Source organism: Flavobacterium aquariorum (assembly GCF_003254745.1).
GTDB lineage: Bacteria > Bacteroidota > Bacteroidia > Flavobacteriales > Flavobacteriaceae > Flavobacterium > Flavobacterium aquariorum.
The window spans coordinates 1-47,560 of sequence record NZ_QKXH01000016.1 but is presented as its reverse complement, the minus strand read 5'-3'; the positions used below and the strand labels follow the sequence as shown (position 1 = coordinate 47,560).

Sequence of the window (47,560 nt, the reverse complement as noted above, 5' to 3'; positions counted from 1 at the left end):
ACATTGGCAGTCAAAATAACATTTACAGTGTTACCTATGGCAAAGATTCCTCCTGCTGGCGAAATACTTAAATCTGGAGTAGAACTAAAACTATATACTTCGGTTTTTACAGCCGAACTCACATTGGTAACATTCTTAACAAAAGCTTTCAAAGTAGTATTCGCAGTTATTGCTAAAGATTTGGTTCCAACTGCTGAACTTGAAGCTGTCGTAGGCTCGGTTCCATCTGTTGTATAATAAATCGTTGATGTATTTACATTGGCAGTCAAAATAACATTTACAGTGTTACCTATGGCAAAGATTCCTCCTGCTGGCGAAATACTTAAATCTGGAGTAGAACTAAAACTATATACTTCGGTTTTTACAGCCGAACTCACATTGGTAACATTCTTAACAAAAGCTTTCAATGTAGTATTCGCTGTTATTGCCAAAGATTTGGTTCCAATTGCTGAACTTGAAGCCGTTGTAGGCTCGGTTCCATCTGTCGTATAATAAATAGTAGATGTATTGACATTGGCCGTCAAAACAACATTTACAGTATTTCCCGTTGTGAATGATCCTCCTGCTGAAGCAATCGTCAAATCCGGAGCTGAACTAAAACTATACACTTCGGTTTTTACAGCCGAACTCACATTGGTAACATTCTTAACAAAAGCTTTCAAAGTAGTATTCGCAGTTATTGCTAAAGATTTGGTTCCAACTGCTGAACTTGAAGCCGTTGTAGGCTCGGTTCCATCTGTAGTATAATAAATCGTTGAGGTATTTACATTGGCAGTCAAAACAACATTTACAGTATTTCCCGTTGTGAATGATCCTCCTGTTGGAGCAATAGTCAAATTGGGAGAAATAGGACATCTCCCTACTGGCTCTGCAGACAACCATCCAGCATCATAATACTTTATTCCGGCTGTTGCAGTTAGATCTGCGGTTTTTAATGTACCGTCATTAAAAATCAAGTTGGAAGCACTTACTGTGGATGGAAAAGTAAAAGAATACCAATCACCACAATCTTGAGTCATTGCCACTCCAGGCCAAGTTACTGCAGTTGCAGTACCTGTTGTTCCCCAATAATATATTTTTACGGTAGAACTCCATGTTGATGGTTTCTTGAAATACACAGTAAATGCAGGAGCTGTGCTAAAAGTGTAAGTTTCAGTTTTTACTGCAGAGCTCACATTAGCCGTATTTTTAACAAAAGCTTTCAAAGTGGTGTTTGTTGTAATTGTCAAACTTTTTGAACCCACTGCAGATGCAGATGCCGTTGTAGGCTCAGTACCATCTTTAGTGTAATAAATGGTAGATGTACTTAAATTTGCTGTCAAAACTGCGTTTACAGTAGTTCCTGTATTGTAAGTTCCGCCCGCATCTACAACAGTTAAACTTGGCACATCCACTGCACTCAATTTATCCCAAATTGCAAATCCTGTCCCTGACAATTTCAGTATCCAACCCGTTCCCGTTGGTGTCCAGCTATCAGTACCAAGTTTCATAGCCACTTTATCATCAATTATGGCAGCATACAAATTATTGGTTGCTGCAACAATATTCAGTGCCGAAGTACTACTTAATTGATTGTCTTTTCTTATTCTAATCATCGCATCAATTTCAGTTTTGATGCCCCAATTGAAATAATGTGGCCACCAAACCATTGGAGTACCAGGATGTGTCAGTAAATAAGCATATCCCTTTAAAACTTGAGCTCCAGGAAAAGTCCAAAGATCTTGCCCGTATGGTGATGGACCAGTATCGTGGTTATCCAACATAGTGACAGCATTTGACGGCCAAATTCCAATCAAACCAGATGCTTTACCTGAACCATCTTTTAAATAACTTAAATTATTGTCGTTGAATGCATTTTGCAAAGCACTTTTAGTCGCAAAATCAAAAGCCGTCGAAGATGCTGTTGCAGTTCCAGCTTTGGTATAATCTATCCATTTTACAATTCTATCCCTATTCCCTTCTAATAATTCTCCCACCGAAAAATAAGGATTAGTCGCATCATTGTACTCTTTGATGTATTTCCCATCATAACCATGCACAAAATCATATCTCCATCCGTCAAAACCAATATCAGTCTTTAGCCAATTCATCCAAGTTTTAATTCCTTCACGAACCAATGCATTAGAATGATCCAAGTCTCTTGCCGCTGAAAATGAACCCGATTCACCGGCAGATTTTAAACCTGCGGCTACTGGATCATAATCTGCATTACCTGTCCCTTTTTGTCCAGAAGAACTAATATTAGAATTATTACAAATAGACCAAGTCTCGGTTGGAGTATTCCAAGATGGAGTAGAAAAATCATACCATCCTAATGCACCTCCTCTATGGTTGATTACAATATCGGCAATAACTTTGATATTTTTTGAATGCAGATCCGTAATCAAAGACACTAATTGTGCCTGTGTTCCCTGAGCGTTATTCAAATCATACCATACAGTAGGAATGTACCCCATACCTCCAGTGGATTTACTAGGCGGAGGTAACCAAATTGCATCAAAACCAGCAGCTTGCAAAATTGATGAGTTGCTTTTTATTACCTCGTACCATTTGGTTGCCGAAACATCCGTAGTCCAGTGAAATCCTTGTATCATTACTTCTCTTCCAGTCGCTTTAGTTTGCGAAAAAACATAGGAATTGAAGCAACTAAATAGTACTATTAGTAATAGAATTTTATTCTTCATATAGATTGAAATTTGTTTAGATTAAAGGCTCAAAGAGGGACATAAGTCTCTAAAAAAATCATTAAATTGATTTAATTAAAGACTTTACTCTCTTTAGTATTTGTAATTATTAAAACTTGCTCGTATAGAGTTGTGGAATGACTCAGTCAAATTATGATTACCGAATCAAAGAAAAATGGGATTTAAATAATTTAATTTCAGATTGCTCCGTAAATTGTATAGTAAACCAATAATCGGTTGCTGGCATTTGCTCCCCTATGTAAAAACCATCCCAGCCATCAGTTGTTGGATTAATTTGCTTTAATAATTTACCATAACGATCAAAAATATAAATAATCGATGCGGGTTGTCCTTCGAGACCCACGACATTCCAATTATCATTATGGCCATCTCCATTTGGAGAGAAAAATTTAGGATAACCTATTACAAAAAAGTTTTGAGTTAAACCCGTACATCCATTTTCGTCTCCAACTGTTATCGTATGTGGACCTGGTTTCAATTCATCAAACACATTAGAAGATTGAAAAGAACCTCCGTCTAATTGATACTCGAAAACAGCATCACCTCCTGTAACAATAACCTCAACAGTTGCGTTATCAGAAAAAGCCAATGTTTGATTAGTTGTAATAGCCAATCCTGGAAAAGAAGCAATCACTTTTGCTGTTTCAGATGTCGCATCACAGCCAGTGACATTATTAGTCGCTTGCACTTTATAATCTCCAGATTGAGCAGTTTCAAAAGCACTAGAAGAGGCTCCGCTTATAGGTTGTGAATTAAAATACCACTGAAAATTATACTTAGATGCACTTAATCCCGAATCCAATGTATATGTTTTAAAGGCAATCCCAGTTGCTTTTTCTACGCAAATAACACCATCCTCAAGTGTTGGTATTGGAGAAGGATTTACATTTACCGTAATGTCTAAAGGAGCGCCAAGACACCCATTAAGGCTCGGAGTTATTGTATATATTGCATTTCCTTGAGATGTTCCAGTAGTCTCTAAAATTTGACTTATTGCATTTCCTGCACCTGCAGTTGCACCTGCGACCCCAACCTCAGCAACAGTCCAATCAAAAGTTGTTCCAGCAATAGTTGGAGATAAAGTAATATTAGTGCTATACCCACTACAAATTATTCCTGGAGGTGTCCCTAAAACTTCAGGCAAAGGATTAACAGTAATTGTGACCGTAACAGAAGCACCCGCACATCCATTTATTGAAGGCGTTATAACATAATCTACCGTTCCTGGTACAAAACCTGCATTGGAGAGCAATTGGGATATTTTACTTCCAGTTCCGGCAACAGCACCAGTAACTCCATTAGTATTTACTGTCCACGAAAATGCAGTCCCCACTATAACACTGGATAAATCAATAATCGTTGCTTCTCCAGAGCATAACGTTTTCTTTGCTGTGTTTTCTATAACATTAGGAACAGGACTTACATCTATTGTTATCATTTTTGACAATCCAATGCAACTTCCTACTACCGGAGTCACATTATATACTACTTGCCCCAAATTATTACCAGTTGTCGTAAGTGATTGATTTATTGCATTTCCATTACCCGAAGAAGCACCAGTTACATTGTTTTGTACAGCATTCCAAGAAAAGGTGGATCCTGGAATTGTACTTGACAAAACGACAGCTGTCGTTTCTCCAGAACAAATGGCTGTCAATCCTGTAAAATCAGCCATCGGCAATGGATTTACAGTTATTGTTCCGTTCAAGCTAATCGCTGGAGCGCATCCTCCTATTGTAGTTACAGAGTAATTAAAAGTTCCTGCAGCTGTAGGTGTCCCACTAATCGTAAAAACACCTGAAACAAAATTCCCTAGCACTCCCGCAGGTAATCCTGTCGCATTTGCGCCAGTAGCACTACCTCCAACTGTATAGGTTATTGGTGTAATCGAATCGTTTAAACAAATTGTTTGACTTGTAGTTGTTGAAGCCGACGACAATACCATCGTTGACAAAGGATTAATTGTAATTGAACCACCTAAAATCACTGTAGGCGAACAACCTCCAGTCGTAGTTACAGTATAATTAAACAAACCAGATACCGTTGGAGTGCCACTTATAGTAACTAATCCTCCTGAAAAACTACCTGTTACTCCCGCAGGCAAACCTTTTACTACACCACCTGTTGCACTGCCTCCTACTGAATATGTTATTGTATTCAATACCGAATTCAAACAAAAACCTTGATTGGTCGTTGAAGCAGCCGACGTCAAAACAAGTGTCGATAATGGACTGACTGTTATTGTTCCTCCCAAGCTTGCTGCAGGTAAGCAACCACCTATAGTTGTTACTAAATAATTGAAAGTTCCCGCAACTGTTGGAATCCCGCTGATAGTGAATACCCCAGATGCAAAAACTCCATTTATTCCAGCAGGCAATCCTGAAACCATTGCATTTGTTGCGCTACCTCCCACAGCATAAGCTATTGGTGTGATTGCGGTATTGATACAAAGGGCCTGAACAGTAGTTGCTGCTGCCGAAGTTGATACGAGTGTTGGCAAAGGAGTGATAGTCACTAATCCTGATGCACTTGCACTGGAACAGGTTGTTGCTGGATCTGTAATGACTACATTATAATTTCCTGCAACTGTGGTAGAAAAACTGGCTACGTTTCCTGGATCAGTTACGGTAGCCGGTACTGTCCAAGTATAGTTATAAGTCCCAGCAATTATAGGGTTAGCGGTAACAGTGGCAGATGATCCCGCGCAAACTGTAGGACTATTTACGGAAACAACTGGCAAAGGATTAATAACTACCGTATTACTAGCGCTTGCACTCGAACAATTAGCATCAGCTATAATTACACTATATGTTCCTGAAACTGTGGTAGAAAAACTTGACACATTTCCTGGCGAAGTTGCCCCAGTTGGTATTGCCCATGTATATGTATAAACTCCAGCAATGCCAGGAACCGCAGTAACGGTAGCATTGTTTCCAAAACATACAGGAAGTGTGTTTACTGTAACCGTAGGTAACGGATTGATGGTTACTGCTCCAGAAGCACTAGCACTAAAACAAGTTGTCGCATTATTTGTTATTACAACACTGTAATTCCCCGCAACCGCGGTGGAAAAACTAGGTACATTCCCCGGTGGAGTTGCAAGAGCAGGCACTGTCCAAGCATAATCATAAGTTCCTGTAATTCCAGGAGTAGCCTTAACCGTTGCACTATTCCCTGCACACCCAGCTGGACTATTTACAGTAACCGTTGGTAAAGGATTTACAGTAATATAAAAAACCATATCTGGACCTGTACAAGAAGTGACAGGGTCATATGCATTTACAGTAATTTTGGCGATTTGAGTAGTGGTTACATTTGCTGAAGGAAACGAAGGAATATTTCCAGAACCATTTGAACCTAAACCAATAACCACATTATCATTTGCCCATGTAAAAGTAGCTGTAGCACCAAGTGGGCTTGTGAAATTTGAAACTGATATAATACCAGTTGCACAAACGGGAATGTTTGCAATGGGGTTTGTTAATGGGGTATTACAAGCAGAAGCTGCACAAGTAAATGGCCCAACAAAGATGGAGCATGGACTTCCAATTGGCCTCACACTAATAGTCACACTTTCACTAGGCAATAAACCCGAAACATTCAAGGTTGTTCCTACTATATTTCCCGTAATAGCAGAACCTCCTGAAGATTTTGTATACGTATAATCATAACTTGTTGCTCCAGAAACTGAACTCCAATTAAATGTCACGCTACTGTTGGTTTGCGTGCCACAAGCAAAAGTCAAAGGAGGATTTACAGTTGCTACAATTGGAACTCTTGAAGTGGTTGTACAACTATTTAGAGTAGTATCTACATAATAAGTAGTCGTTGCACTAATACTTGTAGGAGTATTTATTGAATTACCAGTACCAAAAGAAGCTCCTGTTGTAGCTGTGTACCAATTGATCGTCGATCCAGCTGTCGCTGTCGCTGACATATTGACAATACCCCCACCGCAACTTGACCCTCCCGGAGTAGTCAGAATGATTGGAATTGGATTTATTGTTGCGGTAATCATACTTCGTGGAGCCGATGTACACCCATTTAAAGTAGCATCTACATAATAATTCGTAGACATACTAATACTTGAAGGCGTGTTTACTGTATTTCCAGTTGTGAATGCTGCACCTGTAGTCGCCGTATACCAATTTATTGTTGACCCAGCAGTAGCAGTTGCCGACATACTAACTATTCCTGAACCACATAAATTACCGCCTGGAGTCGTCAAGATATTTGGAACGGGGTTTATGGTAATATTAAAAGTAGATGACCCAGCCAATTGACAAGTGGCCGCATTTGCAGCTAACGAATAAGTCACAGTATAGGTACCAGTTGTTGAAGTTGCCAAATCGATTACACCCGTAGTTGCATTTATACTTAAACCTGCAGTTGAACTATAAGTCCCTCCCGCAACAAATCCAGAAACACCCGTTGGCGTTGGATTGGATCCATTTTTACAAACTGGTGTTGAATACGAGAACCCTACAACCGGCGCTGTTCCACCAATTGTCACAACAGTCGATGTTGACAATGCGCAAGATTTTGAACTCACTGTACTAAAAGAAATATTGTCTATAGCAAAATCATTTCCGCCACCTGAGATATTGGTGTCAATAATTTTTATAGTAGCTAAAGTTGCTGCACTGGAGTTCCAAGTCCCAGTTATATTTGTCCAATTACAGATTGTTGTTGCCGGTGTTCCTGCAGTAACAACATTCGTTGCCGATACGGGAGTTGTTGTAATTGCTGCACCATTAACAAGGATTTGAAAAGTAGCAACACTACCATCTCCTATATTTTGAACCCAAAATGAAAAATTATAACTTTTTGATGTTTCAACAGGAACGGTTTGTGACCAAATGACACTATTCGCAATTGTCGCTCCATCTGCAACAAGCATTTTTCCTGTACCGGTAGTTTTGTCTCCGCAGGTTGTAAACTTATTATACCAAGTCGAAGGATTTGAAACTATACCATACGCAAACTGAGTACCACTTGTATTCGTCACAGAATATCCATAATCAGAGTAAAAACCAGAAGTTCCGTTTTCAAAACCAGAATTTCCTATCAAATTACCAACAGAAGGAGGGATAGTGGTAGACGTTACCGTATAAGTTGTAGTAGCCGTTGGATTTACAACAATGCTGTTACCAGTACCCGAAATTGGACCACCCGGAGAAGCTGACCAACCATAAGTTGCACCTCCATTAGCAGCGGTCAAAGTAACTGATGCACCAGACAACAAACATCCCGTTGGTGAAGCATTTAAAGTTATATCAGCTGGAGCTATCAATATAGCCGGAGCCGAAACTGAACTAGGAGGAGAGTTTGAATCGGTTACAGATACAGAATAGGTCCCTCCCGCTAAATTTTGAAATATTCCCGTGGAATTTGTAGCAGTGGCCATTCCTGACAATGTGAAAGTGAATGGACCAACACCTCCATTGGGATAAGCAACAATTACCCCATCATTGCCAGTTGGACAAGAAGGATTCGTCAACGAAGTCGATATCGTCAAAGGTGCTGGTGGTGCATATAAAGAAATATCATCTATTGCAAAATCATTTCCACCGCCACCGGCTGCATTTGTTGACAATTCAAAATGAATAAAAGCGGTTCCAGTCCCAGGCACATTTATGGTGTACGATACTTTATTCCATCCTGCCGGCATCAATCCAACATCAGAGTTTCCCGCAATAAGTACTTTGTTACAAGGACATTGATTGGATAATGTTAAATCAATTTTTGGCGCTGGATTTGCACCATTTGTCACATTATTCACATTTCGTATCCAATACGTAAAAGTGTAATTCAATCCTCTTTGAATAGGCAAATTAGTATATTTATAAAAAATATCATTATTCTGACCATCAACTATCATCATATTACCTGTTCCAGAGTGGTCTGTACTTGTAACAAAGTTGGCTGTATTTACAGGTTTTGGATTGGTAGTTATTGCATACTGACCAGGCGTGCTATTTCCACTTGGTGTAATAAGTGAATAATTACTGCTATAGCCTCCAGTACCCTCAAACCCTCCATTCGAAATAAGATTCTGAGCATTTGAAAAGACTGATATTATAAAAAATAAAACGGTAAACAGTAATCTCTTTTTTGGGGCAAAAAGGGATTGCAAAGTATAATTTCGCATAAGTGTAGGTTATAAATAATTTGGTTTGGCGGATTGGTTTTCAATTTTTTTAGAATTGAACAATTTTTCAATAATTTAAAATATATGTTTTTTTTGAGTTAAAATTTCACGAATTACTCTTTTTTAAGCTTTACAAATTACAGATATTCTATTATCGAATGTTAAATTTATGTAAATTTTCATTTGTTAAACTTACGCTATTCTTAATTCAATTACGAAAACGTGATAGTGTTGAAAAGTTTACACAAACTCACTAATTGTGAGTGTTTTGTGATTTTTATAAGCAACAAATTTGAATTCATTCTCATTATTTCACCAGCAAAAACTCAGATCTTCTATTTATTGCATTTTGCTCATCAGTACATTTGTTTTTACAGTCTATTTTGAGCTCTGTTTCACCGTATCCTTTACCCGAAACACGATTGGCATCAATACCTTTGGAAATCACATATTGAACAGTCGATTTGGCTCGCTTGTCCGAAAGATTTAAATTGTATTTATCGTCACCCTTGGAATCCGAGTGCGACTTTACATAAATTTTCAATTTGTCATTTTGTGACATAACATAAACCAATTTATCAAGTTCCTCTGCACCTTGTTTGGTTACATTACTTTTATTGAAATCAAAATAAATTGGATTCAAAATAATTTCCGTTTCTGTAACAATCACATCAACTGGCTTAATCGTAACATCAACCGCAATCACGCCCCCAACAAATTTGGCCAAAGGCATTTTTGCAGTAACATATCCATCCTTATAGGCTTCTATAATGTATATTTTTTCACAATCGACATCATAAACTACCTCACCCTTTTCATTTGATACTTGAGAACCTATTACGTTGCTGTTTTCATCCAAAATAAGCACTTTCGAATTGGTCAGAATTGTATCGTCTTTCAAACTTTTTACAATTACCTTTATCTGACCTTTACAAACTGGTATAGAAGAATAAAGATGATCTTCGCCAGATCTATTACTAGAAACATACCCTAATTGCTTAACAGTATTATAGGTTAATGCAAAATCATCTTTCTCTGTATTCACGGGCTTTCCTGCATTAATTGGGGTGTCATTTTTATTCAAATCCACAAAAAACACATCCAAACCGCCAAAACCGGTCAATCCATTCGATGCGAAATACAGTACATTTTCGTCTGTTACAAAAGGAAAACTTTCGTCCCCGGCTGTATTAATTTTATCACCCATATTTTCGGGAGTTCCATAAGTTCCATCACTATTTACCAGCACTTTCCAAATATCAATTCCACCTATAGAACCAGGCATGTTGGATGAAAAGTATAATATTTTACCCTCTTTGTCAATTGATGGATTGCTTGTTGAATACTGTTTACCATTGAAAGGCAAAGCCGTTATTTCCGTCCATTTCCCATTCTCTTTTTTGGCTTTAAACAAATGAACTTGACCAAATTTTAACCGTTTAGCATTGTTTTTTTCAAATGAATTGGAATTGAAACTTTCACTGGAAAAATAAATTGTATTCCCATCTGCGGTTATGCTTACTGGTCCTTCATGGAATCTACTGTTAAGTTCAGAAACGGGCGTAGGTTCAGAAAAACTCCCATCAGCTTTCAGATTCGATTGATAAATATCTAAAAAAGGCTCCTCATTCCAACCGTACTTTTTTCCGCCAACGTTTCGGGCACTTGAAAAATATAAAACATCATTATAAAGTACTGCTCCAAAATCAGATTTATCCGAATTGATGTCCAATATTTTAACATCAAAAAGTTTATTCTTGGCAATTAAACTTGGCAAATAATCTGGATTTTTATTGAATTCAATCGCTCGTTGATCCGCTGGTAATTTTGCGGCAAAAACCTTCATTTGAGCATTCGCTTCTTCATATTTGGTATTTGACTTTAGTATTTGGGCATAATTAAAATACGTTTCGGCGTCTTGTTCCGTTTTTACTGCCAATTCGTACCATTTTGCCGATTCAACTGTATTGAACATATTATAATAACACTCTCCCAATTGTTTATAGACATAAGTGTCGGCCTTCCCTTTTTCGACCAATAAAAGATACTCCTGAGAAGCTTTAACATATTCATATCTTTCAAATAAATCATCGGCTACTTTTGTAAATTTATTTTGTGCCAAAAGCGAAAAACTAATGAGCATAAAAAATAATAGTATAGTATTTTTTTTCATTGCGAATTGTGTATAATATTAGAAAAACCTTGGAGAAAGCGACACTTTTTTGACCGGTAAAAAGTCATACAATAGAATTATCTCATGAGATGAAGAGGTAGAAATATTCAAATCCGAAACAATATGATCATAAGCATATCCTATTCTTAAATCGCGAGTAACATTAAAGTTCACTAACAAGCCAAAACTATCCTGCAATCTATAAGTAGCACCTAATTCCACTTTCTCCTGATATAAAAAATTGGCAGAAACATCCAAAGAAGCCGGAACGTTAAATGCTGATTTCAATAAAAATGATGGCTTAAACTTTAAATTAGGATTAAGGTCAAAAACATAACCTGCAGTCAAAAAATAATGAGAAACGTCAGAACCATATTGCTTTCCGTCATAATCTAAATGAGCAGCTTTTATCAAATTGGGTATCGAAAAAGAAACGTAATATTTATCAGTATAATAAAAAACACCTGTACCTAAATTTAAAGCCACATCATTGCTGTTTTTACCAAAAATACCTTCTGAAGGATCTGGCAATGTCGAAATAATTTCAGAAAAATTAACTTTTTGAAAAGTAGCACCCGCTTTAATTCCAAAAGACAAATTACTGTTCTCACTCAATTTCAATTTATAAGCAAAATCCCCGTAAACATTTTGTTCGGTAATTGGCCCAATTTTATCAGCAATAATAGACAATCCAATTCCAATATTTTTCCCTGTTGGCCCTTCACCATAAAAAGTAAAAGAGGTTGGGGCATCTTCGATATTAACCCATTGTTTTCTGTACAATAACCCAAAAGTAAGATGCTCTTTTGTCCCAGCATAAGCAGGATTTATAACATTCATATTATACATGTATTGGGTATATTGTGGATCTTGTTGCGCCTTAACATCAATAACTAGCACTAGAAATAGTAAAGCAGTCAGTAAAATTTTATTCATATTCTAAATATTTTTTTTCTAAAAAGGAAAGCTGATACAAAAAACGTCTTTATTAATTCTCTCTAATTAAATAAATCCATCCTGTTTTTGATTTGCCATTATTAAACTCAATAACATAATAATAGGTAGCACTTGGAAGCGCTTCACCACTATTGGTCTGACCATTCCACTGATCGGTATAATTTGACCTACTATACACTTGAAGACCATATCTATTGAATACTTCTAGTTTTTTTACATCCATTAATCGCAAATCAAAGTAGTCATTAGAACCATTCCCATCAGGAGAAATTCCTTTTTGAATATCACAGTATATTGATTCAATTACAACATTTGAAGTTGTTTCACAACTCGTCGAATTTGATTTTACGGTAAGACTATAAGTTAGAGGAAAACTTTCTGTTTCGGCAGTAGCATCGATAACATCATTTACATTCAAAACATTAGAATTGGTTCCAACTGCATTCCCGTTTTGATCTTTCCAAATATATTCAACAGCATCTGGATCATACGAATTTGACAACGGACTGGCTGTTAATTCATATTTATTGGATTGACAAGTCCAAGACGATTCAAATTGGATATCAGGCGGTATTGCACTTACTAATTGATCCGAACCAAAAGTTTCGCAAGTGACATTGTTTCTATACCTGACACTTATTTTATAGTTCCCTGGTGCTAAATTTAAAAACTCAGGATTATCTTGATAACCATTACCAATACTGTATTCAACTCCAGCAATGCTTGCTATTTCAATTGCTCCAAAAGGTACTGAACAACTAGGCTGAAACACATTTAAAAGAGCTGGTGTTGCTGGAGCTAATGGTTTTGCATCTATAGTAGTATTTACCAATGATGAAGCCATACAAGTAACATCTCCAATATTTCGAACAGACAAGGCATAATTATTTGGAATAAGTCCGGCAAACACATTTGATGATTGATAGGTTGTTCCATCCAAACTGTATTCCATCCCTGTTTGAGAAACAACAGCAATCGTTCCCGATGGCACTCCGCAAGTAGGTTGGACAATACTCAGGACTGTCGGAACAACAGGAGCAACAGGAACAGCATTGATTTTGGTGGTAGTGCCTGATACAGATGAACAAGTAGCATCCAAAACATTTCGAACGGACAACGTATAATTATTTGGACTAAGTCCAGCAAACTCATTTGATGATTGATAGGTCGTTCCATCCAAACTGTATTCCATTCCTGTTTGAGAAACAATAGTAATCGTTCCCGATGGTGTTCCGCAAGTAGGTTGAACAACACTTAGAGCTGTCGGAACAACAGGAGCTGTTGGAACAGCATCGATTTTGGTAGTAGTACCTGATACAGCGGAACAAGTAGCATCCAAAACATTTCGAACAGACAACGTATAATTATTTGGACTAAGTCCAGCAAGCTCATTTGATGATTGATAGGTCGTTCCGTCCAAACTATATTCCATTCCTGTCTGAGGAGTTATTACAATTGTACCAGTTGGAATTGAGCATGTGGGCTGAATGCTATAAGAAACTGTTGGAACTATTGGAGCAGTTGGAACAACATTTATTTTCACAACAGGAGTCGAAGTCACCGAAGTACATCCATTGGCATTCGAAATTTTAAAAGTATAATCATTGGCTGCTACTAGACCAGTAAATAAATAATTAATACCCGAACCAATAACTGCGCTACCTATTGACGGAATTATAGTCCAACTTCCGGCTGGCAATCCGCTAAATAAAACACTGCCAGTATTTACTCCACATGTTGGCTGCTTTACGCTATCTATGATAGGAGATTGTTGTTTATCTAAAACAGGACTTACCATCAATCTATTAATGCTTTCACAACCAATTAAAGGTGTAGTCGATTGTTGCGATGCATAATAGTTTCCTCCAACTGCAATCATGGTGTTTGAAGATAAAATAGTTCCCCCAGTTGCAGCATCATACCAAATTACATTTGAATTGTTTATGATTCCTTTTAAAACAATCGAATTTAATGTTGCGTTTTGAGATTCACAAAAAAGAGGTACCACAGAATCAGCTGTTGGAGTCAACGGATCAACAATTACGGCTAAAACCTCAAGGCGATTCACACTTTCACATCCCGAAACATTTTGCGTAGCATAATACTTTGTTCCATCAACTAAAGGAGTAGTTCCAAGTAAAGAACTTCCAGAAACCATTGCATCATACCATACAATCGGGGCACTTCCCGTTACTATTAAGTCCGAAATTTTTGCGAATTTACTAGAACAAAACGACTGTATTCCATTGCCTGTAGGGCTAGAAGGCGCATTTATGGTGACATTAGCAACAACTCTTGGTGAACTTTCGCAACCCGATACCGTTTGGGAACCATAATACAGGGCATTTGTCAAAGGAGTTGAATCCGGTAATGGAGTATTTCCTGTAGACGACGAATACCATTTTATGTTTACCCCAGAAGTTGCTGTGGCTGTAAGAGAAGCAACAGAAGCATTTGTAGATTCACAAAAAATAGGTGCCATATCCGATAAAGTTATTACTGAAGGCTTATTAATGGTAACCGTTACATTCAATTTAGATACACTTTCACAACCAGATATAGTTTGTGTTGCAGAATAAACACCATTTACCAAAACTGAACTTGGTGTCAATAAAGTCCCCAAAGAATCATACCATTTCACATTGGTTCCAGTAACAATTAAATCGGCTACAGTGGCCGAATTACAAAAAACGGGATTCGAATCCGTTGTTGTTGGAGCAGCCGGCTTATTAATTATAATGATAACTTTTAGCCTATCTACACTCTCGCAAAGCAAACCTGTTGTTGCGGTTTGAGAAGCATAATAATCTTCTGAATCAACTAAAACATCTGTAGTGGACAATGGTGAACCGCCAACAGCATTCGCATACCATTTTATTCCAGCTCCAATAGCCATTAAATCTCCAATAGTTGCATTTTGAGATTCACAAAATGTCTGAGTAGCTGCACCAGTTGGTTTTGATTGCGAATTAATAGTTAACGATACCGCAGTTCTACTAGAGCTCAAACATCCATCAACCGTTTTTCTGGCTTCGGAATAATAAGTATAGACTCCAGGTAAAGTAACTATAGGTGTATAGTTTAAATTATTAGTTATCAGAGCACCACCACTGCTAGTACTATACCAATCAACTGTTTCGCCGCTATTAACTGAGGCTGACAAAGTTGGATTTACTTGTCCTTCACATATTGATTTATCTCCGCCACTAATAGGATTATTTATAACTGCACATGCACAATTTGGAGCCGTTACAGCAAATGTTTCAAGACAACCATTTCCTTTATCTGCACTAATAGTAATATTTGTTCCAGCTGGAATATTGCTTATCGAATTTCCTATTATCACGCCAACAGCTGGCGCTCTTGCAATTACGCTACCACTTGCCGCAATAAAATCAACAGTATAGGTCAACAAATCAGGGGAACACGTTTTTGCCGTCACATTTAAAAATGGCGAATCTTTTATTTCTAATGTAACTGGCATTCTAGAAATACTGGAACAGGATGCTATATTATTTTGTGCATAATAAGTAATAGAACCAATTGAATTTAAAAATGGACTTGTAACAACATTCCCATTTGTCATCGCATCATACCAAACAATAGTCCCTAACGAAACTGTAGCTGTTGCGACTAAGGTTTGCAAAGGATCTGTTGCACAAACCGATTGGTTTCCACCACTTACGGGAATCTGAGGATTATTTATTGTAACTGTAAGTGAATATCTCGTGGCACTTTCACAGGTACCGATAGTTTGAGAAGCATAATAAGCAGTTCCTGAAACCAAAGTCGTCGAAGCTGAAAGTGCGCTCCCTCCGGCTAGATTTGCGTACCATTTGATAGTACCCAGTCCCGACGCCACTAAATCAGAAATTGTTCCAGAATTACAGATCGCTTGAGAACCAGAACCAGTAGGCACAGGTGTATTATTAATAGTAACTGTAGTTGGAGTTCTTGGAAAGCTTTCACATGAAAGAGTTCCTGTCACCGTTTGAGTAGCATAATAAGTTTCTCCATTTACTAAAACTATATTAGGATTTAATGGTAATCCACCTGTAGGAGCAGCATACCATTTTATAGCTACACCACTTGCCGATAAGTCGGATACTTTAGCGGCATTACAGAATGTTTGAGTTGCGCCGACCATTGGTCCCGCAGGATTATCCACAATAACATCTACTTGTAAACGAGAAATACTTTTACAGGAAGTGGTTGCATTGGTTTGTTCTGCGAAATAGGAACCCGTTGCCAAATCAGTACTAACAGGAATTGCTGTTCCGCCAACAGCCGTTGCAAACCATTCAATATTATTCCCAATTGCAACCAAATCAGATACTTTTGGGCTATTTAATTTACAAAAATTTTGATTGGACAAACCTGTTGGAGTATCCGTAACATTATAAACTACAGTAACATCTTCAGATGAAACTGAACACTGTCCACTTGAAATTGTCCAAGTAAAAACATAAGTTCCAACAGCACTAACAGTGGCAGTAGCATTCCCAAGTGAACTATCACTAAAAGCAGCCGTCCCCGGACCTGATTTTTTAGACCAAACTCCCGTTCCAATTGATGGTGTATTACCTCCTAAAACTGCACTAGTTAACGAACATCTGGATTGATTTCCTCCTACTGTAGCCACAGTTGGGCTAGCTGCAAAATTCATAATCATATTTGCTGTAGAATAACAAGGGGTCAAAGCTGTTCCTGCCACCACAACTGGATTTGGCGCTTCCAGATTATAGTCAATAGCTCCACTACCATAGTCGCCAGTCCTTGTAGCTGGGCTCAAAAATGAGTTGGTAACATTATAATTGGATGAAGAATTGTCCTGCATTGTAAAGGCAAAAAACTTAATATCACCGCCGGTGTATCCAACTAATGCCTTTGAAACTTCAACTTCAAATCCCAAATTATAATCTGAAGAGCCAGTATTGTTCTTATTTACTCCCATCACAGCAGTTGGCGAACCTGTAGCCGCAGTACCCAAATATGTTTTTGTAGAATTTCCACTTTTCAATTCAATTAAATCGGCATAATAATTTGCTTCACCAGCATCCGTAGCAATTGCAATACAATAATCAGCAGCAAAATATGAATCAAAAGTACTTGGGTTATTGTTGAAATAATTAAAAGCCCTTACATCTGGGAGTGACCCATTTTCATCTCCATAATTGGAAACATTAAATCCTCCTGACTTGGTATCCAAAAAGATCATAATCCTTCTATAATTCAAAGCTTTACCGGCAATACCAAAAACTAATTTATCTTCGGTCGGGCTAATTTTTAAGGCATTTACATACCCATTTGCCGCTAATCCAGATAATGAAGCAGAAAGAATATTATCTTCCAAAGCACCTGTCCCCCATGCATTTTCTGTAAGAGATCCGTCTAATGTCACTGCATATCGAGATCGGACACTCACCATTTGTCCGTTAGTCAAAGTATTTGTCGTAAAAACTCTGCTGCTTGACATTGCTTGCTTGACAACACCGTCAACCGAAAATTCAAATAAATCGGCACCACCATTAGCAGTAAAAGTTATTGACGTTCCCAAACATAAGGGATTTGAAGTATTATTTATAGGATTTGACGACAACAAAACTGATGGAGGAGTATTATAAACTGATGCCACCACTGGAACGCGCGTACTAGTTCCTAAACCAGATCTAGCAGACACATAAAAAGTAGTTGTTGCTGATACATTGGGACTATAATTATTTCCGGTAGCCAAAACCGTTGTACTGGTCTGGCTAGCATACCATTCTATAATATCCCCACTTGCCCCTATAGCCGAGAGATTTATTACACCTGGACCACAAGAACTTCCTGCAGTTGTTGTAGGTGGAGTGACTATTGCTAAAACATCGCACTTTTCAGAGGAAGTCAGATGCAAACCTTTTATGCTTTTTGAACGTTTAAAAAGTAATACTTCTCCTTTGTTTTTAGTTAATAATGTCAAATTATCAAAATTTGAAGCAATTATTCCATTACTTAATATAATAGCAATTATTAAAATTAAACGTAGTTTTATTTTCATCAATCTATTTTTATTGTTAAAAAAATAACGATTTGGTAACACACAAGGCTTTAAAAGTAACCCTTTATTTACTTTACAACAATGTGTTTTTTTTTCCAATAAAACTATAACGATGTAGTCAGCGCAAATGTTCATAAATTAGTATCTTACCGCTACTTTTTCTTAGCATTTTTTGGTTTCGTCGATTAAAAAACATGCTTCATCGTTTTTTTATCATTCTAATATTTAAATCTGAACAAAGGTTCTACACCAATAAACTAATACTTTAGTTTCCAATTTAAAAATTAAAAAAGCTACCAAAAAAATACAGATATAAACTCAAAAAACTAGACCAGACACTTAAAACATAATGCCGGCATAACAAATAAGATTTTTATTATTTGCTACACCAGCATTAACCACCTAATTAAACTTCAACTATTTCATTTCTTTACACTTTCAACACAAAACCACCATTGGGTTTCATTGTTACTTTGAATTTTTTGTTTTTTGATTTTGAAATAATCTGCTGTTGAAAACCTTTATCATTTTCCAGAATAATATAACCGGATTCATTAATCACAAATGACAAATCAATTTCTATTTCTTTGGACGTATTTTCTCCATTAATTCCTACGATATGCCAAACATTTTCTCTTTTTCTTGCCATAACGATGTACTTTCCCGGGTATCCATCTATAAATTTAGAGTCATCCCAATTCGTTGGAATGTCTTTTAGATAATCAACCACATATTTTGGCATTTTGGCCATTCCCGCAGGCGTTTCAGCAATATGCTGAATTCCGGATAAGAACAAAACGGGCAAAGCCAACTCAAAAGCAGGTGTCGTTTTGCGCTTGATATTCGGGATAGAATCCAATACCATAGGCGTGAAATCCATTGGATCAAAAACGTTTCGGGCGAAAGGAAGCATCGCGCAATGGCTCGGCTGCAAATCGGCAGTTTCTTGCGTAAACGTAATGTACTCCTCTCCTTTAATGGCCTCGGTAGTCAATAAATTAGGATACGTACGTTGCCAGCCTCTTGGCAAAGTTGCACCGTGAAAGTTGATTAACAATTGATGAGTCGCTGCATCTTTCAGCATAGCGTGATAATACACAATCATCGATTGTCCGTCGCCACCAAAAAAATCTACTTTGATCCCAGCAATTCCCATTTCTTTTAGTTTTGAAAATTCCTTAACTCTACCTTCATGCGTTAATAATTTCCCTTTCGGGTGGTACTCCGTACTATTCCAAGACCCTGATGAGTTGTACCAAACCAACAGTTTTACATTTTTTGCTGTGGCATGAGCCACTAACTCTTTCATTTTTGCATCGCCTATTCTGGTATCCCAATCGGCATCAATCAAACAATACGGCCAATTCATACTGGAGGCATAATCAATAAATTGCAAGCTAGTTTCAAAATTAACTGACTCATCCTTTAGCAAAACCCAACTCCAAGAAGACAAACCACTTTTGATAAAAGAAGTATCCATAGGAATGGCAGGATCGGCCAAATCGGTTCCCAAGGTACTTTCTGTAATGGTTTTCAAAGAACCAATAGTAATGATCCGCCAAGGAGTGTACCAAGGCAATTGTGATTCTGGATTAAGTGCACCGTTTGGAAAAATTTCTTCCTTTTGCGGAAAAGTTACCTGCAATGCTTTTGAGGAATCATTATAAACCAATCGGCTACCACAATAATTGCCTTGCAATCCAGTTTCAGTAATCAAAACCCAAGCATCATTGGAATTAAACAATGCAGGATACACCCACCCTTCCCCAATGGCTGGTTTTGTATTTGCTGGAACACCCATTGAATAATGCTCTTCATAAGACGGATTGGTTTCTTTCCATCCCGTTTTAGCTTTAGACATCGGCTGAAACCATGCTTTTGCGGAAGCATCAAAATTATAAGTGGTTTTCTCTTCCTTTATTTTTTTTATATCATTGGAAGTTTTAGGAAAATGGTATCGCAAACCGATTCCGTCACGGGAAAGCTGAAAAATAATTTCCATGCCCTCACCAGTACTGTTTTGCAAACTCACAGTATATTGATTGGCGCTATAACTTATTTTATTCCGTTTCCCCTGAAGCATGTAATAATTGAAGTTTAAAGCTTTGGCTTCAGACACTTTTATAATCTCCATGTCTGTATAAAAATTAGCATCTTCACGCAAAAGACCAAGCTCAGAAGTATTGATGACCAATTTATTTTTGAAGAAAACTTTGTAAGAAGGTGTTTTCTTCGAAGTCAAATGAAATTCAACTTTTATCGTTCTATCAACATTGACAAACGAATAATTGGTAGCTTCATTAGCAAATGAATTTAGCGAAAGAGTCAATAAAATGATACTGCATATTTTCTTCATGATCATAAGTGTTTATTTTACACTTACAAGTTTACGACAAAAAATCTTTATAAATTATCATACAGGAAAAAAAATGATACTGATTGTAAAATACTTAGGATTTAAACAAAAGAAGGGATTTGGAAGATTCAAAAACCGCATAAAACCAAAAAAACCTCTTCTTTCGAAGAGGTTTTTGTACCCGGAGCCGGAGTCGAACCGGCACGGTTTCCCACAGGTGTTTGAGACCAGCGCGTCTACCAATTCCGCCATCCGGGCTTAGCTAGACATGAAACAATTAACAATTATTTCAACGCAATAAAGAGATAATGTGTTTCAACAATTATCTTTTTCTTTAACACGGTGCAAATGTAAAAAATATTTTTAAACATTCTAATAAAAATACTTAAATTTTTCCTTTCAGAGTTGATTTTATTTTCTAAATTTGCACCTCCTAAAAAAAGGAAATCACAACTAACTACACTCGAGGCATTTATATTCTTCTGGCTTTAAACAAATGATGAAGCCGAACTGTATGAAGCGCAGCGAAATAAAAACAACAAATTAAATGTCACACCTAGAACCAGAAGCTAAAATTTTTGCTTGTTCAAAAAGTGAATATCTTGCAGAGAAAATTGCAAAGGAATACGGAATCCCAATGGGGAAAGTTACCATGTCTACTTATAGTGATGGTGAGTTTCAACCTTCTTACGAAGAATCAATCAGAGGATTACGTGTATTTATCGTTTGCTCAACGTTTCCATCTGCAGATAATTTAATGGAATTATTGTTGATGATCGACGCTGCAAAACGTGCATCAGCAAGACACATAACTGCTGTTATACCTTACTTCGGTTGGGCAAGACAAGACAGAAAAGACAAACCAAGAGTGCCGATTGGAGCCAAACTAGTAGCAAATTTACTGGATGCTGCAGGAGCAACAAGAATAATGACCATGGATTTGCATGCTGATCAAATACAAGGATTCTTCGAGAAACCAGTAGATCACCTTTTTGCATCCACTATCTTTTTACCATATGTAGAGAGTTTAGGTCTAGACAATTTAATGATTGCATCTCCAGATATGGGAGGATCGAAAAGAGCTTACGCTTATTCAAAATTCTTAAACTCTGAGGTGGTTATCTGTTACAAGCAAAGAAAAGCGGCCAACGTTATCGAAACAATGGAGCTTATCGGAGAAGTAAAAGGCAAAAATGTAATCTTAGTGGATGACATGATTGACACAGGAGGGACTTTGGCGAAAGCCGCCGATTTAATGATCGAAAAAGGAGCCTTAAGCGTTAGAGCTATTTGCACGCATGCCATTTTATCTGGTGGTGCTTACGAAAAAATAGAAAATTCAAAATTATTAGAACTAATCGTAACCGATTCCATTCCATTAAAAAAACAATCAAACAAAATAAGAGTAGTGAGTTGTGCACCTCTTTTTGCCGAAGTAATGCACATGGTTCACCACAACAATTCCATTAGCGGGAAGTTTTTAATGTAATTCGTTACACCAAAAACAAAAGCTACTATAATAAGAGTTTAATTAATAACTATATAAATATTTACAATGAAATCGATTACAATTAAAGGATCAGAAAGAGAAAGCGTGGGCAAAGTAGCTACTAAAGCCTTACGTAATGCTGGATTGGTTCCTTGCGTATTATACGGAGGAAGTCAAGCAGTTCATTTTTCAGCGGAAGTTATAGCTTTCAAGAACTTGGTTTACACTCCAAACGCACACACAGTTGTGATTGAACTTGGAAATGGAAAAACTTTCAACGCTGTTTTACAAGATATTCAGGTTCACCCGGTATCTGACAAAATTTTACATATTGACTTCTTTCAAATCTTTGATGACAAAGAAATCACTATTGAAGTTCCAGTAAAAATCGTTGGTAACTCTAAAGGAGTTATGGCAGGTGGAGATTTACGTTTGAACAACCGTAAATTAAAAGTTAAAGCTTTACCAAAAAATCTTCCAGATTTCGTTGAAGCTGACATTACACCTCTTGACATGGGTAACAAATTATACGTTACTAAAGTGCCAACTCCAAACTTCAAAATCATGCACCCAGACAATACAGTAATTTGTCAAGTGAAGATCTCTCGTGCGGCTATGAAAGCAGCTCAAGAAGCAGCAAAAGCAGCAAAAGCTCCTGCAAAAAAGAAAAAATAATACTTTTTCAATCTATATCAAAAGCATCAGTTTCACAACTGGTGCTTTTTTTTTGATTTCAAGAAAAAGATCAGTTATAAAAATAATTTGGAGCAGCACATTTGATTTTTTTAAAGACAATCAGTCCCGCTATTCGTTTCAATCTTTTTGTCTCGTCTTTAGGGACGAGACAAAAAGGATTTTCACTTCTATCGGGGCTAGTCCAGATGTTTTCTTTTTCAATCAATCCAACAATCTGATAATCGAATTAAAACTTTTGCAAACATTTTCAAATTATCTCATTTTCAAATTGACAAATTAGCCAATTAGTTTATTTTTGCAGCATGATAAAATGGATACAAAACCTGTTTTCATCACCAAAAACAGAAGAGAACACAGATAACATGAAACAGGAGGTTCACGAACACCAAAAAACAAATAAAAACGTGAGTAAGAAATTTTTAATCGTAGGCCTTGGTAACATCGGATCCGAATATGTAAACACCCGACATAACATTGGTTTCAAAGTCTTGGATTTTCTAGCCAAGAAAGAAGGACTTTCATTCGAAACCGTAAAACTAGGCGCATTAGCAGAATACAAATTTAAAGGAAGAACCTTTTTACTACTTAAACCTAATACCTACATGAATCTAAGCGGTAAAGCTGTAAAATACTGGATGGACAAAGAAAACATTCCGCTAGAAAACATCTTTGTCATTACCGATGATTTAAATCTTTCGTTCGGAACCATTCGTATCCGTAAAAAAGGCAGCGATGGAGGCCACAATGGACTCAAAAATATCAATCTCGTTCTGAACACACAAGAATACACCCGCTTTAGATTTGGGATCAGCGATGAATTCAAAAAAGGACAGCAGGTCGATTATGTACTTGGAGATTGGGATGACAACGAAAAAGCTAAACTTCCTGAAAGACTGGAACTCGCTTCCGAAATCATTAAATCTTTCGGAACGGCAGGACTGGAAAACACCATGACCACTTTTAACGGAAAATAAAAGAAATTAAAAAGGGAGACATTCAAATGTCTCCCTTTTTAGTTTATAAGTTTAAAAAATCTATTCAACAATAATCTTAGAAACACCTTTTCTATCTCCATCTATAACAGTAACGATATAAGTCCCCGCTGATGCGTTCTTCAATTGAATATTTTGATTGAAATCTCCGGTGTTTTCAAACTCCTTCTGGTATATTTTTCGGCCTAACATATCCGTTACAAAAACCTTGATGGCCGCAGTATTGGGACTTGAAAAACGAATATTAAAATCTCCTTTATTCGGATTAGGATACAACACAAAATCATTAATTTCAAAACTTGGCGTTGCCAGAGTCGCATAAGAACTTGAACAAATTTGTATAGATGCCGAATTAATTGTACCAGTATCATTAGCGTTAGTATCTCTAAATCGCAGCGTCCATGTTCCTCCAGGATTTTCACCATTAAAAGCAGACAAAACTCCCGCCGGAACAACCGTTTGACTCGCAGTTGAACCACAATTCAAAGCACCACCCAGATCATCATAAGTCAAAACCAAACTACTATCGGTAGCACCACAAGACTTATCAAACAATTTCACAATAGTTCCTTTTGGACTCTTCAATTCAATTTGAACATCGGAAATATAAGTATGGGTAAAATTAACACTAAAATTAACATCGGTAATTTCCGAAGTTGATGCAGGGACCACAATAGTTTTCTCAGTGTAAGTAGCTACATTGTCAGGTATAGAATATGGGCTTGCAAAAGCATAGGAATTGCAAGAAGTCGCCACACTATACCCCAAAGCAAAAGTTTTACCATTTATGGCATAAAAAACATTGGCTGTAGGTTCTACCAAAATCCTACAATTCTTGGCAGCCGTTGTCGGTGCAGTAATCACTTCAGAACCATCGTTTGGTGTATTGGTTGCCAAAAAAGTTGGAAAAGTCAAACCTCCATCAGTAGACAACTTAATATTCACATTGGCCGCCCCTGCTAACAAGTTCGAGCTATTAACACTCCAAGTTATCGTTTGTGAAGAACCCAACACCCAACTGGCGTCAGAAGTATTTTGCGAAGTTACTGCAAATGGCCCTTTATTTCCATCAACAGCAAGTATCATCCCGTCCGAATTGGTTTGCGCAAAACCTGAAACTGCATTATCTCGTGCAGTGAAAACAAAACTCAAATCTCTTGTCACAGATGGAAGTGCTTCCCAGGTAGTGACCAATTGACCCGCTAATACTTTACCAAGAGCTGGAAAATAACGATTGGTTGCACTACTTGGCAAAAATGACCTGAAATTAGGACCATTGGTTTTTGTCGCATAAGCAATACTATTTGCATCACTTTCACTGTTTGTGGCCGAGTCATTTTGTTCCCAACAATACGTTATTGTATTTCCGTTAGGATCTGAAGCTGTGCCTTTCAAAACAAAAGGAGTACTTTTTGGAATAGTATAGTCTGACCCAGCATTGGCCGTTGGCGTTTGATTAGTCAACATAGTACTAACTGGACATGATTTGGTTGATAAATTACTCTGAATTTGAGAAATACTGGCATAGGAAAAATAATCATCCGATTGACTTTGAATATCATAATTGGTAATTCCTGCATAACCCATAATAGTTGAGCCACTCCCAGGTTCCACGCTTGTTCCTGTTCCTTCTACAGTATACGAAAATGTGTGTGTTGCCCCTATTTGATGACCCATTTCGTGAGCCACAAAATCAATATCGAAAGAATCACCTTCTGGTTTACTGTCGGATGGTGAAGTATAAGCACTTCCTTTTCCCGCCGTATAAACGGGTGTTGAGTCTGTATTTGTCAATACATCACAAACACAGCCAATACAGCCTGCATCCCCGCCTCCACCAGAGCCACCAAATAAATGTCCAATATCATAATTGGCTTCACCTATTTTGGTGGTAATTGTTTTTTGTACTTCTTCATTCCAAGTTCCGGGACAGTCATTTCCAGTACAACCAGCAACTACCTCTACACCTTTGGCCGCATCTGAATATGGATCTGTAGCGGGATTGGTGAAAATTATATCAGTATCATTGGCAATAATTATCAATTTGACAGCCAAGTCTCTATTAAAAACCCCATTTACCCTTGTCATTGTTGCATTCATTCCATCCAATGCGCCAGTAACTGTACCACCGAAATATTGGGCATATTCACCGGTACAAGAAAGCGCCAATCGCATGGTTTTAAAAACACCATTACTTGATTTTACTTGAATCGTTTTCTTCGTCAAATCTCTACTTAAAACAACATCAACCGTTTTACAGACTAAAGGCAAGCTTCCTTTGGTTCTTTTCTTGGAACTCGAAACCACATACATTGATTTATTTTTCTCTAGGGGTTCAATAAATTCAGAATCGCTGTCTCCTCTTAAAATCATGGTTTGAATACCGCTTGGCGAAACACTAAAATTAATGAACGCTTTTGGATCTGTAATTCCCGTTCCGGAATAGGCACGAATTTCAGGATATTTTGCTTGCAATTCGGGAGCAAAATTAGAAGATTCCACAACATTGAATTGCTCTATTTTTCCAACACTATTCGGAATTGCAACAGCTATACTTTTTTTCGATGATGCATCAGAATGAAGTATCTTAAGTGATTGTTTGAATTCAGCTACATCTAAGCTATACAAAAGTTGATCCTCCAATCCCAGATCTTCCTCTTGTTTTTGAGAAATCCCTCTTTGCGAAGAACCCAACATTGTCCAAGACGATTTGGCTTGTGAAAACCCTACAAAACTAACGGCTAATAAGCCTAAACAAAATAGTATTCTATTCATATGCTGACAGTATTTTTTCTATGAAATATTACATTCTCATAATTTCAATTTTATTAATTTCTCCTTCCCACTATTTTACTTTGAAATCCGATAACCCAAACCCATAGCAAGGAGACAAAGTAAATTCAATTGAATCCAATTTTCGATTATATTATTTCAAAATCGATACACAAAATTAGTTCATTTACAATGGAATATACAACGATTTAAAAAACGATTTGAAAATCATAACAATTACAGCAAGCTATAAAGCATAATTTGAAGATTTATTAACATAAAGAACATTACAATTAATAAAAATAGAAACTTCTTATTCTTCTTTTTAAAATAGATAGTATAAATTTGCAAAATATTTAAAAATAGGTACTTTGAAAATTTTTCATTCTATAAACGATTTCCAAGTTGCATCTGGGGGAAATGCAAAAAAAACAATTCTTACGTTAGGAACCTTTGATGGCGTTCATTTTGGCCATAAAAAAATACTGGAAAAAGTTACTCAAAGCACTGAAAACGAAAAATATGAAAGTCTTGTACTTACTTTTTTTCCTCATCCTCGTATGGTATTACAAGAGGATTCGGATATAAAATTACTCAATACTATAGCTGAGAAAATAGAACTACTGGATAAAATCGGGATTCAAAACTTAGTTATTCATCCCTTTGACGAAAGTTTTTCCAGATTGACCGCCGAGGAATTTGTAAAAAACATACTTGTAGATAAATTCCATATCCATAAAATAATTATCGGTCACGATCATCGATTTGGCCGAAATAGAACTGCCAATATTGATGATTTAAAAGCTTTTGGAAAACAATATGATTTTGAAGTTGAAGAAATTTCGGCTCAAGAAATCAAAGAAGTATCCGTAAGTTCGACAAAAATAAGACAAGCTTTAATAGACGGAAATGTAGCTTTGGCTAATGAATATCTTGGTTATAATTATTCTTTAACCGGAATCATTATAAAAGGAAAACAACTAGGGAGAACTATTGGGTTTCCTACTGCCAATTTAAAACTGGATGAAAATTTCAAACTAATTCCTAAAAACGGAGTTTACATTGTAAAAAGCACTATTAACTCAAAAACTGTTTTGGGAATGATGAACATAGGTCTCAACCCTACTGTTGATGGGAAGAATCAAACCATCGAAATCAATTATTTTGATTTTAATGAAGATTTATACGACCGGAAAATCACAGTTTCCATATTGGAAAGAATCCGCTCTGAAGTAAAATTTGATTCGGTTGGGCATTTAAAAGAACAATTGGAAAAGGACAGAAATACAGCTATGGCTTATTTTGAAAAGCATTAAAACTTCCATTTACTTTAAGAATTAAAACACTCAATTTAGGCAAGACCAATCTAAGATATTAGTTGAGAAAACAAACTAAACGTATTGGTCTCGAGTGAGGGATAAGAGCAAGCTACCAAAGTAGCGCGGATAGCCCGACAGCATAAAGCAAAGGGGACAAATCATCTTGACGATGATTTGTCCCCTTTGCTTTATGGTGGCACTCCCACACGAGCTTTAGCGAACTGACGCAGTAAACGATATTGGAGACAAATAATTCAGATTACTTTTCTATAAATGCGGACAAAAAACTCTTCCACTTTTATTTACATCATTTTCGTTTATTTTTTGTAAATTTATGTCAATATATCTGAATGCCAAATACATATTGATTTTTAACTTTTAAAAAACTAAGCCATGAAAGTAAAAAAAGAAATTAAAAACGGATTCTTCATCTTTATATCAATAGCCACCTATTTTCTTTTAATGGAATTTTTAGGTTTATCCGATATTTTCTATTTAAGATTGGTGAATGTATTCTTCGTTATTTATGCGGTAAATGACACGTTGCGTTCAAGGGTTTCTCATGGCAAAAGAAAATTTGTACCCAACATCTTGGCTGCCTTAACCACATGTATAATCGGTGTCGTTTTATCTATTGTAGGATTACTTGTTTACAGCTATATGAGAGGTGGTGAGGCCTATATCCATACTTTATCGGAGAGTTTTTTATTCGGTGGTCATCCGTCCATCAATATGTATTGTTTTTCATTGTTTTTCGAAGGAATTGCCTCGTCAGTAATAGTAACTTTGCTATTAATACTTTACTATAACGACAAATTCATAGCCGATTAAACTTCTTTTTTCAAACTATTCACAACAAGTCTTTTTAAGGCCCAGTACATTGCTTCTTTAGAACAATTTGATTACTTTTGAGGCATCAAAATAAAGGATCGATGAGTATCACAAAACACAACTGGACGAAAGAAGAAATTATTGCTATTTATAACAAACCTATGATGGATTTGCTTTTTGAAGCAGCTACAATCCATCGGGAGCATCACGATCCAAACGTGGTTCAGGTTTCTACTTTGGTTTCCATTAAAACTGGCGGCTGTTCTGAAGATTGTGGTTATTGTCCACAAGCTGCGAGATACAACACTGGTGTAGAAGGAAATAATTTAATGTCCGTAAACCAAGTAAAAGCACAAGCGCTTCAAGCCAAATCAGGAGGCTCTTCCCGTGTATGTATGGGAGCCGCTTGGAGAAATGTAAAGGATGGCCCTGAATTTGACCAAGTTTTGGAAATGGTTCGTACCATTAACAAAATGGACATGGAAGTATGCTGTACCTTGGGTATGATTACCGAGAACCAAGCACAGCGATTGGCAGAGGCAGGTCTTTATGCTTACAATCATAACTTAGACACTTCAGAGGATTATTACAAAGAAGTTATCTCAACTCGTGGATTCGAAGATCGCTTGCAAACTATAGAAAACGTTCGTAAAACAAGCGTTACGGTTTGTAGCGGTGGAATTATTGGAATGGGAGAAAGCATAGAGGACAGAGCGGGAATGCTTGTGGCTCTTTCGACTTTGAACCCTCAGCCAGAATCGGTACCAATCAATGCTTTGGTAGCCGTGGAAGGAACTCCGATGGAAAATGAAAAACCAGTGGAAATTTGGGAAATGATTAGAATGGTTGCTACCACTAGAATTGTAATGCCAAACACACAAGTTCGTTTATCGGCAGGAAGAATGAATATGAGCCGTGAAGGACAGGCGATGTGTTTCTTTGCCGGAGCCAACTCTATTTTTGCCGGAGACAAATTACTAACAACTCCAAATCCCGACGTTAATGAAGACATGAAAATGTTTGATTTATTGGGTTTAAAGCCTCAAAAACCATTTAAAAAAGCAGCGCAGCGACCAACTGTTGAAGCGGTAGATTCACAATTTGAATCACTAGGTGAAAAACCAAAATGGACTAGACCAGGCCATACGATTGAAAAAAACTTGGAAGCATCCATAAAAGGAAAATAAATCTTTTTATCTGAATAGTAAAACCCCATTTTCGACTCGAAAATGGGGTTTTTTAGTTATTATAACTTAAAAAATTATCTTATCTGTTCGACTGACCTTATTGCCAAAAACCGTTTTTACAATTAAAATTTGGTTTTTTGGAGTTAAATCTGAAATAACAAATTGCTCTTTCTCGATATTATCCTTTTCATAAAGCAATCTTCCTCTCAAATCAAAAACCAATACTTTATCAATAATTCCGTTAAACGAATTGAATTTTATTTGATGATCATTGACAGACACAATAATTGATTTATCTTTTTTGTCGAAAGATGGATTTTCCAATGTTGGATCCAAACCACTCACTGGAGGTGTTACAACAACTGTTTGATCTACGTTCACAGGAGGCATTACAACAATCCGTGGTCCTACAACTACGGGAGGTGTTACAATAATCGGCAGATCTACCACAAGAGGAGGCTCTACAACTACAGGAGGCGTTACAACAACCGGTGGAACAACCACAACTGGAGGGTCTACAACTACAGGAGGCTCAACTACAACAGGAGGAGTTACGACTGGCGTATTATCTTTGTAACGTAACACAAAACGATCATTGAAAGTTCCAATACCTGTACTAAATGAATACGGCCCGTCCTTTAAATTATGAATGACATTGGTTACTTTATCTTCAACAAAAACAGGTTGAGTGGCCAAAACCCCGTCCACTTCATCAATGCTTATCGCAAAAGTTCCTTCGATAGTTGTTCTATAACCCAATGGCACTTCATCCGCTTTGTCAAATGGAACGGCACGACCCTGAATCACAAAATTTGTGTTTTCATTGATGCTGTAAAAATCAATGTATTTGTTGCTGCCTTGCGATTTTCCGTCAAAAACACTATCAAAACCATTGGTTGCACCAGTGGCATAACCCACCAGCATTTGCTTGAAAGCCCCTTCTGTATTGGTTAAATTTAACCAAACACGGTGTTTCTCAATAGCAATGGTTTTCGATTTTGTCCCTTTAAAAAATTGACCGTTTTTGCCTGCAATACCCACTCTCATGCCGTTATTGAAAACAACAGATCCTGTTCCTGCAGCACTTTTCACAAAGAAAGATTGTCCCGCCGCTATATAGCCTAAAGGCTTATTAACAATTTGTTCTTCTCCTGAATCCATAATACCATTCCCGTTTGCATCAACAAAATTACCGCTGGTTCCGACTCCTCCTAAATAATTATAAGAAGCATAGTCCGTTCCAGAATATTTCAAGTTGGTAATAGCTGAACTGTGCGTCCAAAAACGAATAGTTCCCTCTAGCTTAGGATTATTGATACTGTTTTCCAATAAAAAGGCATCGGCGCTCATAGCCGATGGATACGGATTACCAATCAGATTGCTATACCCCGTCGGATCAATCGGCAAAGTGTAAACTCCATTATTAGGAACTCCTTCAAACTGCACAGGCTGAATATAGGTAGGATTGATTGGATTTGTCCAAAATTGCGGTTTCGGAACACGAATAATAAATCCTTTTCCTGAAGGGTTCATGGTGTTTGTAGCCGGCTCAACTACCCATTTATTCATCGAATAACTCATGTATTTGTCCGATAAAGTATTTGGAGACAAAACATTCAAAACTTGATCCTGTACAGGCGACGACCAATACGTATAATCAAAATTCTTCATCGGCGTAGTTTCTCGCTTATAAATAATTCTTCCCGTATTCACGGCGGCATCATTCTCCTGTATTAAACTAGAATTGTTCTCGAAAGTCAGTATACCGCCACCCATCACATCCAATCCATTTTCAAGCTTTAAAACAGCACCAGAATCAACATTCACAGCAACACCAGAATCTATTTGACAAGAACAAGCTTCTAAAATAGTGCTTACATTAAAATTACTTGAAAACCGTACGTTCTTAGTCGCATCAGGAATACCATTTGACCATGTCCCATTATAAATAGTTTCTGGTGGTGCTACTTTTATAGTATTAGAATAACTACTTGTGGCACAACCATTGGCTGTGCGTAGCCGCACATAATAAATCCCCCCAACAGCCAAAGCATGAACGCTTTCAGATAAAGCATCACCTAAGTCTTTATTTTGATACCCTGCAAGGCAATTCATAAAACCAGAATCAGTAGCCACATCAATAAAATAATTCGAAGCTTGTAAAGAAGCTGACCAATTCAACGCAAAAGAAGTGGATGAACAGCTAAGGCTTATTTCTGGCAATATAGGTATTTGTGGATCTGCACAAGAAATAACACCATTGAATTGGAAATCATTAATACTAAAAGCTCCCGTTCCAGTAATGGCGCCCCAACCATACAATCTGAAGGTAATAGGAGAAACTACATTTTGAAAATTTACATCTGATAAAGAAACTGTTGAACCAGTTGCTGTAACTACACCTATATCTGATGCAAAATTATCTAGACTGGAACGAAAAGCAAAAAGTGTGGGACCATTGAAAGAAATTTGGCCTGTGTATACAAAACTAATAAAATCAATTTTTTTATCTGTATTTGGAATTATTGTAAATTCAAAATAAGCATTAGGATCCAACGCATCTGATCTCCAGCTTCTAGCATCGTATCTATTATTCGAATTAATACCATATATTCCAGTACCTCTACCAATACCGCTGACCGCAATATTGGGATCTACAATTTGTCCACTAATATAAGGATTTGATTCATCAGGATTGACTCCATTGATAGAGTTTTGAAATATCGATTGTCCAAAAATTAAAATAGGTGAAAAAATAAAAATCAGGAAAACAAAAAATTTTTTTTTCATAAACATAATATTGAGTTAGTCCCATAAAACAATAACAGAATACTAAAATAAGAATTATATTATAATGTGATAATTATTTTTAATTTAATTTCTTACATAAAATAAATTTTCTCTCACGCCCCAAATAAAAACATCAACTTGGTGCCTTAATCAATTTCAAATTTATTGCAATCATTAAATACTAAAATAAAAAAATCCCACTCTGAATAACCAAAATGGGATTTTTAAAAAACTTATATTATGAATTAATTTTGAAAAATAATTTCTTTCGTTACCCATTTTCCGTTTGTCAATTGCGTGACAACAATTAAAAACTGATCGCTAGAATTGAGATCTTGCACTATAAATTCATTACTATTGACATGGTCATTTTCATAAAGCAATCTTCCTCTTAGGTCATAAACCATTACCATCACCATCGTTTCATCAAATGAATTGATTTTTATTTGATGATTTTTTACAGAAACTACAACTGCTTTTTCCTTTTTATCAAAAGATGGATTTTCCAATGTTGGATCCAAACCACTTACCGGAGGTACTTCTATCACGGGTGGATTTACAACTACAGGAGGCGTTACCACCACTGGTGGAGCAATCACTATAGGTGGATCTACAACGACGGGTGGTGTTACAACAATCGGTGGATCTACAACTACAGGAGGCGTTACAACGACGGGCGGCGTTACCACCACTGGAGGACCTACAACGACGGGCGGCGTTACCACCACTGGAGGACCTACAACTACAGGAGGCGTTACCACCACTGGTGGAGCAATCACTATAGGTGGATCTACAACGATGGGTGGTGTTACAACCACTGGTGGATCTACAACTACAGGAGGCGTTACAACGACGGGCGGTGTTACTACCACTGGTGGAGCAATCACTACTGGAGGATCTACAACTACAGGAGGCGTTACAACAACCGGTGGAACAACCACAACTGGAGGGTCTACAACTACAGGAGGCTCAACTACAACAGGAGGAGTTACGACTGGCGTATTATCTTTGTAACGTAACACAAAACGATCATTGAAAGTTCCAATACCTGTACTAAATGAATACGGCCCGTCCTTTAAATTATGAATGACATTGTTTAATTTGTCTTCAACAAAAACAGGCTGTGTGGCCAGAACTCCGTCTACTTTATCAATGCTTATCACAAAAGTTCCTTCTAACGTCGATTTATAACCCAATGGCACTTTGTCCGTTTTGTCAAATGGAACAGCACGTCCTTGTATAATATAATTGGCATTGTTATTAATACTGTAAAAATCAACGTACTTATAACTGCTACTAGCTGCCCCGTCATAAGCATTATCGGCTCCATTGGTAGCACCTGTAGCATATCCTACCAGCAATTCTTTGAAAGCTCCTTCTGTATTGCTTAAACTCAACCAAACGCGATGCTTCTCAATTGAAGTCTTCTTTGATTTTGTTCCTTTAAAAAATTGAGAATTATCTCCTGAATGAATAACTACTCGCATACTATTGTTAAAAACTACGGGGCCGGCTCCAGCACTTTTTACAAAAAAAGATTGGCCTGCCGCTATATTACCGGAAGGTTGTTCGCCACCGGTAACCGCCGCTGTACCCCCTGTCAAATTATAAGAGGCATAATCCGCACCAGCATATTTTTGGTTCGCTATACTCGAACTATGCGTCCATAAACGAATGGTTCCCTCTAGCCTAGTATTATTGACACTATTTTCCATTAAAAAGTCATCGGCACTCATAACCGATGGATATGGATTCCCGATCAGGTTACTATATCCTATTGGATCAATTTGCAAAGTATATACGCCATTATTTGGAACTCCTTCAAACTGTACCGGCTGAATATAAGTAGTTGCCATAGGGTCTGGCCAAAATTGAGGCTTAGGAACACGTATAATAAATCCCTTCCCTGGACCATTCATAGTGCTTGTAGCTGGCTCAACTACCCATTTATTCATCGAGTAACTCATGTACTTATCAAATAAAGTATTCGGAGATAATACATTCAGAACTTGGTCTTTTACCGGTGATGACCAATACGTATAATCAAAATTCTTCATTGGTGTCGTTTCCCTCTTGTAAATAATTTTTCCGGTATTAACAGCACCATCATTCAACTGAATCAAACTTGCATTGTTCTCGAAAATTAAAATACCTCCATTAGTTACCGCATTGGTGATTGTCATTGTATTTCCGCTAGGGATAGTTACGGTAAAGCCAGAATTCACCTGACACGAACAACCCTGAATATCCCCAGTTAAGCTATAATTACCATTAAAAACAAGACTTTGAGATGTTGTAGGTGTTCCTGCAGACCAAGAAGAACCATTCCAAGTATTGGTAGTAGTTGCATTTATTGAAACAGCTGCAGATGACAATGATGAACAAGTGCCATTTGAAACGGTATAATAATATGTCCCTGACGATAAGCCATTCACAGTATAACTCGTTCCAGAATAGGTAATATTTCCAGGATTAAGTGTCCCAGAAACGGGTAATCCCGTTAACAAAACAGAGCCAATATTTACAGTACAGCTGGGTTGCACAATCGGACCGACTGTAGGTGCTGCAGGAATTGCATCTACGACAACCTGAACTTCATTTGAGATTATAGGACTGCCACATGCTGGTGTTGATGTACAAACTACAAACCAGGTACCCGGAGTTAAATCAACTCCTGTTGGAGTATAAGTTGATCCCGTAGCTCCTGATATATTCGTAATAGTTCCGCCTGAAACAGCACGTTTTCCCCATTGATGAGTAATTGCACCGCCACCTGTATCTGTAATTGTCAAAAGAGTTCCAGATCCATTGGCGCAAATAGATTGCCCACTGTTTGGCAGAACACTGGCAGCCGTTAAGGTAGGTGTAACGGTAACCGTACCAATTGTTGAGTTCACGGCACAACTTCCACCATTTTTTACAACTACTCTATATTGAGTAGTACTAGTCAAATTTGCAGCGGTATATGTTGTTGTGGTAATGCCTATAGGTGTAACTATGGACACAAAATTATCGGTAGATGATTCCCAACTTTGAATAACACCTGTATAGCCAGATAGTGTAAACAAAGTACTATTTGTTCCTGAACAAACCGTTGCGCTACCCCCTAAAGTTCCTCCTACACTTGAGGTAGCAACTACTGTTACAGCAAGATTTCTCACAGCGCTAGTCCCACAACTATTTACAGCCGCAACACCAATATTCCCGTTTTGTCCAGATGTACCTGTAGTCACAGTAATACTTGTGGTACCTGCACCTCCTGTTATAACCCAACCTGTTGGAACTGTCCAGTTATATGTTGAAGCATTGGTAACAGCAGCTATGCTGTAAACTTGTCCCTTCAATGAAGGACATTGAGGAGTTGTACCTGCTATAATACCCGGTTGTGCAGGTGTTGCAGGCAAAGTAGCATATGTTCCTGTAGCTGAATCTACACTGGTACCGCAACCATTTACAGCGCGAATCCTAAAATAATAAGTAATGCCTGCTGTTAGACCCGTTACATTGTAAGCTATCACATTTCCAACGTTCAAATTATTATAACCTGCTACAAAACTCGCAAAAGTATTTGAGGTAGAAACATCTAAGCGGTAGTTAGTCACATTACTCGATGCAGTCCAATTGGCTGTTAATTGATTACAAGTAGCTGCAGAACCAACTGGAGATAAAGGTGCTGCCGCTATTCCCGGACTGGTTGTTATCGAAATGACATTACTCGTATAAGTACAACCCGAAGTAGCCGTACTTGAACCAACCACAACTCTTCTATAATAAACAGTGACATTTAAAGTTGTTGTTGTAACAGCAACCGGAGTATAATTTTGTGATGTTGCTCCTGCTATATCTGTCCATGTACTATTATCTGGTGACGATTGCCATTGAAAATTGATAGTTGGATTGGCAGTCGCTCCATTATAAGTAAGTGTTCCTGTGATAGCATTCGGAGTTGTTCCACTACAAAGCAATGCAGGATTTGGAGCCGTTATTGTATTCTGACTTACAACAAAAGGAGTCAAACTAAAACCTACAACATTCCCTCCTCCATTTTCGTAATAATCAAAAACCAAATCACTATTCCCATTCAAATAGATCAAAACGCTGCCGTAAACTGTATTTCCTTGATCTTTCCAAGCATCAAAAACCAATGCACCATCCACATACAAACGAATTCCGTCATCACCATTCATTGTAGCAATATAACAACCAGCAGGTTTAGTCGATTTCATTCTATAACGCACTGCAAATTTATCCGCATAAATATTGGTTCTATTAACCCCATTACTATATGTCTTAAAACATGAGGGATCACCTCCAAAACCTTGAGCTATAGTTTCTGCACCTTCATTATAATAACCCACATAATTCGCATTTACAAAAGGGGAACTTGCTGCTAGTGCCGATGGCGATGCTCCTCCTGGGGGCACCCCTCCCGTCCAATTATAAACATGGCCCACCCATGTATTAGTTCCAACTGCTATTTGCAAATCTAAAGTATTCCCTACGCTAATTAATTTTAATTGTAAAGATCCTCCTATTGCTCCACTATTTGAACAATCGTTACTAAACAACACAACATTAATCGATCCAGAAAATGTAGCCTTCCAAGTAATCGACGTTCCTGTTGGCGCCGATGAAAATGCCGTCGGGCTTACATTGTTATTGGTTGAAGCATCCAAAATATTTAAACTTTCATTAAGCCCAGAAAAAACATCCCCTACAGAAAAAGTATACGTAAAACCCTGAACCACATCAAGAGTAACATATTGTCCTGAATTAACAGAGGCCGTTGCAATAGTATTTAAAGTTGGGCTGTCTACGCATATTTGATAAGTTCCTGCCGATGTTGTAGGCACAAAAGCGGATGTTGTAAAAGATATAGTTCCTGAGCTCGCCGTCGTATTACATCCATTCATAGCACGAACTCTATAATAATAAGTAGCAGCCGGAGGTAAATTAGTAATAGTGTAAGTAGTTACATTACCAACATTTAAATTAGAATAAGAAGGCAAAATAATGGTAAAACCAGAATCTGTAGCCACATCTAATAAATAACTCGATGCGTTAGTAGATGCTGACCAATTGGCAACGACTTGAGAACAGGTTACGCCAGAAACTGTATTGGCTACAGGAACTGTCAAAGTTCCCACTGGACTTGTAGTAACAACAATTGAATTACTATTATAAACACAACTTGAGGCTGTTGCCGCTACTGCCGAAACAACTCGCCTATAATAAACGGGCACATTCAAAGTTGTTGTGGTAGTGGCTGGCGGTGAATAATCTTCTGATGTAGCTCCTGCAATATTGCTCCACGTAACATTATCTGACGAAGATTGCCATTGAAAATTTATTGTTGGGTTAACCGTTGCTCCATTATAAATAAAAGAGCTTCCATCAATTACACCAGGTGCAAAACCGCTACAAACTGAAGAAGGTGTTGGCCCAGTTATTGAATTGGTACTCGCTACAAATGGCACCATTGTAAAATTTACATCATTACTTCCGTTTTTTTCATAATATTCAAGCAACAGATCACTATGACCATTCAAATACACCAAAATATTATCATAAGTAGTGGCCGATTGCTGTACCCATCTATCAAAAACCTTAACACCATCCACTGTCAAACGAACTCCATCATCTCCTCTTACAGTCACCAAATAACATCCTGTTAATGTAGATTGCATTCTATATTTAACCGCAAAAGTATCTGTTCTAAGGCTGGCCGGAACATCATTGGCCGTATATGGAAAACACACATCGTTACCTCCATAATTTTGAATAAAATTTTGTGTTCCTACATTAAAATATCCTAGATAATTGCCAAAAGCATTAGCATCACTAGGAGGTGAAGCTACTGCATTCGAAAAATTATAAAGATGACCTACCCAACTATCGATTCCATAAGTAGCTGGAGAATCGGATATGTCATTTCCGCCGGTATAAGTTATAGTAATCGTATCAGCACTCGAACTTGATGCACAGCTATTACCATTATTATTGAATTGAACATACAAAACGCCCGTAAAACTAGCGGTCCATCCTAGAGAAATGGCTGTATTATTCGCTGTTGAGATAACAGTTGCAAGACTTACTCCTGTTGCACTACTGTCAAATAAAGTTATCCTTTTTATAAATCCCAAATCGGTATTTGTCGTTTTTATAGAATATGTATAGCCTTTCGTAACATTTACAGCAACATAAGAACCCACAGTCACTCCTGTAGTAGCTACTTCACCAACATTTGGAGCAATAACTTCAGTATTATAACAAATGGACTGAACGACACCATTAAAAGGCTGATTTGCAAAAATACATTGGGCAAAACTGATGTTTTTAGATAATAATACGAAGAAAAATAAAGAAAGTAATTTTAATTTCATAGAGTGGTCTAATATGTTTTTTACTAATAAACCTACTTCCAATCAGTTGGTATTAATATTAGTAATATTGGACAAATATAAAACTAATTAGTAATGATTTATCGACAAAAACAATCTTTATTCGCTAAACAATTGTTAATTCAAAAAATAGTAAGTTTTTATTTCTTTTATAGAAATATTAAAACTCAAACGAAATACTTATTCAATTCATATATAGTTATTTAACTTGATAAAAAAAATCCCACTCTGAATAACCAGAATAGGATTTTAAAAAACTTACATTATGAATTAATTTTGAAAAATAATTTCTTTCGTCACCCATTTTCCGTTTGTCAATTGCGTGACAACAATTAAAAACTGATCGCTAGAATTAAGATCTTGCACTATAAATTCATTACTGTTTACATGATCATTTTCATAAAGCAACCTTCCTCTTAGGTCATAAACAATAACCATAACCATCGTTTCATCAAAAGAATTAATTTTTATTTGATGATTTTTTACAGAAACTATAACCGATTTCCCTTTTTTATCAAAAGATGGGTTTTCCAATGTCGGATCCAAACCAGTTACAGGAGGTATTTCTATCACGGGAGGTGTTACAACAACAGGCGGAACTACAACTACCGGTGGCGTTGAAACAATCGGTGGATCTACAACAACTGGAGGCATAACTACTACAGGAGGTTCGACTACCACCGGAGGCGTTACAACAATCGGTGGATCTACAACTACTGGAGGCGTTACAACAATAGGAGGATCTACAACTACAGGAGGAGTTACAACTACTGGAGGCGTTACAACAATAGGAGGATCTATAACAACAGGTGGCGTTACAGCAATAGGGGGATCAATCACTACAGGAGGCGTTACAACAACTGGTGGTTCTACCACTACTGGCGGCACAACTACTACAGGAGGATCAACTACCACTGGGGGTACTACAATAACCGGTGGCTCTACTACCACAGGAGGAGCTACAACTACTGGAGGTTCAACCACTACTGGAGGACCGACTACAACCGGAGGTGTTACAACTGGAGTATTATCAGTATAACGCAACACAAAACGATTATCAAAAACTCCCGCAACAGTAGTGAATGAATAGGGTCCATCCTTCAAATTATGAATAACATTGTTCAATTTATCTTCAATAAAAACAGGCTGCGTGGCCAGAACTCCGTCTACTTTATCAATGCTTATCACAAAAGTTCCTTCTAATGTCGATTTATAACCCAATGGCACTTTGTCCGTTTTGTCAAATGGGACAGCACGCCCTTGTATAATATAATTGGCATTGTTATTAATACTGTAAAAATCAACGTATTTATAACTGGTGCTAGACGCCCCGTCATAAGCATTATCGGCCCCATTAGTAGCACCTGTAGCATATCCTACCAGCAATTCTTTGAAAGCTCCTTCCGTATTGCTTAAACTCAACCAAACACGATGTTTCTCAATTGAAGTATTTTTTGATTTTGTTCCTTTAAAAAATTGAGCATTTTCTCCTGAAACGCCAACTCGCATACTATTTTTCAAGACAACAGATCCACCATCAACGCTTTTTACAAAGAAAGATTGACCGGCCGCTATATTACCTGATGGAATTACGATACCATTCCCGGTAGTCACCCCTCCTAAAATATTATAAGATGCATAATCCGCACCAGCATATTTTTGGTTCGTTATGTCGGTAGTGTGCGTCCACAATCGAATCGTTCCCTCAACTCTGGTATTTGTAACCGCGTTTTCAATTAAAAAATCATCAGCACTCATAGCCGACGGATAGGGATTCCCGATCAGGTTGCTATACCCAGTTGGATCAATTGGTAAGGTATATGCACCATTATTTGGAACTCCTTCAAACTGTACCGGTTGAATATAAGTTGTTGCCATCGGATTTGGCCAGAATTGTGGTTTTGGAACCCGAATAATAAATCCTTTCCCTGGAGGATTCATCATGCTCGCCCCAGACATTTCAACTACCCATTTGTTCATTGAATAACTCATGTATTTATCCAATAATGTATTTGGAGACAAGGTAAACAAAACTTGATCTTCCACCGGTGATGACCAATAGGTATAATCGAAATTCTTCATCGGAGCAGTTTCTCGCTTGTAGATGATTTTTCCGGTATTTAAACCCCTTGTCTCATTTACTTGGATCAAACTTGCATTGTTCTCAAAGGTTAAACTACCTGTTGGATCAACGTGCAATCCGTTTTGAATTTTTAAAATAGCAGCTGCATTCTTACCCGGTAAATATGATGGATCTAAAACTGGAACTCCAACAACCACATTTGCTGCTGGGTCAATTTGGCATGAACAGGCATTTAATTGGGTTGTTATCTTGGCGTTACCTATAAAAACAACTTTTTTGGTGCTATCCGGCATACCATTAGACCAGGTAAGTCCGCCATCTGTGGTTATAGTAATAGGCACCGAAATAGTGGCTGTATTTGAATTAGCACTAGTTCCGCAACTGCCTACAGTACGTGCTCTGACATAATAGGTTACTCCTGGCATTAATCCGTTTACAGTAGCTGAAGGCGTAGCTGATGGTGCAACAGAAACATTTTGATATCCTGTTACAAAAGTCCCAAATGAAGAATCTAGAGAAAGATCAAATCGGTAATCGGTACTATTTAGAACCGCAGCCCAAGCTTCATTAGCAGAAGTATCCGTACAGCCCAAAACCACATTGTTTAGAACTGGAGCTATCGGAGTTGCGTTCACTGTCATTGTTATAGTATTCGAAGTTGCCGGATTTCCTGTCAAACAAGGAGTCGCAGTCGATGTCATAACTACTGAAACTGCATCACCATTTGCCAAAGTGGATGTTGTATATGTAGCTGCTGTTTCCCCTGAAATTGGGGTGCCTCCTTTGTACCATTGGTACGTAGGGGCTCCTCCATTGATTGGACTGGCGGTAAAAGTTACTGAGGTCCCCGCACAAATTGTTGTTGCTGTTGAAGCTGCAATAGTCACACTTGCAGGCAAATTTGGATTTACTGTTACAGTTACCGCATTGCCATTTGTTGTACCGCAACCGTTAGTGGCATAATATCTAATCTTTTTACCATTGTCAGCAAAGGCAACCGTATAAGGCATTGTTTGATTTACAAATGATCCATTAGAAACTGCTGTTTCCAGTTGCCAGCCTGATGCCGTAACTGCTGAACCATTAACTATAACCACTGGTGCCGTTGGATTCAACGAACCACTTGAGCACAGTGCTGCTGGTGCTGAAATTGCAACAATTGTTGGCGATGCATTTACTGTAATAGTTCCTGTAGCGTTAACACCTCCACAACCGCCCATTAATGAAATGCTGTAATTAAATGTTCCTAATGCTGTTGGAGTTCCACTAATAGTGATAATATTTGATGCAAAAGATGCACTCACACCAGCTGGCAAATTTGTTGAACTCCCAATTCCTGTAAATCCACTCGTTACATGGGTTATTGGAGTTATTGCGGTATTGAAACAAACCGTTGGAGTTGATGACGCAGCTGAAACGCTTCCGCCATCAATTGTTAATAATTTTGATGTAGAAGATAAACAGCCAGTACCTACCGTATAAACTACGCTAACAACACCAGCCAATGTTCCTGTAACAACCCCAGCACCCGTAATAGTTGCTGCTCCAGATTGATTAAAAATAGACCAAGTACCATTTGAAGGATTACTTCCGCTGTTTGTAAATGTAGTGCTCGCTCCAACACAAATCGACGCTGCTCCAGAAATTGTTCCTGGATTAGAAGAATTATTACCCTTTTCTACAAAGGTAACTACATTAGAATACCCCCCAAATCCACAACTGGTTTTTGATTTTACTCTATAATAATAAGTTCCTCCACGAGCTAAACCAGTTATATTATATGCGATAACGTTCCCCACATCTAAATTTTGATAACCGCTTACATAATTTGTAAATGCATTATCTATTGCAACATCTAAATAATACCCATCTACACTAGCGTTGTTCCATTGAGCCATCCAATCATTACAATTAGCATATCCTGTATTGGCTGTAGGTATGGGTATGGATAAGGTTGTAAAACTGCCTACAGCCGAATTATCGCTCAAACCGCAAGATTCTAGGCGTCTAACTCTAAAATAATAAACCGTATTTGGTGTCAATCCAGATAAAGTTAAATTGTTTACGTTTCCGACATCTTTATTACTATAAGCTGAGACCATAGTTCCAACAGAAAATGTATTACTGGTTGCCACGTCCAAATAAAACTTTGTAGCAGAACCATCCCATCTTGCTATATAACTACACCAGCTAGCATTATCTCCTCTAATATTTGTTGGAGTAGCTATTGTCAATGTCGTAAAAGTTCCTGTGGAAGAATTATTACTTAAACAAGAAGAACCAAATGCCCTAACTCTAAAGTAATATGTAGTATTTGAAGTTAATCCAGTTAATGTTACATTATTTACATTACCCACATCTTTATTATCGTAAGCCGAAACAATAGTCCCCACATCGAATGTACTGGTCGTCGACACATCTAAATAAAACTTTGTAGCAGACCCACTCCAACTTACAACATAACCATTACAACTTGGACTCCATCCACCTAAGCTAGTTGGCGCAGCAGGTAATGGGGTTGGCGTAACTTTAACAACATTTGAATTTGAAGATGAACAACCTGACACAGTCACAATACGTCTATAATAAGTCGTTGTTGTTAATGCTGATGATGTATAATTATTTCCTGTTGCACCTGAAATATTACTAAATCCTGTTGAAGAAGAAGTTGTACTAGATTGCCATTGATAAGAATAGCCCGTACCCGTATTCCCTGTAAGAGTTGCTGTACTGCCGGAACAAATCGTCTGAGAAGCTGAAATAGTATTGACAGAACAACCATAATTACATCCATTCCCACTGGTACAATCATCTCCAGTTCCAAAAACTGTACCGCCACCCGTAACTGTTCCTGTTGTAGACAAACTGCCTGAACCATTAATTGTAGAACCATTACCAACTGTAACATTCCCATCTACGCTTACCGCTCCGTCAAACTTAACATTATTACTATTATTGCTGTTATTCAACAAACCATACACTATCATTGACGCTCCTGAATTTACAGTAACTTTAGAACCGTTTTGAAAATCTACCACCTGCGTAGATGCAGAATTACCAATTGATCCAACAGTTAAAACTGCAGGAGAATTAACAATAAGTTCACCATTATTTTTGACAGAGATACTCGCAACATTAACATTCGAATTAATTATAATAATTCCCGAAATAGAAGTCGAAGGAACTCCAGATGGGGACCAGTTTGAAGCCGTATTCCAATCTGTACCGGGACCTACAAAAGTTTGGCCATTAGTATATAATGTAAAAAATAATAAAAATGAAAAAAGAATTTTCCTAAGTAATATTCTAGTCATATAGGGGGTGGTATTTAGAATCTAATTTATTTTTGCTAATGAACCTGATTTCAATCAGTTGGTATTGCCATTAGTGGATTGCATACATTTGTATAAAGGCATGCAGAAATTTTTGCAAATATAAAACTAAAAACCACTCATTTAGTGACATATAGCATCTTTATCAGCTAAACAAATGTTAAATATGAAATTTGTAAGATTTTGTTTTTAAAAATTAATAACCCCATTCTGAATAATCAGAATGGGGTTATTAATAAAATAATACTATGAAATTAATTTTGGAAAATAATTTCTTTCGTCACCCATTTTCCGTTTGTCAATTGCGTGACAACAATTAAAAACTGATCGCTAGAATTGAGATCTTGCACTATAAATTCATTACTGTTTACATGATCATTTTCATAAAGTAACCTTCCTCTAAGGTCATAAACAATAACCATAACCATCATTTCATCAAAAGAATTAATTTTTATTTGATGATTTTTTACAGAAACTATAACCGATTTCCCTTTTTTATCAAAAGATGGGTTTTCCAATGTCGGATCCAAACCAGTTACAGGAGGTATTTCTATCACGGGAGGTGTTACAACAACAGGCGGATCTACAACGACTGGCGGTGTTACAACTACAGGAGGAGTTACAACAATAGGAGGATCTACAACTACCGGAGGCGTTACAACAACTGGTGGCTCTACCACTACTGGCGGTACAACTACTACAGGAGGCGTTACAACAACTGGTGGTTCTACCACTACTGGCGGCACAACTACTACAGGAGGATCAACTACCACTGGGGGTACTACAATAACCGGTGGCTCTACTACCACAGGAGGAGCTACAACTACTGGAGGTTCAACCACTACTGGAGGAACGACTACAACCGGCGGTGTTACAACTGGAGTATTATCAGTATAACGTAACACAAAACGATTATCAAAAACTCCCGCAACAGTAGTGAATGAATAGGGTCCATCCTTCAAATTATGAATGACATTGTTCAATTTATCTTCAATAAAAACAGGCTGCGTGGCCAGAACTCCGTCTACTTTATCAATGCTTATCACAAAAGTTCCTTCTAATGTCGATTTATAACCCAATGGAACTTTATCCGTTTTGTCAAATGGAACAGCACGTCCTTGTATAATATAATTGGCATTGTTATTAATACTGTAAAAATCAACGTATTTATAACTGCTACTAGCCGCTCCGTCATAAGCATTATCAGCCCCATTGGTAGCACCTGAAGCATATCCTACCAGCAATTCTTTGAAAGCTCCTTCCGTATTGCTTAAACTCAACCAAACGCGATGCTTCTCAATTGAAGTCTTCTTTGATTTTGTTCCTTTAAAAAATTGAGAATTATCTCCTGAATGAATAACTACTCGCATACTATTGTTAAAAACTACGGGGCCGGGTCCAGCACTTTTTACAAAAAAAGATTGGCCTGCCGCTATATTACCGGAAGGTTGTTCACCACCGGTAACCGCCGCCGTGCCCCCTGTCAAATTATAAGAGGCATAATCCGCACCAGCATATTTTTGGTTCGTTATACTCGAACTATGCGTCCATAAACGAATGGTTCCCTCTAGCCTAGTATTATTTACACTATTTTCCATTAAAAAGTCATCGGCACTCATAACCGATGGATATGGATTCCCGATTAGATTACTATACCCATTTGGATCAATTGGCAAAGTGTAAGTACCATTATTTGGAACTCCTTCAAACTGTACTGGTTGAATATAAGTTGTTGCCAGAGGATTTGGCCAGAATTGTGGCTTTGGAACCCGAATAATAAATCCTTTCCCTGGAGGATTCATCATGCTCGCCCCAGACATTTCAACTACCCATTTGTTCAATGAATAACTCATGTATTTATCCAATAATGTATTTGGAGACAAGGTATATAAAACTTGATCTTCTACCGGTGATGACCAATAGGTATAATCGAAATTCTTCATCGGTGTGGTTTCGCGTTTGTAAATGATTTTTCCAGTATTTAAACCTGTTGTCTCGTTTACTTGGATCAAACTTGCATTATTCTCAAAGGTTAAACTTCCAGCAGGATCTACATATAATCCGTTTTCAATTTTTAAAATAGCAGCTGCATTTTTATTTGGCAAATAAGATGGATCTAAAACTGGAACTCCAACAACCACATTTGCTGCTGGGTCAATTTGGCATGAACAAGCATTTAATTGGGTTGTTATCTTGGCATTACCTATAAAAACAACTTTTTTGGTGCTATCCGGAACACCATTAGACCAAGTAAGTCCGCCATCTGTGGTTATAGTAATAGGCACCGAAATAGTGGCTGTATTTGAATTCGCACTATTTCCACAACTGCTTACAGTCCGTGCTCTGGCGTAATAGGTCACCCCAGGTGTCAATCCGTTTACAGTAACTGATGGCGTAGCTGATGGTGCAACAGATAAATTTTGATACCCTGCTACAAAAGTCCCAAACAAAGGATCTAAAGAAAGATCAAATCGATAATCGGTAGCGTTTGGAACCGCAGCCCAAGCTCCATTAGCAGAAGTATCCGTACAGCCCAAAACTACATTATTTAGAACTGGAGCTATCGGAATTGCATTCACTGTCATTGTTATAGTATTCGAAGTTGCCGGATTTCCTGTCAAACAAGGAGTAGCATTCGACGTCATAACTACTGAAATGGCATCGCCATTTGCCAATGTTGTAGTAGTATAAGTAACAGCCGTTTCACCTGAAATTGGAGAAGCACCATTGTACCACTGGTATGTTGGGGTTCCGCCATTGGTCGGTGTAGCCGTAAAAGTTACCGAAGTACCTGAGCAAATTGTTGTTGATGTTGAAGCTGCAATGGATACGCTGGCGATTAAGTTTGGGTTTATTGTTACTGATTGTTGCGCAGATACTGTTCCGCCACAGCCTCCTGAAATCGTATAAATAATATCAGCAGTTCCTGATGCAACTCCTGTTACACTTCCCGAAGCATCAACTGTTGCTACTGTCGTATTACTACTGCTCCAAGATCCAGTACCACCACTTAAAACTATTGAGTTTGCTGTATAAGTTGCCGTTCCTGAAATACACAATGAACTTGTTCCTGTAACTGATGTGACACTTGCATTTGCATTCACGGTAATGGTTACAACCGATGTTGCAGTTCCACAACCACCAGTATTGCTGGCTGTGACGGTATATCCTGCAGATGCAACTGCTGTAGTTGGTGTTCCTGTTATTTGTCCTGTTGCTGCATTTAAACTTAATCCTGCCGGCAAAGCTGGACTAACCGCATAAGTAGCTGCTGGACTTCCTGCTG

At 37.6% G+C, this 47,560-nt stretch carries 17 protein-coding genes and 1 tRNA gene; 6 read left to right on the top strand and 12 right to left on the bottom strand.

Features of this window, described 5'->3' with window-relative positions; translation table 11 throughout:
• From DOS84_RS18640 to DOS84_RS18610, 7 genes are all read right to left on the bottom strand, one after another.
• Window positions 1-2,684: chitobiase/beta-hexosaminidase C-terminal domain-containing protein (locus DOS84_RS18640; protein WP_111411614.1), on the bottom strand; the 2,684-nt coding region annotated here is incomplete at its 3' end.
• Between the two features lie 157 nt (window positions 2,685-2,841).
• Window positions 2,842-8,856 (bottom strand): T9SS type B sorting domain-containing protein, encoded by a 6,015-nt coding sequence (locus tag DOS84_RS18635; RefSeq protein ID WP_111411613.1) that lies wholly within the window; start codon window positions 8,854-8,856, stop codon window positions 2,842-2,844.
• Between the two features lie 307 nt (window positions 8,857-9,163).
• Window positions 9,164-11,029 carry an OmpA family protein gene (locus DOS84_RS18630; RefSeq protein ID WP_111411612.1) on the bottom strand — a complete coding sequence of 622 codons (1,866 nt, stop codon included), beginning with the start codon at window positions 11,027-11,029 and terminating at the stop codon, window positions 9,164-9,166.
• 18 nt (window positions 11,030-11,047) lie between these two features.
• Window positions 11,048-11,965 (bottom strand): PorP/SprF family type IX secretion system membrane protein, encoded by a 918-nt coding sequence (locus DOS84_RS18625; RefSeq protein ID WP_111411611.1) that lies wholly within the window; start codon window positions 11,963-11,965, stop codon window positions 11,048-11,050.
• A 52-nt stretch (window positions 11,966-12,017) separates the two neighbouring features.
• Window positions 12,018-18,026 carry a T9SS type B sorting domain-containing protein gene (locus DOS84_RS18620; RefSeq protein WP_165830470.1) on the bottom strand — a complete coding sequence of 2,003 codons (6,009 nt, stop codon included), beginning with the start codon at window positions 18,024-18,026 and terminating at the stop codon, window positions 12,018-12,020.
• A gap of 430 nt (window positions 18,027-18,456) precedes the next feature.
• Entirely contained in the window at window positions 18,457-20,382 is a 1,926-nt protein-coding gene (locus DOS84_RS18615; RefSeq protein ID WP_111411615.1) for a glycoside hydrolase family 97 protein, read from the bottom strand.
• A 178-nt stretch (window positions 20,383-20,560) separates the two neighbouring features.
• Window positions 20,561-20,640, bottom strand: a tRNA-Leu gene (locus DOS84_RS18610).
• A gap of 289 nt (window positions 20,641-20,929) precedes the next feature.
• Here DOS84_RS18610 and DOS84_RS18605 point away from each other — a divergent pair.
• The 3 genes from DOS84_RS18605 to pth all read left to right on the top strand — a co-directional run bounded on the left by DOS84_RS18605 (window position 20,930) and on the right by pth (window position 23,541).
• On the top strand, window positions 20,930-21,871 hold the full coding sequence (locus tag DOS84_RS18605; protein ID WP_111411609.1) for a ribose-phosphate pyrophosphokinase: 942 nt from the start codon (window positions 20,930-20,932) through the stop codon (window positions 21,869-21,871).
• 66 nt (window positions 21,872-21,937) lie between these two features.
• Window positions 21,938-22,546, top strand: a complete 609-nt coding sequence (locus DOS84_RS18600) for a 50S ribosomal protein L25/general stress protein Ctc (protein ID WP_111411608.1) — start codon at window positions 21,938-21,940, stop codon at window positions 22,544-22,546.
• 323 nt (window positions 22,547-22,869) lie between these two features.
• On the top strand, window positions 22,870-23,541 hold the full coding sequence (gene pth, locus DOS84_RS18595; RefSeq protein ID WP_111411607.1) for an aminoacyl-tRNA hydrolase: 672 nt from the start codon (window positions 22,870-22,872) through the stop codon (window positions 23,539-23,541).
• Between the two features lie 60 nt (window positions 23,542-23,601).
• Here pth and DOS84_RS18590 read toward each other — a convergent pair whose 3' ends face one another.
• Window positions 23,602-26,334 (bottom strand): zinc-dependent metalloprotease, encoded by a 2,733-nt coding sequence (locus DOS84_RS18590; protein WP_111411606.1) that lies wholly within the window; start codon window positions 26,332-26,334, stop codon window positions 23,602-23,604.
• A gap of 368 nt (window positions 26,335-26,702) precedes the next feature.
• On the opposite strand from DOS84_RS18590, the gene DOS84_RS18585 reads away from it, so the two are divergent.
• From DOS84_RS18585 to bioB, 3 genes are all read left to right on the top strand, one after another.
• On the top strand, window positions 26,703-27,647 hold the full coding sequence (locus DOS84_RS18585; protein WP_111411605.1) for a bifunctional riboflavin kinase/FAD synthetase: 945 nt from the start codon (window positions 26,703-26,705) through the stop codon (window positions 27,645-27,647).
• A 396-nt stretch (window positions 27,648-28,043) separates the two neighbouring features.
• Window positions 28,044-28,481, top strand: a complete 438-nt coding sequence (locus tag DOS84_RS18580; RefSeq protein WP_111411604.1) for a hypothetical protein — start codon at window positions 28,044-28,046, stop codon at window positions 28,479-28,481.
• A gap of 101 nt (window positions 28,482-28,582) precedes the next feature.
• Complete coding sequence (gene bioB / locus DOS84_RS18575; RefSeq protein WP_111411603.1) at window positions 28,583-29,668, top strand: biotin synthase BioB; 1,086 nt, start codon at window positions 28,583-28,585, stop codon at window positions 29,666-29,668.
• A gap of 66 nt (window positions 29,669-29,734) precedes the next feature.
• On the opposite strand, the gene DOS84_RS19010 is transcribed toward bioB, so the two are convergent.
• The 4 genes from DOS84_RS19010 to DOS84_RS18555 all read right to left on the bottom strand — a co-directional run.
• Complete coding sequence (locus DOS84_RS19010; RefSeq protein ID WP_124020667.1) at window positions 29,735-32,458, bottom strand: T9SS sorting signal type C domain-containing protein; 2,724 nt, start codon at window positions 32,456-32,458, stop codon at window positions 29,735-29,737.
• A 245-nt stretch (window positions 32,459-32,703) separates the two neighbouring features.
• A complete protein-coding gene (locus DOS84_RS18565; RefSeq protein ID WP_111411602.1) occupies window positions 32,704-38,841 on the bottom strand; it encodes a fibronectin type III domain-containing protein in 6,138 nt (2,045 codons plus the stop codon).
• Between the two features lie 288 nt (window positions 38,842-39,129).
• A complete protein-coding gene (locus DOS84_RS18560; protein ID WP_111411601.1) occupies window positions 39,130-44,256 on the bottom strand; it encodes a T9SS sorting signal type C domain-containing protein in 5,127 nt (1,708 codons plus the stop codon).
• 272 nt (window positions 44,257-44,528) lie between these two features.
• Window positions 44,529-47,560 (bottom strand): T9SS sorting signal type C domain-containing protein (locus DOS84_RS18555; RefSeq protein ID WP_124020666.1); only part of this gene is annotated, 3,032 nt, incomplete at its 5' end.

What these genes read in the sequence shown, in the direction of transcription:
- DOS84_RS18635 (WP_111411613.1), bottom strand. Translation starts at nt 8,856, where the DNA reads ATGCGAAATTATACTTTGCAATCCCTTTTTGCCCCAAAAAAGAGATTA.
- DOS84_RS18630 (WP_111411612.1), bottom strand. Translation starts at nt 11,029, where the DNA reads ATGAAAAAAAATACTATACTATTATTTTTTATGCTCATTAGTTTTTCG.
- DOS84_RS18625 (WP_111411611.1), bottom strand. Translation starts at nt 11,965, where the DNA reads ATGAATAAAATTTTACTGACTGCTTTACTATTTCTAGTGCTAGTTATT.
- DOS84_RS18620 (WP_165830470.1), bottom strand. Translation starts at nt 18,026, where the DNA reads ATGAAAATAAAACTACGTTTAATTTTAATAATTGCTATTATATTAAGT.
- DOS84_RS18615 (WP_111411615.1), bottom strand. Translation starts at nt 20,382, where the DNA reads ATGAAGAAAATATGCAGTATCATTTTATTGACTCTTTCGCTAAATTCA.
- DOS84_RS18605 (WP_111411609.1), top strand. Translation starts at nt 20,930, where the DNA reads ATGTCACACCTAGAACCAGAAGCTAAAATTTTTGCTTGTTCAAAAAGT.
- DOS84_RS18600 (WP_111411608.1), top strand. Translation starts at nt 21,938, where the DNA reads ATGAAATCGATTACAATTAAAGGATCAGAAAGAGAAAGCGTGGGCAAA.
- pth (WP_111411607.1), top strand. Translation starts at nt 22,870, where the DNA reads ATGATAAAATGGATACAAAACCTGTTTTCATCACCAAAAACAGAAGAG.
- DOS84_RS18590 (WP_111411606.1), bottom strand. Translation starts at nt 26,334, where the DNA reads ATGAATAGAATACTATTTTGTTTAGGCTTATTAGCCGTTAGTTTTGTA.
- DOS84_RS18580 (WP_111411604.1), top strand. Translation starts at nt 28,044, where the DNA reads ATGAAAGTAAAAAAAGAAATTAAAAACGGATTCTTCATCTTTATATCA.
- bioB (WP_111411603.1), top strand. Translation starts at nt 28,583, where the DNA reads ATGAGTATCACAAAACACAACTGGACGAAAGAAGAAATTATTGCTATT.
- DOS84_RS19010 (WP_124020667.1), bottom strand. Translation starts at nt 32,458, where the DNA reads ATGAAAAAAAAATTTTTTGTTTTCCTGATTTTTATTTTTTCACCTATT.
- DOS84_RS18565 (WP_111411602.1), bottom strand. Translation starts at nt 38,841, where the DNA reads ATGAAATTAAAATTACTTTCTTTATTTTTCTTCGTATTATTATCTAAA.
- DOS84_RS18560 (WP_111411601.1), bottom strand. Translation starts at nt 44,256, where the DNA reads ATGACTAGAATATTACTTAGGAAAATTCTTTTTTCATTTTTATTATTT.